This is a genomic window from Haloarcula sp. 1CSR25-25, from assembly GCF_032027985.1.
Lineage (GTDB): Archaea > Halobacteriota > Halobacteria > Halobacteriales > Haloarculaceae > Haloarcula.
In genome coordinates this window covers 55,468-110,032 of sequence record NZ_JAHYBW010000006.1, presented here as the reverse complement: position 1 = coordinate 110,032, position 54,565 = coordinate 55,468, and the positions used below count along the sequence as shown (strand labels likewise).

Below are 54,565 nucleotides of genomic sequence, written 5' to 3'. Positions count from 1 at the left end.
TGATTCCGGAGATATTGGTGACGCTGTCTTTCATCTGAGCGACGATGGCTGATGGGCGTACCCACAGGAGAATCGCACCCAGAAGAAAGAGTGCGTTGATACTGTTGAGCGTCAGATTCGAGATTCCACCGGCTCTGAGGAACCACGCATTAACGACGAAGAACGCGGGGAAGACGGCGATAGCCAGCCCAATCACCCGCGAGTCGTTGAGCCGGTCCGCGACGGAGCGAGCTGGGGTGCCGCCATCGGTCGTCGGGTCGGCCATCGCTTCGGCGACCACCCGGTCGATGTCCCGGTAGGTCGCCCGAGGGAGTTCCCGAATCCCATCTTCGGGATGGAGCAACCCCATGATGACCGGGACGACCAGGAGGAGCGAGCCCGTGGTCACGATATTCGTTCGGCTGCCGATCGTCTGCGCAAGCGGGATGCCGCCTCTGACGTAGTCGGGGAAGGTCCCCGGGATGAGCTGTGGATCGGCCATCAACAGCCCCACCGACGATGACAGCCCGCCGTGGAACACCATGAGACTGGTGTAGCCCGCCGCCGCCAGCAGTGGGTAGTGGACGGTGATTCCCTTCTCTTGACACTCGTAAGCGACGCGTTTGGCCATGATGGCGCCGACGATGAGGCCAATGGCCCACGAGACGACGGCAGCGGCCATCGCCACGAACGACGTGAACCAGACAGCCGTGAACCGTGAGTTTGGCAGTCGCGCCAGCCGCTCAAGGCCGCGCGTGAACGTCGGGGACTTCGCGATGGCATCGCCGGTCATCAGCAGGACCGAGATTGCGGCCATGAACGGAAGGAGACTCCAGACGCCACCAGTCCAGGCGGTCAGGGTCGCCCGCGGACCGGCCCCGGTCGCCATCGCGGCGGCGCCGGCGACGAACGTGAGGACGATGGCGATGACGTAGGGGTCGGGGATGTATTCCTCGGAGAGGTCCGAACATCGCTCGCCGAACTGACGGAGCAGGCTGAGCACACCGGCGAGACATCGACCGCGGTGAAAAATCGACCGGTCGGTAAACAAGTACATACGCCCGGCTCTGAAATGTGGTGTAGATGAGTGACGACCCAACGAAGGTCGCGATCGCCTGCCAGGGTGGCGGTAGCCACACGGCGTTCACTGCCGGGGCGTTACAACGGCTCCTGCCGGAGATCTGCAAGGCGGGCTACGATATCGTGGGGTTCTCCGGGACCTCCGGCGGTGCTGTCTGTGCGCTACTGGGCTGGTATGGCACCGTCAGCCCTGACCACGCCCCCAGCGCGCTACTTGGGGAGTTTTGGAACGACCTGAAAGCCCACCAGCCGGCCGAGCGGTACCTGAACGACCTCGCGGTCGGGACCGCCGAGTTGCGGACCATGGGCGTTCCCTTCCCGCAGTTCAGCCCAGGACAGACACCCGCCGGCATCATCGGACAGCGACAGTTCCGGCGTCTCCTCGAGGACCACGTCGACTTCGAGCACGCACGCGAGTTGAGTACGGTCCTCCGTGAGCGCGAGCGGCGCGAGGGCCTCATCCATCCGGCCCTGCTCATCAGCGCTATCGACGTCCTGAACGGGGAGTTTCGCGTGTTCCGTGGACGGGAGATGTGTGCCGAGGCGATCCTCGCCAGCGCGGCCGAACCCGGCCTGTTTGGCGCCATCGAAATTGACGGCCGGCAGTACTGGGATGGCCTGTTCTCGAAGAACCCGCCAGTACGGGACTTCTCGACGACTGACGATATCCCCGACCCGGACGAGGTCTGGGTCATCCAGATTAATCCGTCCGAGCGGTCGAAGGTGCCACGATCACTCCACGATATCGAGGACCGTCGAAACGAACTCAGCGGCAACACCTCCCTCGAACAGGAGGTGGCGTTCATCAAGCAGGTCAACGAGTGGGTCGACGCCGGCTACCTGCCCGACCGGTACACACATACGGACATCGAGCGGGTCCAGTTCGACGAGGAGCTCCGCTGGTCGACGAAACTCGACCGGTCGCCCGCGTTCATCGAGGCGCTGTTCCGGACCGGTCGCGAACGGGCTGACCGGTTCCTGACAGAGCGCCGCGAGTAAGCGAGCGGAGGCTGCGCTAGTGTCACGGGCCCTACTGTCGGCCGCTGTTCTGTGACTCGCTTCCAGGGTTGGGCTCTGGGGTCAACACAGCCCGGAAGCCACGACGCCGGAGTTCGACCGTGCCGACTACGGCGACGAGCAACGCGCCGACAGCGAGGCTCCGTTTCCGTGCCGGTCGGGGGTGCCCGGTGCTACGTCTGTGACACTGCGTCGTCTACACCGCGGTCTGCGTTCGCCTTCGACAGTGGCTCGAAACCGACTGGCATAACTGCTCCACCACGGCTAACCGTATCAATTCCTGCTCCACTGTCCCGTTCAGTAGGTCAGGCTCATGCCGCCCTCGTGAGTCATGTCTCCCCCGTTGAGGTGGCTGCTGTGGTGTGAGCATCCCATTACGAAGAGATTCGCCACCTCGTAGGGTTCCATCATCTCTTTGACGCGGGTACGCTCGAGCATCACTTTCTCGACGACCTCGTCGACGGTCATGTTCCGCCGGTCGGCCGTGTCGGGCAACTGCTTGGCGACCAGTGCGGTCTTGACGTAGGCGGTACTGACAGTAAAGGCACGGACTTTTCCCTCGCCTTCGGCGGCGATGGACTGGGTGAGCCCCCGGAGGCCGAACTTGGTCGTGTTGTAGGCGACCTTGTCTTTCGTGACGATGTGGCCGTGGACCGAGCACATGTTCCCGACGACGCCGCAGCCATCATCGTTTGCGCGGAAATGCGGAAGGCAGTGTTTCGTGAGCAGTAGCGGCGCCCGTTGCATCACGTCGTGCATCAGGTCGTACTTCTCGACCGGGAACGACTCGATCGGTGCGACGGTCTGGATGCCGGCGTTGTTAATCAGGTACCGGGGCGACCCGTGAAACGTCGCCGTGTCGACGATGCGTTCGAGGTCAGCGTCGTCGGTCAGGTTGGCAGTGACAGTGACAATATCCCCGGGGAGGTCGAGTTCCTCGGCCTCCGCCTTGACGGCCGCGAGGCCGGCCTCGTCTCTGTCGGTCGCGAGAACTGTGAGGCCGTTGGCCGCGAAGGCAAGTGACACCGCCCGGCCGATGCCCGCCCCGCCGCCGGTGACGATGGCGACATTGTCGGCTACGTAATTCGGGTCATCGATCGTCAGAAGATTGTCACGGGTGATATCGCTGGGTCCGTATTTCGCCATCGCCTCCTCGACGGTCATGTCTGCCATGTAACGCCAGTCGTCGGTCTCGGTGTAATAACTACCGACGGCATGACGTCGCTGCACGCGAACTCTGCTTCGACGTCTGTACGGGACCACTGACAGGAATGCTCACCTCCACAGCACGAGCAGTCTTGCCGTTGTCGCTGTTCTGCTCACGGTGGCCGCAGTCCTTTCCCTCCGTCACGAACTCAGCGAGACCGAGAACACGCTCACTTCCCGACGCTCGAGCAACCAGGGAGTGAAATAAACCAGGAGGCCCGAGAGGCCCTTCGTCAATACCTCCATTGCCGTCCGAAGTAGGGTGAGTGAGACACTCTCTGTGTAGCAGCAGGTACTCTGCCAGGAGAGTGATTCTTCGGTTGTTTGTGGTGGACCCGACGGAGTGCGTCGGCGGTCGGGGTAGCACAATCCGGATGTACTTCTGGACGGTCGCAAGGGCACTCCACCCAATCAGTGCTTGTAGCGGTACAATGGTACGCCCCGCCAAGTTTTGTAAATCCTGGGTACTCCGTGCGGTCCACGCAGTACTGTTCGTCACTTGTCAAGGACTGTTGACATTTGTACTGACTCAATGGTCGGTGTTTTTTGATTCAGACTACCATTTACTTCGATACGGGATCACCCGATCCGCAAAAACCGTGCGGCGTATCCGGGGTCACCCTGCCGCGGTGTGACGACGACGAACGCCTCTGGCGGAGCGTCAACAATGTCTGCAGGGAGTCCGCGGAGTTCTGGTGTCCAGCCAAGACTTCCCTCTCGCGGTTTCAGAGGAACGACGAGGTCTGCCTGGCCCGCCGCCTGGAGGCGGTCGCGGAGACCGTCCCAGCCGTCTACGGTCGAGACAGTCACGGTCATTTCAGGGGCAACGTCCCCAATCAGTCGTTTGTAGGACTCGCGAGCGAGCAGACTGTCGACAGCGATTACCTCAAGCGGTGCACCGAGGTTCCGAGCGATGCGCTTGACGAGATAGACGCTCTCGGCGAACCCCTCGTGATGGCCAATTGCCGGGGGTAATACGAGGAGCACCCGTGACGTCGTGTTGATTGGCCGCCCGAGCCGCGAGACAAGCACTGGATCGGTCGTGCGGTCACGGACTTGGTCGATGATAGTACCGAACACATGCCCCTTGAGGGATATCTCCCCTCCCCAGCCCAGCAGCACGAGGTCGGCCCGGGTCTCGACGGCCGCGTGAGCGATGCCGGATGCGACACTGTGGTCGATTCGGGTTTCGGTTTTGACTGGAACCTCCGCTTCGCTGCCGGTTTCGGCCGCGCGGTCCAGTTCCCTCTCGGCCGCAGCCAGTTCCTCGTCGCTAGCGTCAGGGCTGAGCACTGTGAGGAGATGGACCGGCGTCAACGAGGGATCGTCTTTCAGCGCGAAGGCCAAGTCCAACAGGCGTCGCTGGAGTTCGGCAGCCTGGGTCAGTGGGAGGAGAATTCGCGGATCGTAGGGCTCGGGCGCACTCTGGGCTGCCTCCCCCTCGGTGGCAAGACGGCGCCCGTAGCGTTCGGTCACCCATGGGCTGACGATTGCGGAGACGAGGATCATCACGACGACAGCGTTGAGAACTTCGGCAGCGAACACACCCGCCTCAAACCCAAGCAGCGTGATTGCCAGCGCTGCAGCCGCCTGACCAACAGAGAGGCCGACAAGCACGCCGGTCGCGTTACGGCTGTAGCCCTTAATCGCGGCCACACCGACGGCGGCGACGACTTTCGTCGAGAGCATCACCCCGAGAATCACCGCCGCGATCCAGAGTGTCTCTGTGCCCGCAAGGAGGACCGCGGGATCAACGAGCATCCCCACATACAACAGGAAAAACGGGATGAACAGAGCGTTTCCGATGAATTCGATTCGGTTTATGAGCGTGCCACCTCGTATGATCTGCCGGTTGAGGGCGATTCCGGCGATGAAGGCCCCGAGGATGGGGGCCAGTCCCAGCCCCTCGGCGAGGCTTGCGGATCCAAAGATGACCACGGCGACGAAGAGGAACTCAAAGTAGCTCTCCTGGCTGGTGTTGCGAAAGAACCAGCGGGCAAGCAGGGGGATGACCAGCCAGAGGCCACCGAACAGGGCAACGAGCGTGACTGCAATCTGGCCGACCAGCCAGAGCGACAGGCCGTCCTGAATGACGCCTAGGGAGAGCGCCAGTACCACGAGCCCTGCCGTGTCAGTGAAGAGTATCCCACCGAAGACGGCCGTAACGGCGGGGTTTGTCGTCACGTCGAGTTTGTTAACGACGGGATAGGCAAGCAATGTGTGGGTGGCGAAAACCGCCGACAGTAACATCGCTGCCCAGAAGTCGAACCCGAGGACGACCATGCAGACGCCGGTCCCGACGACGAACGGCAAACCGAAACTGACCCCACCGAAGAGCGCAGCATCCTGTGGCGCCTGGAGGAAGCGACGTAAGTCGAGTTCCAGCCCGACGATGAACAACAAGTAGACGAGGCCTGCGTTCCCGAGCAGGACGACTGCGTCGCCGAGTGCCAAGATACCTACTCCGTTTGGACCGAGTGCCGTCCCAGCGAGGACGATTCCGACGATTCCCGGCAGGCCGACCCGCTCAATAAGAATCGGCGCAAGCAAAAACGAAACGAGCGCGAGTGCCAGCACGACGACCGGTTGGTCGAATGGGAGTACAGAATGAAGTTCTGATGCGCCGGAAAGGAATGCGCTCATCGAGTCGCGAGTGTGTCTATCAACTCAATCCCGTCAAATAAAAGCCTGTTCCAAGAATGGCCACCAGGAGTTTGCTTTGCTGAATCCAGCCTCTCTATGCAGCACGCCGCTTCTTACAGAATCCTGGTAGTTTCTCCCGCCCGTGTTGAATTCACAGCGCATATTTCGCATTACCAGGGAGTTCATATCGACCTCGTCGGTGCGATAGAGACAGCCGATGGGGTCGTCGAAAGGCATCACATTCACCGCGTACGATACAGTTGGCGTACTCAGAACTACGGTTCTCGGGGGTCGAAATCTGTCAGATATCGTCGGTGGCGGATTTGGAGTCTGTACTCAGCGAGCCATCAGGAGTCTCCGCATCCCCGCTCCAGTCAATGCGGACACGGCGGACGCGTCGCTGGTTCGTATCGAGCACCGTTACCACGATATCCCCAAGCTCTATCCGGTCGCCCTCTTCACCTAGTCTCCCGGCGTGGTGGTTGACGAGTCCGGCGACAGTTTCGAATGGTCCGTCCGTCTGAATCTCGATTCCGAGACGTTCGTTCACATAATCGACGGTCGCCCACCCGGTGACGACGGCAGTGTCGGCATCGACTACGCGTATTGGATCGGTGTCCTCGCTATCGAATATTTCGCCGACGACTTCCTCAATCACATCCTCGAACGTCGCGAGGCCCACAACAGTGCCGAATTCGTCAACGACGATAGCCATCTGGGAGCCTTCGATCTGCATCTCTGTGAGCAATTCGTCGACCGGCTTGGTTCCGGGGACGAATACGGGTGGCGTCATCGCATCGTCAAGCGTTCCTCCCTCGGAGCGGACCCGAAGGAGGTCACGCACGTCGACGACCCCGTGGATGTCGTCGCGGGTATCGCCGTACACTGGCATCCGTGCCACGTGCTCGCGCCAACTGGTTTCGATTGCATCATCGAGGGTCGCGTCGGTGGACACCGCAACCATCGCGGTTCGCGGGACCATTACCCCTCTGATTGTCGTCTCCTCTAGGTTGAGGACGCGGCGGATTATCGTCCCCTCGTCGCGGTCAAGGACGCCGCTGGTCTCGCCGCTCAGAACGATTGTCTCGATCTCCTCTCTCGTGAGATAGGCCTCAAAATTCGACTCGCCGCCTGTGACGCGGTTTATCGCCCCGGTCGTGACCTCGAAGACGAACAGGATTGGACGGAGTACCCTCTGGAGTGCGACGACTGGTCGGGCGACGCGCAGCGCGTGCTGCTCGGCGTTAGCGACGGCATAGGACTTGGGAGCGATCTCGCCGAACACGATAACAAAAAAGCTCGTAAATACCGTTGCCCCAGTCGCGGCCTGATTGGCAGGCAGGAATTCCACCAGAACAGCGGTAGCGACGCTTGCGGCCGCGATGTTCGCCACATTGTTGCTGACGAGCGCTGTGACGAGGAATCGATGGGGATTCGCTCGCAGTTTCGCTAGTGCCGCTGCACCAGGTGCATCGGCCGCGGCGAGTGCGTCGACACGGTGACGAGTGACTGAAAAGACTGCCAGCTCGCTGCTCGAGAAGAAGGCACTGATTGCCGTTAGCAGGCAGATCGCTACGATACCGAAAGCCACCAGCGTGAGAACCATACCCGCAATTTGCGTCGCAAGGTGGTAAATTCCGGTGACGATCGCTGAGGACTTCGGTTTTCGCTGCGCTGGATCAATGGCTTTGCACATCTTCAAGGAGAGCGACCGTATTTAGGAGACTCCACGACGGTATCCACACACGCTCAGCGATGGGTTGGGTCGATGTTGACACCAGAATAAACCGGACTGTGCTGTTGATTAGTTCGCTATATCTCGCACACCGCTTGTGATAGCTTCTGGAAACATTAAACTGGATGTGCAAGATACAAAGCGCGTATCGGTCAGCACAAGTCAGCGGCGTATCGCTCGATAGTGCCTATTCGCCGCTACCACTGAGGGCAGTCATCGGAGTGGCGCCGGCAACGATAGCACCTGTTGCGAGCAGCGCTGCCGACAACACAACGAAATCCCCACTCGGTGAGTAGCCGGCCAGCCCAGCCCCAACTTGGACGATAAACACCGTCACAAAGAAACTGAGGATGGCAAAGGCCAGCATGACGAACGCCGCGATGATACCACTAGCTAATGTTCCGAACGAATCAAGAAGTCCCATTTGGTAAGTAACCTCAATTTAAAGGGGGAGTACACTGCATAAATCACTTGGGTTCTGCCTACGTCTAATTATGACGTTGTTTGAGTACTACGTGGCCTCGTTAGCAGATGATTCTCCCATATTCCATGAAAAAAGAACCGTATTACCGAATAGAAGCGCCATGTTTCGCACACTGGTTCTGACAGCTTCCAGGAATATCGAAGCGTGTGTGCAAGATACAAGGCGCATATTTCGCACCCACACATCATAGACACAGGGTACAATACACTGAAAGGGTCTCAGGAACTCTTTTCAAATCATTATAACCACAATGGTGGCATTCAGCAATGATTGATCCTATAAAGAGACTGACTGACATCCAGCTTTCTCGCCGAGACCGCCTCGTCACTTACTACCTCACCGGGTTAGCTGTGCTGGTCATGATTTACACGGTTACGTACAATTTCGCACTGGCACAGCTGGAAGGGGTCAACCAACCGATATTCGCCTCGTTCGAATTCATCGTCCAGACGATGACCACTACCGGATACGGTCAAGACTCCGGATATTGGAGTCATCCATTGATGTTCCTGTTCGTTGCTGGAACACAGATTTCCGGCATCGTTCTTGGCTTTTTTACGCTCCGGCTCATCATCATCCCGCTATTCACCGGGGCCGAAGTCAATCTCGACAACCAGCTTACTCCCAAGACGGACCACGTCATCATCTGTGAGTACCGTCGTGACTCTGCCGTTCTCCTTGACGAACTAAGAGAACTCGGTATCGAATATGTCCTGATCTCCTCATCCAAAGAGCACGCCAAGGACCTCGCCGATGACGGCTACTCTGTCATTCACGGCTCACCACAGGATGTATCGGCATTTGAACGAGCTAGCATCGATTCAGCACGGGCAGTCATTACAGATGCTGGCGATGCAAACGTCAACACTATTTTAACGGTGCGTTCGGTCGATCCAGAAATCGAAATCATCACTCTCACTGACGATAGCAGCATGCGGGATGTTCTTCTCAATACGGGCGCGGATACCGTCCTATCACCACACGGGGTTCTCGGTCGTCGACTCGCGGAAAAAGCCATTTCCTCATTCAGGTCGGATCTGACAGATACAATCGATCTCGGCGGTGAGATAGAAGTCACGGAAGTCCCGGTCCAGCACGGGAATCGACTAATAGGGACACGAATCCGCGATTCGAAAATCAGAGAGAAGACCGGAGCAAATATCATCGGCGCGTGGATTGATGGCGAGTTACAGCTACCGCCCGACCCGGATGCGATTATCCGTTCGAACACCGTGTTGCTGGTCACGGGCGAACATGATTCGCTGGAAGCGTTCAGTGAATTCACCCAAACATCGCGCACGCTCCGTCAATACAATCGTATCATCATTGCCGGACAGGGTGAGGTCGGCCAAGCTGCTCGGGCGGTCGCATCCAAGGAAGGACTCGATGTCGTAACCATCGATATTGAGGACCGTGATGGTGTTGACATCGTCGGTGATGCAGGGTCAGAGGAAATACTGAAAGAGGCCGGTATAGAGACTGCTGGTGCTATCATCATCGGTCTCGGAGACGATTCTACCTCACTGCTGACAACGGTACTGGCGCGGTCACTGAACCCGGATATCGAGATACTTGCTCGGGTAAGTGACACTGATACGACGCGAAAGGCGCTGAGTGCAGGGGCAGATTACGTGCTCTCAGTTCCACGCGTGAGCGCCCGAATGGTCGCCAGAGAACTGCGGGGTGAAGATGTCCTCGCACCGGCGAGTCAGATTCGGTTGCTCCGCGTCCCGGCAACACCGCTGGCAGGGTCGACACTCGCAGAGTCGGGAATCTATCAGAAGACGGGGTGTCGCGTCATTGCTGTTGAGGACGAATCAGGTTTCACTAGCAATATCGACCCGCATCGCCGATTTACGGGTAATGAACGAATCGTCTTGGTCGGCTCCGACGAGGCGGTCCAGGAGTTCAGAAAGCAGTTCGATGTGTCATCAGTGGAATCGGAAGCCTGAGCGAACGGTTTAGATGGCTCACCACAAGGAGGGCGAAGTATCTGAAATTGAGGTGAGGTGCGTCAAGCAACGCTTCTCTATCCTGCTGGAAGAACGTTTCCTCTGAATCTGGCTGACTGATTTTTGAATATTCGGCGGGGTTCAATCTAGTGGTATCTCCAGACGATCGAACGCCAATATTCGGTTCCTCTCGATAGAAAATTTTGCTGACTACAATCTCTATATCTTGCACGGCGTTTCTGACAGGATTCGGGTAGTTTGCATATCCAGCCGATAGTTATCTCCTATACTGACCCCCAGTCTGCCTGGCCGGGTATTCGGCGAGAAGTGCGATTAGTTTCCTGGAGAACTCTGCATCTCTAATCAGCATGGGACGGGACGGGCGGAAATCGAAGTATTGCTATTCGTAGACCCCGCCGAGACTCGACATCGGTGTCGAACCGGCCACAATTGCGCCGGTTGCCAAGATACCGGCCGAAAGCACGACGAACTCTCCGCTCGGTGAGTAACCGGCCAGCCCTGCGCCAGCCTGGACGATAAACACGCTCACAAAGAAACTGACTATCGCAAAGACCAGCATCACGATTGCTGCAATGATACTACTCACTAACGCGCCGAAGGAATCAAGAAATCCCATATCAACTCGCAAGAGTGCCAAGCGACCGACAAGGATTCGTTTTAGATGTCCACGAAAGACAGACACAGCGACCGGCTGCTGTCTGAATTAGTCCTCGGCTGTGATCTCTTCGAGTGCCGCCTCGAAATGCGCTTGCGTCAGCACGATATCCTCGACAGCCGTCGGTTCGTCACTGGACTGGGCCCGGACGTGCTCACGAACGGCTGCGGTGGCTGCGCCGCGACACAATGCGGCCACATCGGCGCCCACCAGGCCATCCATGTCGGCGGCGAGTTGGTCGAGGTCGACATCGTCGGCCAGTGGCCGATTGCGGGTATGGATCGTCAGAATCTCCCGTCGAGTTGCCTCGTCCGGTGCCCCGACCTCGATTTTTTGTTCGATCCGGCCCGCACGAGTGAGTGCATCGTCGATGAGGTCGGGGCGGTTCGTGGCCGCGATCACAACCACATCCTCCAGCTCTTCCAGCCCGTCGAGTTCGGTCAGCAACTGCGACACGACGCGTTCACCGACCTGATTATCTCCGCCACTGCTGCCACGCTTGGTTGCGATGGCGTCGATTTCGTCGAAAAAGATGACGGTGGGTGCGTTCGAGCGCGCTTTCTCGAAGATTTCCCGGACCCCTTTCTCGCTTTCGCCGACGTACTTGTCGAACAGTTCGGGCCCCTTCACGGAGATGAAGTTCGACTGAGCCTCGTTCGCGACGGCCTTCGCCAAGAGCGTCTTCCCGGTGCCGGGTGGCCCGTGGAGCAAAATCCCCTTCGTCGACTGGAGGTCTACCTGCTTGTACGCATCCGGATAGGCGAGGGGCCACTCGATGGCCTCCTGCAGTCGCTCTTTGGTCGCTGCGAGTCCACCCACGTCGTCCCACGTGACATCGGGTTTCTCGACGAACACCTCTCGGAGTGCGCTGGGATCGATCTCTCGGAGCGCCGACCGGAAATCCTTCTCGGTTACTTCCAGCGTTTCGAGCGTCTCGGCGCTAATCTCGTCGCCTTCGAGGTCTAGGTCCGGACGGACGCGACGGAGCGCGTTCATCGCTGCCTCCCGGACGAGACTTTCGAGGTCGGCGCCGACAAACCCGTGTGTGTTGTCGGCGTACTGCTGGAGGTCGACATCGTCGGCGATAGGCATCTCTCGGGTGTGGATCTGGAGGACCTCGTGTCGGCCCGCGGTGTCAGGGGCGCCGATTTCGATCTCGCGGTCGAACCGGCCGCCACGGCGGAGCGCGTTGTCGATCGAATCGACACGGTTGGTCGTCCCGATGACCGTCACTTGACCGCGGTCTTCCAACCCGTCCATCAGGGAGAGCAACTGCGCTACCACTCGGCGCTCGACTTCACCCTGCGTATCGTCTCGCTTCGGGGCGATGGAGTCAATCTCGTCGATGAAGATTATCGACGGCTCGTTTTCGCCAGCCTCCTCGAAGACCTCACGGAGTCGCTCCTCGCTTTCGCCGTGGTATTTCGACATGATTTCCGGGCCGGAAATCGTCGAGAAGTTGGCATCTATTTCGTTGGCGACTGCCTTTGCAATCAGCGTTTTGCCGGTCCCAGGCGGGCCGTGGAGCAAGACGCCCTGAGGTGGCTCGATACCGAGTGCCTGAAAAAGCTCGGGGTGGGTCATCGGTAGCTCTATCATCTCCCGAACTTGGTCAAGTTCGTCGTTGAGTCCCCCGACGTCCTCGTAGGTGACGCTTGGTGAGTCTGGACCGTCGGCCGCCTCACCCGCCCGGTCACCACTGACAGATTCGGCGGATTGCTCGACCACCTCGACGGTGGTTTCCTGCGTAACAATCACGGTCCCACCAGGCTCGCTGTCGACGACACGGATCGGAATCCGGCGGTTCGAGCGCCCCATCACAGAGCCGAGTCCGAGCGAGAGCGGGACGGTCTGTCCCGCCTGCACAGCCCGGTTGGTGAGCTTTTCGCGGAGATACGGGGCGAGATTGCCACGAATTTGCAGGCCGTCAGGGAGGGCAATCGACAATTGGCTCGCCGGCTCGACGTCGGCTTCTTCGACAGAAACGATTCGGTCGAGTCGGGCGCCGATTGTTTTGCGTGTTTGCCCGTCGATGCCGATGATGCCGCGCTGTCGTTCGCCTGCTTGTCCTTGCCTGACACGGACAACTGCAGTCCCGGTTTCTCCTTCGATAGTGACGAAATCGCCGTTATCGATCCCGAGTTCCGCCATCGCCTCCCGGTCTATTGCTGCGATACCCTTCCCTGCAATTTGCCTGTCGAGTGGCTTAACAATGAGTCTCATGAGTGTGACCGTCCAGACTGCACTCGAGGAGAGATACCCCTCCAAGTCTTCGAGACGGATACAGAACTGGAGTTACTACGTATACTGGGCGATTGCGGAAATAAGTTGGTAACTATCATCTAACAGCTAGACAGCGGCAGCAGATCGGGCTGTGCAAGATATAACCTCTGCATTGGCCACACCAGTATTGACAGTAACCGGGTAGTTCACTCAGGTTCTGCTTAATACAGGACGCGGTTCTTACACTGAGGGGGGTCTCAATCGTTGCCAATCTACTAGTTAATATGAGCTGCGTATTGACTGCGATACTTCTATTCTTTTTCGATAATGTTTATAATAGTAGTTGTAGATGGACCGTTTTATATTTCGAATCTGTTGTCATTTAAAATCACAGCAGTAGATATAATAAACACACAAATCTATCTGTTTAAAACCAAAGTTCTATCAATCTTAATTTGTGTCTTAGACTATAATATTCCCTAACTTTTATTAATCTTTTGACTTTTTAGTTGGTGGATGTTCACAGAAACCATCTCCCCTGTCCCACTACAGGGAGCAGTTGTGGACTCGGTAATGCAAGCAATCGGGAATGCCATCGCGTTCCTCCCGACGGTACTCGGGGCAATCGCGATACTCATTGTCGGATTCATCATCGGGCGAATCCTCGGCGGAATCGTCACTCGCATCGTTCGCAAAATCGGACTTACTCGCTACACCGAAGGGACTGCCATGGAAGAGGTCGGGAGCGGGGATGGGGTCGCTCGCGCCCTCGGAAAGATCGTCACCTACTACGTTTACTTCGTCGCGCTCCTCGCCGCAGCGAACGTCTTGGGCATCGCCCAGTTGACAGACCTGCTCGCGGAACTCGGCGCGTTCCTGCCGGTCATTCTCGGGGCACTTATCGTTCTCGTCATCGGGTTCGTCGTCGGCCGGATCGTCGGTGATATCGTCGCCGACGTTGTCGGCGGCTTCGGAATCGGAAAGTACCTCGCTGGGACGCCGCTCGAACGACTCGGGGACACGGAAGGTGAGTTCGGTAGTTTCGTCGGCAAACTCGTAACCTACTACATCTACCTGCTGACGCTCGTCGCAGTTGTCGATATCCTCGAAATCGCAGTGCTTGCCGACCTATTCAACACGTTCGCAGGCTACCTTCCGGCCCTGGTCGCCGGGCTCCTCGTCCTGCTGGTCGGTATCTGGGCGGCCGAACGGGCTGCCGAGGTGGTCCGTGAAACCGACGATAGTCGGACCTTCCACCTCGCCAGCCTGTTCGTGAAGGTCGTCATCTACTACATCACCGTCACGCTCGCGTTGGCGACGATTGGGATCAATATCACGATTCTGACGACGCTGTTTACCGCGTTCATCGCAGCCTTCTTCGGCGCGCTCGCGATCGCGCTGGCGCTCGGAATCGGGCTGGCAGTCGGACTCGGCGGGCAGGATTACGTCGCCGAGAACATCGATGACTGGGTCACGTCCGTCACAGACAATATCGGTCCAGACGACGACTCGACGAACAACTGAGCGCAACGCCACCTTTCTTATGACCTATTCATCACGTTTATACACCCCAATGGAGCGTGGATCTTGTACCGTCGTCCTTATTATTTGACACCGGAACGGTACCATTTCTAAGACCCTGTTGAAATCCTATTCTTCAGATCGGTTCTCACCTGAAACAGCCGGTCGATGAGAGTTGCGTACTGACTGCCGATATTTTTGCCATGTCGACAAGAGGTTCCGATAGCCGTGCGAGATACACAGCGCGTATCTTGCAAAAGATGGGCTACTGCTTGCTATTGAAATCACTCGGTACAGAGGGTTAGTTTCCCAGAAGAGTCCGTTCGATTCGATATTGACGAGCGAAACAGGCGATAGAGAAGTTGGAGGCCTATTTGGTTGTGTGCGCTTTCCGATCGCCACGAGCTCCGAGCCGGAGTGTCACCGTCCCAGTTATCACGACCATGCCTGCATTGAGGACGAGTAAGAGGAGGCCGCCACTGGCCTTGTCAGGCGCTTGTGACAGTAATGTTATTCCACCTGCGGCTGCAGACGGGACAAGTGCGAGGGCAGCGACGACTCCGACGAGCGTGTCTTGCCGTTCTTTGTCGGTCGTTACCCCCGCCGCGATACCCGCCGCGGCAGCAGCAACGACGCTGAACCATCCGGCCGTAATGCGTTCCTCCAGCAGTGGTTTATCAATGAGATTCGCCGCAGGTGGGAGAACGCCTGTCATGTTCAGCGCTACCGTCGTCACGATAGCCCCCGCAGTCGCAGCGAAAAGACCGACGAATGCGACCAAGGCCCCGTAGCCTGCTCGATTCACTCGGTTGGCAGCAAGGCCAGCGGAAACGAGTCTCAACACCTGTCCAGTAACCACCGTGACTTGTCAAGTGAGAACAAGTTCAGAACTCATAAACCTGGGTCTGACAATGGTAAGACAATTACGATGGTGGTTCTCCTGACTGTCGTCGGTATCGGTGTCGCCATATTTGTTGGATTCAACATTGGCGGTTCCTCAACTGGCGTCGCGTTCGGCCCTGCAGTCGGCTCACGCCTCATTCGGAAGACAACTGCGGGGGCATTGTTCGTCGGCTTTGGATTTCTCGGTGCGTGGACCGTCGGTCGGGAAGTCATCGCGACGATGAGTAGTAGTATCGTGCCGGCAGCCCAGTTCACACCCATCGCCAGTGTCACCGTGCTGTTTTTTACCGGCGCATCGCTGTTGATATCGAATCTTTACGGCGTCCCGGCTTCGACTTCGATGACCGCTGTAGGTGCCATTGTCGGATTAGGGCTCGCATCCGGCACCCTCAATGAGGCGCTGATGTTCGTTATCGTCTCAGCTTGGATAGTCGCCCCCCTGACCTGTTTGTGTATCGGCGTCGTAACCGGCCGCTATCTCTACCCCTATCTCGACCGCCACACTGCATTTACGACATTCACCCTCCACTTCATCCAGCTCGACCGAACGGGAGCGATTCCACGGCCGTTTATCAATCGGAGCGCATCACTGCAGGATACCATCGGCTCACTCTCGGTTGTCATCATCGGCTGTTACATGGCGTTCTCGGCAGGGGCATCGAACGCTGCGAACGCTGTCGCTCCCCTCGTCGGTTCTGGCGGGTCGCTCACCGTTAGTCAGGGTGTCCTGCTCGCGGTCGGGGCTTTCGGGCTGGGTAGTTTCACCATCGCCCGTCGCACGCTAGAAACGGTCGGGGACGATATCACGGAGCTCCCGATTCTGGCATCACTGATCGTTTCACTGGTCGGTGGAACGGTTATTACTCTTCTTTCATCGTTCGGAATTCCAGCGAGCCTCGCCGTCAGTACGACCTCAACGATAATTGGGCTTGGATGGGGTCGAGCGAGTCGGGCAGCGACGCTGACGGAGTTAGCGACACCATCGCCTGCCAGTCCAGATGTCACAGTCTCCACTGGTGCGTTGGTCACCTCACGCGCCGAGGATGTTCCTGCCGGGCCCACCATCGGCGATATCGCCCGAGAAGAGAAACCGCCAGAGAAGCCAGATGAGATTCCAGCCATCCCAGATGTCGGCGCTGTGGGGCCTGCAGACATCGACCGGCGAAGCCTCTTCGACCCGGCAGCGGCCAGACGTATCGTGACGATGTGGGTGTTGACGCCGTCGCTGGCAGTTGTGGCTTCATATTCAGTGTTCGAATTCCTATTATGAGTACATCGCTCGCTTACTGCGACCCTGGTTCAACAGTATTGCAACGACACAAACAGGCCCGTCGTGCTGCATAGCTACTCTGTATCTCGCACGCCGTTACTGACAGTCTATGGGTAGTTCTAATGGGCAATGCTGAATACAGCGCGCGTATGCGGTAAACCGACCGTCTGCAAAAGCGCACCGAGATCGTGCCACATTTCTACATCGTGGTGGGGGGTCAGTTGGTGTGACATCTCTGCTGGCTGTCGAAAAACGGGAAAGTACCCGCCAGCCCGCGCGAGTGCGTTGTCTTTGTCGACGCCCGCGACTGTCTCCATGCCGACGACGCCGTGTTCACCCTCGGTGAGCGTCCCGGTCTTGTCGAAGATGATGATGTCGAGGTCTCGGGCCTGCGATACGGTCTGCTGAGCCGTACTCAGAAAAGTATGGCTCGATTGAAATCCAAAGTCTGGGGACAGACGCTGCCGGCTGTACTGAATACACAGGCCATCTCGATCACGCAAGACTGGTTGGTACTGGACTGACCGAATCTTTAGAAATAGGGATGGGTTATAGAACGAATGATAGGATTGCGAGGACGATGAAGATAATCACGAGCCATTTTGCAATATCCATGCTCACACCGGCGACGCCTCGCGCCCCGAGAACGGCGGCGACGAGAGCAAGTATCAAGAAGAGGACCGCAAGTTCGATAAATCCACCACCAAACTGCAAGGGAAGGGACGAAACGGAGGCAACTCCATCTGGGAGCACCTGATGAATTATCATGCGAGGACTGGTCATTAGTTCGTCACCTCGCCAGTAATCGCTGCATCTGTCGAATTCGCTATCACACTCTGGAGACCTTTCAGGGCGTTGTGTTTGCGGGTGTATCCCTCGCCACTGGTCGCAATAATGTTCCCGTTGCGATGGCGGAGTCGCCAGCGCCATTCATCATCACGGGCCTGGTAGACTTCGAACCGTGCCAGGGACTGTGATCCATCGGCGGCTCCCACGAGCGTGAGTTCCTCGTCCATTTCTTCAGAAGTAACGTCGACGGACGATACAGGGGAGGTATCGCTCGATACAGGCCATTCCAGCTCCAGTTCCAGACTCGTCACGTCGGCCTCGGTTTCGAGTTCGATTTCTAGGGTGAGTTCCTCGGGCATGTCGACGGTCACTGCGTCCGTGTCATCACCTAACCGAACGGCTCCTGTGCGAAGTCCGTCCGCCACACCGTGCAGCATCGATGCGATCTCCTCGTGACTGGCTGTCACTTCGCTCTCATACTTGTCGATTTGGCGCATGGTAGTATTTGACTAAGAAAAATCATAAATCAGGGACATTTTCATGCCCAATCGGCTATTGATTAACTGGGTGAAATGGGGTATCCGCTGTCTGAGCAGTTCGGCGAGTTTCCCATCCAGCAGTATCCGAACGTCTCCGAGGAGAACCAGCTGTTCGACGGCCAGCGCGTCCGCGATATCGTCAATGGCGATCTCTACCGGCCGATAGCCGCCCCACCCGTCGGTTCGCTCCTCGTCGCCAGCGGGGCATCAATTCCTGTCGGATGTTTGTTGAACTCACTCTCTGTATCTCGCAGGCCGGTACTGGCAGACTTTGGGTAGTTCTAATGGGCAATGCTGAATACAGGGCGCGTATCGCTCAATAGTCTTGAACGACTCACCTCACCCGGCATGCCTACCGTGTACATAGGTATTTATCGACGTGAATCCAACTCATGTTAACGGATATCGATTTACCAGCAGGGGACGCTCCGTTTACACTGGACCGCGAGGACGGTGAAGCCGTCTGGTTCCTGGGATCCTTGGTAATCATCAAGGCCACGGGGGAGAATACTCAGGAGTCGTTTTCGATGGTCGAGCAACTGTCACCGACGGGCTTCGCTCCGCCGCGGCACGTCCACCAGGAAGACGACGAACTGTTCTACATACTCGAAGGGGAGGCCGAGTTCGATGCCGGCGACATGCACACGCGTGCACGTCCCGGAACGACCGTCTATCTCCCACACGGGGCCCCACATGCGTGGCGCACGACCGAACAGACCCGGTTGCTTCAGCTGACCTTCCAGCCGGGCTTCGAACGGTTCTTCATCGAGATGGGGACGCCGGCCGAACGGCTAGGATTACCTCCCGAGCCCAAGCAACCACCGGACACCGAGGCGATCATGAACCGGATGGCCGAGTTGGGGAAGAAGTACGGCTTCGAACTGGTCGGCCCACCAATCGGTGCTGACCAGTGACGACGAAACTATGACAGTTACCGCCTTCGCCGCTCCTTCCGCGGCGTTTGGTGGGGCGGTTCGTTGCTGAACCCACCCCTCTGTATCGGTCACGTCGCTACTGAACGACGTTTGAGAAGTCCCTACCCGTGATGGACACGACGCAGTCCATCAGCGGTTGCTGTCCCCGAGATACGGATGTATTTCTGCGCAGTCGCCAGATCGCTCCACCCCATTAGAGCTTGGAGCGGCACCGGGGCGACGCCCTTGTAGGCGTGGTAGCTGGCGGCGGTCGCTCGCAGACAGTGTGGATAGACACGTCCTGGAAGGTCGACTTCGTCGGCTGCGGTCTGCACTCGTCTGTTGATTGTTGGCCGCGAGCGGGGAAACCCATCGTACCGGTTAGCGAAACGCTCGACGCACAACTCCAGTCGAAGTGAGAGGTCGAACAGAATGAGCCGCGCCGAGGCGACAGTCTTCGGATGCCATCGAGATGCGAGGGCATCTTCAGTCGATAGATCGTCGTTGTGGGTAGTTTCCTGTTAGGCCTGACGTCGGCAGTACCCGCACTGGCACGGTTCGTGTTGTGGGATACGAATCGTGCGGCGGTTCCAGTTCACCCACGCGGTCTGGAAGTGTGCGATTTCCCCAGCGCGAAGCCCGAGTGGGCCTGCGATGAGACAGATGAATCGCGCTTCAAAATCGTATGGTGCTGGAAGAGCTGAGCATGCTTCCAACAGGAGTTCGAACTGGCGGTTAGTAAGGACATCTTTGTGAGTATGTCGGATCATAAGTGCTTGTCGATGCCGGTCAGCCCATTCGGTTCCGGATTGCTTGTGATGGGACACCCGTAGTCGTTCTCATGCTGGCAGATTGGGAGTACCGCCGCAACGTGCTGAATAGTGGACGCTTGTTAGCACGGCTCAATCCGTACTTATCATCTCAGCTAGCGTTCCTAGCCTGAGGAAAATATGACTACCACATCATCTCAGGGATTCAGTACCGCAGACCACTACCACGTCCTCGGCGCGACCATATCGATCACCGCGGACAGCGACACGACGAATGGCGAATACCTGGTCCTGGACATACTCGTCCCGCCGCTGTTCGAGAACGGACTCCACACCCACGACCAGAGTGAAGTGTTCCACGTCATCGACGGCGAAATCCGCCTCCACGTCGATGGCGACGACCGCATCCTCGGCCCTGGAATGTCGGACTACGTCTCCGGAAGCAAGCCCCACGGCTTTGCGAATGCGGGCGACAGTACCGCCCGTGTCATCGCAGTGATGAGTCCGGGTGGCCCAGAAGGGTTCTTCCGCGAGGTGGGCCAGCAGGCCGACGACCGATCACTGCCCGCGCCCGTCGAACCGACCGAAGAGATGCTCCAGTCCCTGTTCGCCACCGGCGAAAAATACGGCTTCGAGTTCATGGGCCCGCTCCCGGAGCAGGCTGACTGATCGCCCGCGTATTCGTTCTGTTTCCGAGACACGGAAGCTGACCCGCTGAACTCACGCTCTGTATCGGTCACACTGTTACTGACAAAAACTGACCAGGTGAGAAAGACTCTGCTGCCTACTGAGCGCACATTTAGCAGGTCGCAATCACAATATTGGTAATTAAACGAGGCAGAGGGGACCGGCGCTGTCGACGTAGACTCCGGTAGCATCGATAAACAGGTAGTCTCCTTGTCTCTGCATCGCGTAACCGCCTAGTAAATACTCTATAACAAACTGGTATCGAGTTCTGACAGTGGATATGAGTTGCGCTAATTGCGACACCGATACCAAGGCGTACACGCTTCGGGTACACCCTGAGGAGTCCGACTCAGATATCGACATCTCGTTCTGCTCAACCGACTGTCTCGCAACCTGGGTGTGAGCCGCTACCTGTTCCTGAACCCTGTTTGCTTTAGTGGATGTCAAGATATTCCACTGATAATCTGACCGAGACAGTCTCTATATTCAGCACGGACTATTTGACAGCGCTTGGGAAGGTTCTTGAACGCCGTGAATTAACCGACACAAGCGATGGTGACGCCTCAATTGGCGATTGATTTTTCCGTGGAGAAAGGTGTAGATGTACACGAATCACCAGACGTCGCCACTGTGATTCGGAACCGTTCGACTGTCGAACGAAAGCAACCGAGGGGGTAAAATCAGATTTCGGTTTAGAAGGTTTGTAGGGAGTAAAACCGGCAATACCAACCGATACGGGCGCTGAGGGATTTGAACCACGGTCGGATCAAGCTCCTCCCTGATGCAAATCCCTCAGCAGACGCTCTTTGTTCGTCACGTCTGTTCCTCACAAAATCACGGGCGCTGAGGGATTTGAACCCCCGACGGTTTGGTCCGAAGCCAAGCACTCTGTCCAAGCTGAGCTAAGCGCCCTACGTACACTGGTATAACGACGTTATGGTTTAAACCAACCGGTTCCGACGCGCGAGGACACCGCTATCTTGGAGTTATTCCGAGACAGCTTCTGCCGTGTCGGCGTTCGCAGTGACTTCGGCCACCACCGACTCCGTGTCGACGCCCCGATCTTCGGCCAGTGCCTCGATGAGCGCGCGTTGTTCGGCCAGTTCCTGCTCCATCCCGTCGACGCGGGCGTTCGTCTCGTCGACCGTGCTTCGCAAGTCCTCGAGCTGTGTTTTCAGTTCGTTGACCTTCTTGTAGAGGTCCTCAGCGATATCGGCGACCTTCTGTATCTTCTTTGCGGTGGAACCAAGTCCCATAGCCACGGATACGGAGAGACGACATTTCCTCGTTTCGCTCGAACGTCGCTGTTAAGACGCCGCCGGACACAGCGACGATATGGACGACTTGCGGCTCGCTCCAACTGTCGGCATCGTCGGTTGCGTTCTATATCTCCTCGTGCTCGCGGTCCCGTACGTGCTCGTCGAGACAGCGAGTGCTGTGGGGGCGTACTACAGTTCGGGGACGCTGTCTCCGCTGTTGCCGGGCGTATTCGCGCTCGTCTGCATCATCGTGTTGGCGGCCGGCCGCGAGGGTCGGTCGGACCCGAGTGTCGCGGCGGGTGCAAGCATCGGCATGGGCGTGTTCATCGTCGCTCTCAGTCTCCTCTGGGCGGTTACCGTCCCCGAGAGCCTCGTGCTGGGGCTGACTGAGTCGACGTTGATGGAACACCACCGCTGGGGCGTCGTCATCGCCGGGTGTCTCATCCCGCTCGGCGGCACGTGGTTCGCGCGGGCGCTGGGCCTGCTGTAGGCTCGTCTGCCCACCGGGGCGTCGTCCAGCGGTCTGTGGGCGCATCCGAAAGGTCCTTATGGGGCGACGGCGGAGTTCAAGATGGACTAGGTCGGGGGGCTAGGCCCCCCTCCTCGCCCGCACTGTGGTCTTGAGCGGGGACCGAACACCGGGGGCGTCCGGTCTGACGGACGTGGACCCCGTGAGCTAACGTGGAAGCCTCGTCCCGCGGGGACGGCGGTCCGCGTGGTCGCACCTGCAGGGGTGCGCCCACGTGGTTAAACGATGGCACTCCGCCAGGCACGGAAGTGAGCAGCGGACCATCGAACACCCGTCGCTCGTGGGGTCGCGGGGTGGAGGAGGCAAACGGGATTACCCGCGTCCGAACGCCGGGCAATCCTGGCTGTCCGTTCCATTCATACCTTCTGAACCTACGAGCAGCTTATCGCAGGCCCACTGCCAGATAAACGGTAGAACAATCAGTCGAGTGGTCGCACGTCAGCGGGGAGCCGAACCGGCAGGAGTATGTTCGCCGGGTACCCGATTACTGTCTCACATCCGGGTTGAGTTACAGTACCGAACGTCCACGGGTTTACAATCAATTTAGTGTATATCTGATGGTGTATCGACTCGTATTTCAGATTGTAGAACCAGATACCCCGAACTAACAACAATCTGTAAATATTCGAGTGGCATATAGATGTATACCCTTCGAATGTATAGGCCAGTAGGGACATTCTAAATATAACTGTCTCCCGAGATAGCGGATACCCGACCGCATGCAGGCGTTTCGTGGCTGCCAGCGTCTCGGGGATTACGGTGGTCCGCCGTCGGCGTCCCACTCCTGGAGTTCCGGCCGCCGGATTTTCCCGCTGGTTGTCTGTGGCAACGCATCCGCGAACTCGATCTCGCGAGGGTACTCGTACTCGGCCAGGTGGTCCCTGACGACGGACCGGATTTCGGACCGGAGCGTCTCGTGGGTCGGTGCGTCGCTGGCTGCCTCGACGTAGGCCTTGATAATCTCGCCGCGCGTGTCGTCCGGCACGCCGATGACACCCGCCTGGACCACGTCGGGATGTTCTAGGATCGCGCTCTCGACCTCCATCGGCCCGACGCGGTAGCCGCTCGTGATGATAACGTCGTCCTTGCGGGATTTGAACCAGACGTAGCCGTCGTCGTCACGCCTGGCCAGGTCGCCGGTCACGAACCACCCATCGACCTCCTTGGCCGCCGTCTTCTCCGGCATGTTCCAGTACTCGTCGAAAAATACCGAGCGGTCGTGTGGCCGCACCGCTATCTCGCCGAGTTCGTCGGTCGGGAGGGGGTCAGCGACGCCACGGTCGGCGGCTTCGGGGTCGAGAATCGCCAGGTCATACCCCGGCAGCGGCTTGCCCATGCTGCCGGGCTGGGTGTCGAACCAGTTCGAGTTGTTGGCGACGACGAGGTTCAACTCCGTCTGGCCGTAGAACTCGTTGATGGTGACCGAGTCGAACGTCTCTGCCACCCAGTCGACGATCTCCGGCGTCAGCGACTCGCCGCCGACGGCGAACGTCTCGATGGCGAGGTCGTACGTCGCTGTCGGGTTCTCGATATCCATCAGCAGTCGGAGGGCAGTGGCCGGCATGAACGACCGGGAGACGTCGAACTCCGAAAGCAGGCCAAACACCTCCTCCGCCTCGAACCCCGAGGCGGGGTAGCCGACGATAGTCCCGCCGTGGTGCCACGTCGCAAAGAGCGTGCCACCGAGCGCCGCACCCCAGGCCCAGTCCGCGGGCGTCCAGACTGTCGCGTCCGGTCCAAGCCCCTGGTCGAAGAAGTTGTACGCCGCCGCTGCTCGCCCGAGCCAGAGCGCGTGGGAGTGACGGACCCCTTTCGGCGGGCCCGTTGACCCGCTCGTGTACAGTATCGCCGTGTCGGTGTCGGGCGTGGACTCGTAGGGCTCGATGTCGGTGGTTTCTGGCGCGGCGAGGACGTCCTCGAAGGCGTGGACGTCGTCCGACGGCTCGTCGGTTTCGATCTCGACGACGTGTTCCAGCGCCGGACAGTCGTCCCTGACCCCGGTGACGTCGTCACGCACTGCCGGGTCGATAATGGCGACGGTTACGCCGGCGTCGTCCAGCCGATACCGGAGCGCATCCGTCCCGAACAGGACCGTCAGCGGAACCGACACGGCACCGAGCTTCCAGTTCGCCAGGTGCGTGATCGGGTTCTGTGGCTTCTGTGGCACGACGACGCCGACCCGGTCGCCGGCCTCGACACCGAGACCGGCCAACCCCGCTGCGAGTCTGTCCGACAGCTCGTCCAGTTCGCGGAACGTGTACTGTTCGCGGCGCCCATCGGGGTACGCCTGTTCGAGCGCCACCCTGTCGAGGTCCTCGTGTTTCCGCAGGAAATCGACGGCCGGGTTGTACGACGACGGCAGGTCCCAGGCGAACTGGTCGCGGGCCTCGTCGTACCGCTCGAAGTCCGGCATTACTGTCCAGACCATGCCGAATCGGTCGCCTGGGTTCGTGTTGCGTTTTTCGGTCGGTGCACCGCTGTCGCGGCTGAGCCGGCAGAACTTTCCGTTTGCACCTCCCGACTTGACCGTGGACTCTAACGATATTCGTGCGGAGTGGGCCGACCGGTCCGGCGAATACTCTCCGACGTATTATGCGTACTACGGGGCCGACGAGACGAGTGAGCTACTGAAGTCGATACTCGAGGATCACGTCGGCCGGGACGCGGCCGTTCTGGAGGTCGGCTGTAGCTCCGGGCGGCACCTCGCTGCGTTGTCTGAGGCTGGCTACTCCGACCTGACCGGCGTCGATATCAACGCCGATGCGTTAGACGTCCTCGCTGAGACGTACCCCGACCTCGCGGCCAGCGGTTCGTTCCACGCGAAGGCTATCGAGGAGTTCGTCACAGACGTTCCAGACGACACGTACGACGTCGTATTCTCCGTCGAAACACTGCAGCATCTCCACCCGGACGTCGACTGGGCGTTCGGGGAACTGGCCCGCATCGTCGATGGCCTGCTGATCACCGTCGAGAACGAGGGCGGCGATGCGGGCGAGGTAAACTACGTCGATGACAGCGTCCCGCTGTTCTACCGAGACTGGAACGCGGTGTTCACAGCGTGTGGACTCGCTGAGATCGATTCGATGGACGGGAACCGGGACACTGTCCGTGTGTTCCAGACTCCCGAGTAAGGCAGGTTCGGTTCAGTAGAGCTGGGTAACGCCATTTGGAAATAAATACCAGAAATATAGAACTATATCTGGTGCTTTGAGGTCTGGACGATAAGATAAGCGGATATAACTGTGGAATGCGGATTTTCGATAGCTGTATCCACAAGTAGCGGTGGTAGGTAACTCTTTAGAGCTGAATGTGGGAAGGACGGGGACAGGAGAGAGTGTAGGTCACACCAGACGAGGATATCTGCACCGGTCTCCGACTGGGAGGGTTTCCAGACCAGTTTCTGGGCGCGGTAACGCTGTGTTTTTCTACCTGGTCACTGGGATGGCAGAATAACGTATGTACGTCTGTCATTCGTACTGTTCGGTGTTGGTGAACGGTGGTTTGACCGTGGAACAACGGGCCAGCGGCCGACGGCAGGTGGTTCCCGTCGCGTGACCCTGCAGAGCGTGCTAACGTGGACCGGCGATGCAGTTCATACATCAGAACCTCCAAGATAGCTGTCGGCGGTCGTCGCCGCCAGCTCACGGAGGCGGCGGCAGCACAAGATTCATGTCCTGTTGTAGTTTGCTACATAGTATGAGGTACTACCAGCTACGCGACAGTAATTCCCAGCGGCTAGTAGCCGCCACTGACGACGGGGCATACGATTTGACCAGCGTCAAACCCCAGCTGCGAACCTTCCGTGACCTCCTGAAGGCGGCCTCGATTGCGGATAGCGAACCGGATCAACTCAGCGCCCGCCATCTCGATGCCGCAGAGACAGTGTCCGAACAGCAACTCGAAACGGACGCGACCGACCCTGTTAGTGCAGACGAAGTCTGGGCCGCCGGCGTCACGTACCAGATAAGCGAGGAGGCGCGGAAAGAGGAAAGCGACACGCCGGAGATGTATCTCTACGTCCACGACGCGGAGCGACCGGAGATCTTCTTCAAATCGACGCCTAATCGAACTGTCGGGCCCGACGAAGCAGTCGGAATCAGAGCCGACTCGGACTGGGACGTGCCAGAGCCCGAGCTCGCAATCGTCCTCTACGAGGGGGAGATCGTCGGCTACACCATCGGCAACGACATGAGCAGTCGGTCTATCGAAGGGGAGAACCCGCTGTACCTCCCCCAGGCCAAGGTGTACGACCGCTGTTGTGCGGTCGGCCCGGCCGTCGTCACAGACATCGAAGATCCGCACTCGCTGGCGCTCTCGATGTCGATCCACCGCAACGGTGACCGTGTCTACCGCGGGGAGACCAACACCAGCGAGATGAAACGCACCTGTGAGGAACTCGTCTCGTACTACACCGCACACAACGCGGTTCCCGAACTGTCGGTACTGCTTACCGGGACCTCGCTCGTTCCCGACGACGACTTCACGCTGCAGGAGGGAGACCAGGTCACCATCGACATCGAGTCCATCGGGACACTGAAAAACCCCGTCACTGTCGTCTGAGCGGACAGCGAACCGGAGTGTGGCCGCGGTAGCTCTGGGAACTGCCACGCTCAGGTGTTCCCGGCCTGATGCCACGAATCCGCTCCGAACCGTTTTCTGTTGTGGGATTGCACGTCGGTCTGCTGTGTGAGCGCCGTGCATCTGCCGGAGACGTCTGCGTCGCTGCGCCGGTGGGCAGCCACGACAGCGAGAACCTCGGTGCGGTCAGCGTTGCGGGACCGACAAACCGGTTCCGCGGCGACCGATTCCGCGAGGAACTCCCACAGACCGTTCTGGAAGTCCCAACTGTCGTCGAACTGGACAACGCCTGTTCCCGACGGCGGCGTTCAGAGCAGGTGAACGAGAGTACGGTACTGTGTCAGCATGATGGATGGCCGAAGTTTCGACAGGTATGGCCGGGCCAGTGATAGCACAACAGTACAGACTGTAGCTCACTGCGCCGGAAAATCGTTTGCAGACACGTGCGAGCGCCCCGTTCCTATGGTCGGTGACGACGGCTACCACGACCCTGACACACTGTGTGGTCCAATAACGAGTGTACTACTATTAGCCCGGGTGAGACCCATCGAACGTCGTTTTCTAGCCACAGCGACCCGCCAAATAGTTGCTGACGGCACAGATCTGCGTGGAACTTCACTCTTGTTGAATATTCATCTCTAAACAATCAGGATATAGGACTCTTTCAGAGGACAACGAAGTATATATGCAATATATATCTATAATCCCCGCCAAAGCCCATCTAAATGCGGCTCTCGTCACGCGAGAGACCGATATATCCGTCTGTAGATGCCTTCCGGTTAGAAATACAGCGATAGCTCTCGCTGGGCACCCACTCTCCAGTTCCCGACAGTGTGGGTGGCTATGCGAGGAACTGGACACCGAGGGCCAGCAGGAACAGTACCACGACCCCGATCGACGACAGCTCGAGCCACCGAGACCGGACGTCGTCTGACCTGATACTCGCGACAAACAGCGTTCCGACGACGCCGACAACTACGACCAGTGCTAGATACACCGCGTTGAGCGCTGATGCCATACGATACCATTGCACAGCGGCACAGTAAACCCTAGTGGTTGAGCGAACCCCGCCACAACGGTAATGGGACCCTATCACATAGACAGGGGCATGCGTCTCGAACTGCGAATCTGTAAACACTGCTACGAGGGGGACCACGGCAACGCCGAAAAGACGGCTGTGACACAGGACATGGTCGCCTGCGCCGAACAGGTCCGCGAGTACAAGGACCTCATTGGACTGGATGCGCTCTATATCACGAAGGTGACCGAGGGCGACCCCGGCGGCGCGGAGGCGCTGGACGTCATCGTCGCCAGCATCGAGGGCGACCAGGTAGCGCTCTCGGACACACAACTGGTCATGGAGGACGGCGACGGCAACATGCTCGTCTACCCGGAGCCCAAAGACATCCTCCAGGTCCTGACCCGGAACCTGAACCAGATTCAGGAGCAGACGCGGCAGGACGTCGACGTCGAGCTATCGCCGGAAGGGCAGGCGCTGATCGCGTAATCGAACGGAAAAAAGCGGCTGTCGGTCGGTTCAGTTCTCGCTGTCGTCTGCTTCGGGCTGGCCGCCGTCGGTCTGGGGCTCGCCCCCGTCGGCTGCGGCCGGCCGCTCGTCCCGTTCTAGCTGCTGTTCCCAGCGGATACGCAGGACGTTCCCGTACATCGACAGCACGAGCCCGACGCCGAGCACGACCATCCCGAGGTTGATACCGACGGTCAACAGGATACTGGAGGGGCCGCCGCCGATGGCGAGTTCCCGGGGCACCGGGTACCCCTCGTCGAAGATGCTCCCGATGAGCACCGAGACGATGCCGATGACTGTCATCGCGCCGAAGACGGTCGAGACGGTGCGCCAGGACGGCGACAGCGAGAGCCGCTCGATACCCGTCGTGTCCGGCTCCTCGTCGTCGTCGTGGTGTTCCGGCACCATGCTGCGGGGGATGAACGCCTTCGTCTCGACGGGGTAGAAGGCGGGGTGCATCCCGTGCTCGAAGATGTGGAACATGACCCCCATCAGCATGATGACGCCCAGCAGGCCGTGGAACGTGACGAAGGCCATCGCGGCCGCCTTGGTCTGGAACATCGCGGCGAGTCCGGTCTTGCTCCAGATGAGCAGTCCCGAGATAGCGAGCAGGGTCAACTCGATGGAGAAGATGGCCACGACGCCCTTCCCGATGTAGGACAGCAGCGGGACCTCGTCGGCTTTGTAACCGGCGAACTGGCGCGCGCTCGGGTGGCGTTCGTCAGCCCGGCCCAGCACGAACTGGATGTCCTGGATGAACGCGTCAATGTCTTCCTTCCCGGGGATGATTTTCGAGAAGTTGCTCCGGCCGGTCGAGGAGATCAACTGCAGGGTGATCCAGAAGACGACGAGCGCGACCAGCCCGATGCCGGTGATGCGGTGTATCGCCGTCACACCGGAGGCTCCGCCCATGAGCGTGAGCATCCACCACAGTTCGTCGTTGAACATGATGGCGTAGCCGGTGAAAAACAGCAGGAACACGTCCAGGCCCAAAAGCGAGTGGAACAGTGTCGTCACGCGCGTGAACTTCCCGTGGTCGAGGTTGCTCACGCCCCGTCACCTCCCTGACCATCGCCGCGGGCCGGCGAGCCACCGTCGGCCGCGACGGCCTCGCTGACGTCCTCTCCGGGGTCCCGCATCTGGCCGGCCAGGCGCTGGAACGCCGCCCAGTGGATGAACACCATCACGAGTATGAACGCACCCATGATGACGTCGGCCGCGTGGATGAGAGCGATGAGGAAATCGAGCGCGGGGATGGTGTTGCCGAACACCCAGTCCGAGCCGATACCGCCACCCTCGACACTCGGGTTGACCCGGTACAGCGATTCGTAGCCGATTCTGAACCCCTGTGCCCAGACGACGGCCAGCGCCGCGACGGCGAGACCGACGATTGTGCTGATGAGCACCGAGACACGGCTGTAGCCGTTCACGTCCGGAAGGTCCTCTTCTGTCGTCATCGGAACTCACTGGCGTCTTCGCCAAAGATGATGTCCATTGCCACGTCGTTGAAGAACGTGTCGCTGCCCCTGTTGTCCAGTTCGTCCGATATCTGGGCGGGCGTCCCGACCAGGATGGCGTCGGTGGCACACTCCTCGGCGCAGGCCGGCCCCTTGCCGACGTCCTGGCGCTCCTCGCACATGGTACACTTGTCCATGTTGCCACCGCTGCCGACGAGGTTGGCGACTCCCGAATCCTCGTCCGGGAACTGCGGCGCGCCGAAGGGGCACGCCGAGAGACAGTACTGACAGCCGATACAGAGGTCGTCCCGGACCCGAACGAAGCCGTTATCCTTCGAGATGAGCGAGTCGGTCGGACACACTGAGGTACACGGCGCGTTCGAGCAGTGGTAACACTGCATCGGCACCGCTGTCTCACCGGGTGACTCGCCCTGAGCCATCGCCTGGCCGCTACTCGCGTTGAGCCCCGACGCGGCTTCCTGGCCTTCCAGCATCGTCGCAATGCTGATTCGCTGTTCGTCACGCGGAACGTCCCACGTTCGTTTACAGGAGACGACACAACCGCCACAGTCGATACACGCTTCGACGTCCGGGAAGATGCGCGCATCCTCGCCGGTACTCATCACGCCGTCACGCATTACTTCGTTGCCTGTTGACATTCTAAGTCACCTCATTGCACCGTCGAGTTGTCGCGGACGTCGAAGTCCTTCTGTGTCCCAATGTTGTTGCGGTCCTGCGGGAAGGAGATGTCCGGGTCCATGTTCAGCTCCTCCAGCAGGCTCTCTGTCGCCGGTCGCACGGCGACCATCGAGACCTTCGTTTCCTGCATCTGGGTCTCGACGTCGTACCCGCGCGCAGTGATGGCGTTGACCGAGTCACCGATGGCGTAGGGAGTTGTCCCGTCGGGGTACTTGTCCTCGAGGTTCTGGCCTTTGAACACACCGCCCCAGTGGAACGGCAGGAAGATTTCGCCGTCGTTGGGCCGGTCGGTTACCCTGGCTTTCACCAGGACCGAGCCCTTGTCCGTCGAGGAGACGACGACGAGGTCGCCACCGTCGACGCCGAGTTCCTCCGCCTTGTCGGGTGTGATCTCGGCGTACATGTGGGGCTGGAGGTCGGCCGTGTGGATGTTCGACCGGGTCTCCGAGCCACCGCCCTGGTGTTCGACCTGGCGGCCGGTGGTCATAATCGTATCCAGGTCCGGGCCTTCCTCCTGGTTGTGGATGATGTCGGTGGCCCGCTGTTGCTCGACCTCGTTGTTCTGGTCGAGGCGGTAGAAGTTCCGCTGTTGGCCGTTGGCAGGCCACTCCTCGACGAGGTCCGGCCGCGGGCTCTCGATGGGCTCGCGGTGGACCGGCACCTTATCGAGGAAGTTCCAGACGACCGCTCGGGCGCGGCCACGTCCGGTCGGTGCGTCGACCTGGCGGTGGTCGTACTCCTCGTAGAACCCCGCGTCGATGTCGTGGGTATCCTGGAGATGCTGTGCGAACGCTTCGCTCTGTACTCCGGTCCAGTCGAACACTGGGTTATCGATGTCGAGTGCCGGCTGGGCACCGGACTGGCTCGCGCCCTGCCCGTAGCTCATCGGGTTGTTGAGCTCCTGTGCGGCGGTGTAGACAGAGCCGTTCTTCGCAAGTGCGTGCTGCTGTGGGATGGTGAGCTCGTCAGCCCGCGTCTTCTCGTTCGGGTCGAGGAGGCTCTCCGGGAACGTGGTCTTCCAGCCCGGATACTCCGGCACGCCGTGGATCATTCCGTCCGCGGCCTTATCACTCGGGTCGGCCCAGTCGGGGTCGTACGGCGCACGCGTCAGGTCGAGTGCTTCCTCCTCGCTCTCGTAGCGGTCGCCGACGGCGTCCATCGTCGCCTGGAACGGATACTCGTCGTCGGTGGGCATATCGCCCCACTCGCTCTCTGTCGGAGCCTGAACGCCCCATCTGGTCCGGAAGTCCTGCCCCCCGTTGTTGGGGTTCATGTCGTCGTTCCAGATGATGGGCGTTCCTGGGTGTCCCTCGCCCCAGCAGGGCCACGGGAGCATCCAGTATTCGCCCTCGACGGGTGTTCCCTCGGCGCCTTGCAGGTCCTCGCTGGAGAACGCGTAGTCGTATTCCAGGTGTTGTTGCAGGCGCTCGGGGTCCTGCCGGTAACCGATGGTCATCGTGCCGAGGTTGAACTCCCGGACGACGGCCTCGTACGTGGCCTTCCCGTTGTACAGCTCCTCGCCCTCGCCCCAGTCGAAGTGCTCGCCGAAGCCCAGCGAGCCGGCGAGCTCCTGCATGATCTGGAGATCCGGCTTGGAGTTGTGCGCCGGCGACCGAACCGGTTCTGACCACTGGGTCGCGCGGTGCGTGTTCGTCAGCGAGCGGTAGTGTTCGTACTGGCTGGACGCCGGCAGCAGCAACACCGGCGGTCCCTCCTCGAAGTCGGGGAGGACGCTCGCGACGGAGGGGAAGACGTCCACGACCACGAGCAGGTCGAGGTTCTCCATCCCCTCTTTCATCTGTTCCATCTCGCTGATCGAGTTAGCCGAGTGCCCCCAGAAGAACGCTATCTTCACCTGGTCGGGCTGGTAGATGGGCGTCTCCTGGTAGCGGTCGCCCTGATTGAGGGCTCCCTCGAACCAGCGGGCTACGGTGAGCCCGTTCTGGAACATCATCGAGTTGTCTGCCGGCATCGACGTGTCGATGTCCTCGTTGCCCTCTGCAACCGCGCTCTGGCGGACATAGAGGTCCTCCGGCATCAACTCGAACTTCCCGTACATGTCCTCGAAGGAGGTCGAACCACTCGTGTACGGGTTCTTGTCCCACACGTCGGCCCACCACGACCAGCCGCCGGGTGTCAGTCCGTAGTAGCCCGGCAGGATGTGGCTCGCGACTGCGAGGTCGGTCGCCCCCTGGACGTTGGCGTGACCACGCATGACCTGCAGGCCACCGCCGCTGCGGGCGGCACTCCCGGACGCGAGGCTCGTTGCCGCGTACGAGCGGATGTTCTGGGTCCCGTTGTTGTGCTGGGTCCCGCCCATCGCCCACTCGATCTGGATGTTGGGTCGGTTCTCGTTTATCAGGTCGCCGATGCGCTGGATGTCCTCGACGCTAACCCAGGTGATGTCCGAGACGGTTTCGAGGTCGTACTCGTCGAGCTCGGCGTCGATGTCCTCCCAGCCCTGGACGCGGTCGGCGAGCATGTTCTGCCCGCTGTCGTCCGCATCGGAGTCCATGGCGAGGCCGTGCTCGTCACGGAGGTATTTCATGACGCCCATCATCAGGGCGACGTCGGTCCCCGGCCGGAACCGCATGAATTCGTCGGCGTGCGCCGACGTCTTCGTGAACCGCGGGTCCAGATTGAGGATGGTCCCGCCGCGTTTCTGCCCCTCGAGGATGTGTTGCATCGCGATAGGGTGTGCCTCCGCCGGGTTCTGGCCGATGATGATGTTCAGGTCAAAGTTCCGGTAGTCGTTGACCGTGTTCGTCATCGCCCCGTAGCCCCACGTGTTCGCCAGGCCGGCGACCGTCGTCGAGTGGCAGATGCGGGCCTGGTGGTCCACGTTGTTCGTGCCCATGAACGCCGCCAGCTTCCGGATGGCGTAGGACTCCTCGTTGGAGTGGTGGGCGCTACCGAGCAACATGACGCTCTCGCGACTGTGCTCCGCGTCGACGTCGACGGCCTCGCTCGGCGATACGTCGTCATCGGGCCACAGGGCCCGGATGTCGGTCGCCAGGCGGTCGTAGGCCTCGTTCCAACCCATCTTGCGCCACTCCCCGTCCTCCTGTACCATCGGGTGTTTGAGGCGCTTCTCGGAGTGCTCTGTCTCGTAGATGCCGGCCCCTTTCGAGCATAGCGACCCGGCATTGATGGGGTGTTCGTGCCATGGCTCCATGCCTACGAAGGAATTACCCTCCTTCTCGCCCCGGAAGCCACAGCCCACCGAACAGTAGTTACAGATCGTCTTCGTCAGTTCGGTGTCCGTGTCTGTCCCGTCCGTTTCCTCGCCGCTCTCCTGGAGTGCCCGACCAGCGCCGCTGACGCCGAGGGCGACGCCGCCCGCGAGGGCGCTCGCCTTCATGAACGAGCGCCGGTCGAGGTCCAGTGAGACTGGTTCCTGTTGTGTACTCATAGTGTATGGTACCCACCCATTGCCAGTCCTGTCCACGTTTGCCACGCAGTCTGGTCTATCATTGTCTGTCTAGACGTAGCACACATTCGATGTCCTCCATGATAAAAGGTGTCATATTTTACCACTATTATTCCTGTAATTTTTTGCCCGACCAAAATTTTGGGGGTTATATTCACGAATAGATGTGTGAGCACTCCGCAAGGTCTATTAGCGGGACATGGTTTTGCATGATTAATGGATACAGGTGCCTTTGTGTGTTCCTGTGGGGGATCGTGTGATATCGACCTCGAAGCGGTTCGGGACGGCGTCGAGGGCGTCGACGTCGTGGCCAGTTCCGAACTCCTCTGTCAGGACGGCCTGGCCGGGATGTCACAGGTCATCGAGGAGTACGACCTCGACCAGCTCATCGCGACGACCCCGGAGCCGTCGTGTCAGGACCGCATCCGTGGGCTCGCCGACGAACACGGACTTCACCCCGAGGCGTCGGTGTTCGTCGACCACCGGGAAACCAACGCATGGGTCCACGACGAGGCCGCGGCCACCGACAAGACGGCCCGCCTCATCAACGCGAAACAGGCGGGCCTCCGCGAGGAAGCGCCGTCGCGGTCGGTGTCGAAAGACGCCGGGAACCGCGTCGCCGTCGTCGGTGATCCTGGGGCCGCGCGCTCGCTGACCGACGACGCCGAGGTGACGTTCATCGCGGACGGACGGGAGTTCGCCGACGCCGAGGGACTGGGCGACGTGACGATGGAACGCGGGCGCGTCGTCGACATCGAGGGCTCCTACGGCGAGTACGAACTCACGCTTAGAGCCCGCGTCACCGACGACTGCATCGACTGTATGGACTGCGTTCGGGAGGGCCCGGACGGAATGGTGACCGAGTTCCCCGTCGACATCCACCCTGACGCCCCTGACGGCGAGTGGACGGACACCTGTCCGACCGACGCCATCGACCTGGACGGCGTCACCCGCACCGTCGAGGTCGACCAGGTCATCTACCCCGGCGGCCGCGACGACGCCCGCGGCGGTCGGCTGGGCTTTTACACCGGGCCTGTCGACGCCGGCACCATCGCCGCAGTCGAATCCCAGCTGGGCGGCATCGAGAAACCGCAGTTCCTCGACCTCGAGATGGACGTCTGTGCGGCGGGGGCGTCCAGCCAGGAGGGGTGTACGGCCTGCGTGGACGCCTGCCCACACGGGGCGGTCGACCGGCCGACCATCGACTCCGTCGAGTTCGACGAGACCGCCTGCGAGAACTGCGGCGCCTGTACGAGCGCCTGTCCGACGGGCGCGACACAGCTCCGCGAGCCATCGAACCGACGGCTCGCCCGTGAGGTCGAGGCGCTGCTGGAAGACGACACTGACGGGGGCCTGCTCTCGCGCGGCGATGGGGGTATCGACACGCAGGTCATTGCGTTCGTCTGTTCGGAGTACGCCGCCGAACGGCTCCGCGCGCACGGACGCAAGGCCGTCCGCTCTGGCGACCTCGACTACCCACCGATTCTCCCGGTCCAGGTCAACTGCACGGACACCGTCGGCGAGGCCCACGTCATGCACGCGCTCGCGGCCGGCGCTGACGGCGTCGCCATCGTCGGCTGTGGCGGCTCCTGTCTCCACTCCGGGCCGGACCCCAAGCAGGACCTCGTCGACCGACTCAACCGGGCGACGACCGACCTCGGATTAGGTGACCGGGTCGGCTTCTTCGCGCCCGAGGCCGGCAACCCCGCGGCCTTCGTCGAATCACTCTCGGGCTTCGTCGAGTTCGGGCTGGACGAGACGCCGATTCCGGCCGGCGACTACGAGGCGACCGGCCGCAGCGACGCCGACCGCGAGGAGCCCCGACCCAACCCCGACTTCGACAGCCACGGCTGGACCCTGGAGAGCGTCCGGACCATCCTCGACCACGTCGAACCCGAACGCGAGGTGATTCGGGGCCTGAAGGACTTCGGCGTGATGGAGGTCAACGACGCGTGTACGCTGACGCCGACCTGTACGAACCTCTGTCCGACCGACGCCATCCAGCGGACCGGCGAGGGCGAACTGGCGTTCAACCACGCGGACTGCGTGAACTGCGGCCTCTGTGAGGAGGGCTGTCCGGAGACGGCAATCACGATGCACGACGGGCTGGACCTCTCCCTGCTCCCCGAGAACCGGGGCGGCGAGGCCTGGGTGACCGTCCACGAGGGCGACATGCTGGAGTGTGTTCGCTGTGGCAAACCGTTCACTAGCGTCGCCTCCGCCGACAAAATCGAGGAGGAGGTCGGCAGTCAGGTCGAGGGACTGGCGCCCGACTCCGAACACTCCGTCTTCGAGTACTGCAGCGACTGTCGGAGTCGCCTGCTGTTCGACCAGGGGGAGAAACGATGAACGACGCAGCCGTCTACGAGGCCCGCCTGGAACTGGTCGATTTCGTTATCGACGTGTTCTGGGACGTACCCGAGGAAGCGTTCGTCGAGCGACTGCTGACCGGCGAGGTTCAATTGCCGGACGACTCCATCAACGACCAGTTAGACGAGGGCTTCGAGATGCTGCGGGCGTGGATCGACGAGAACGCGGACCGCCCGGTCGCGGACGTGCGCAACGAGCTTGAACTGGAGTACACGGACCTGCTCGTCGGCCCGCGTCCACCGGTGTTGCCCCACGAGACGAACTACCGCGAGGATACGGAGTTCATCGGCGAAGGGCTGGCCGAAGTCGATGCCAGCTACGCCGCGGCGGGCTGGGCACCCCCCGAGGACTACCCCGAAGAGGACGACTTCGTCGCCGTCGAGATGGCGTTTCTCAGGTATCTCATCGAGCGCCAGCGCGAGGGCGATGCGGAGACCGTCGGCTACGAGCGGGTGTTCATCGAGCAACACCTCAGCGAGTGGGTCGTCGATTTCGCCGACGAGATGCGCGAGGAGACCGACGACGGACTCTTTCTCGCGGCGGCGCTGGTCTGTGAGGGGCTGGTCCGCTTCGAGGACGAGATCGTCGCCCAGATCGGCTAGCCGGGCGGCTAACGAATCCGAAGGACGAGCCCCATGCTGGCGACGAGCCCGACGATCATCAGGACCTTCACCGCGGGCAGCAGGAACGCCATCGCCTGTTCCATGAGAAAGAGCGACCGCCAGGTGTTGACCGACCGTGCGATGACCGCGACCGCTCCCGCGCCCGCGACCAGCACGCAGAGGAGCGTGACCGACGCCGCCGCGACTACGCCGAAGGGGTTCGCACGCAGTCGCTCACGCATCGGGAACCACCCGCCGACCGACGACGAGGACGACGAACAGCGGGACGAGAACGACCAGCAGCCGGCTGACGAACAGGCCGACGTAGCTGATAGTCGATTCGAGGTGGATCGCCCAGTGCCAGCTCCCCTTGAGTTCGGCGATGAGGCCGATCGTCCCGACGACCAGCAGCGAAAACGCGAGCAACACGACGAGCGTGTAGACGAGCGTCCGCAGGTATCCGAGCACCGTCGCGGCGTCGAGTCGCGAGGTCGACTGTTCGGTCGCCATCAGCTCCCCTCCCCGGCCCAGTGCTGCTGATAGATGTCGTACGTGATGACGACGAGGACGACCAGCCCGACGCCGAGGACTGCCGCGCCAGTGTCGGGCGGAAACGGGAGGTCGAGTCCCGAGTCCGTGTGGATGAGGATATTTAGCATGGACACTGGTACGGACTGACGAGTAAAAAACCGTTGTGACCTGTTCGCCTGAGACAAAGTTTTTCTCCGCGCAGCTCTTTCCTTGTGATGACATAACATGACTTCTCGCCGTGGGCTGTTGCTTCGACTGTCCGCTCTCACCGGGGCGGCCGGTCTCAGCGGCTGTTCCTCCTTGCTGGCCAGACAGGCGGTGTCGCCGACGGGCGACCTCGACCCGAACCCGCGGGCCGACGAACTCCCGATACGGCAACACGCCTGGAACGAGGGGCTCCGGCGGGACGCCGCCGGCAACGACCTGTTGCCGCGTCACTTCCGGCTGTTCATGCTCGACCTCGACGTCTCGCCGTCGGACGCGGCCGCGGAGACCGTCGAGCTAGCGATGCGGACGCTCGAAGACGCCTACGAGTTCAACAGTGAGGGACTCCTCCACATGCTCGCCTGGGGGACCAAGTACTTCGAAACCTACGGCTCGCTCGACTCGTCCCCGATACGTGCCCCGCGGGTCCTCTCGCGGACGGACGACCCCGACCTGCAGGCCTTCGACGCGATGCTCGTCCTCGCCAGCGACGTTCCCTCGAACCTCGCGGCCGCCGAGTCGGCGATGTTCGACACCCGACCGACGCTCGCGGACGCGGAGATTCAGGGCCGACTCGGCGACGTGTTCTCCGTCACCGACCGCCGCGGCGGGTTCGTCGGTGAGGGGCTCCCGGCGGCCCACGCCGACGCGGAGGGTGTCCCCGCCGACATACCCGAGGACTCACACATGTTCTCTGGCTTTTTCGCCGGCCGGTCAGGCACGCAGGCCAGCGAGGACCGCGTCACCATCGACGACGGGCCCTACGCCGGCGGGACGACGATCCACCTCTCCCGTATCAACGAGGCCTTCGACACCTGGTGGGAACTCGCCCAGTCCGACCGCGTCAAGCGGCTGTTCTCGGCGGAGTTCTCCCCCGATGACATCGACAGGGGTGACCTCCCCTTCGCCGACATGGTCCGCGAGCACGCGAGCGAGGAGGGTGAGGTCGGCCACTTCGAGAAGGTCGCCCGCGCCCGCAAGGACGGGGAGCCGCTTCTCCTCCGTCGGGACTTCAACACGGTCGACGGCGGCCAGGCCGGGATTCACTTCCTCTCGCTGCAGGAACGGCTGCGGGACTTCGAGGAGGTCCGGGACGCGATGAACGGCTGGTGGCTCCGGGAGGAACACGACGAACTCCGGGACCGGCAGAACAACGGCCTGCTTGAGTTCATCGAAGTCGCGTCCCGGTCGAACTTCTACGTGCCGCCGCGGGACAAGCGAGCGTTCCCGCGGGCGTAGCGTGACTACTCGTCGTGGTCGTGGTCGTCGTCTTCGATCGTGTCGTTCTGATTAATGTCGGTGGGCCAGATGCCGCCGTCGAAGACTTCGTAGCCCTTGTACGTCTCTGTCGCGCCTTCCGGTTTCCAGTTGGATTTTTCGTGTGCCATTGTGTATCAATGATTGTAGTGGGTTGAGTTAAGCTTTGCCTGACTACTCCACCGGCGTTCCGGCCGGTTGGTCCTCATCTTTGACCTCATCGAGGAACGCGTTAGCGTACAGGTCGACGTGCATTTTCAATACGGTACTCTCGTCGGTGCCGCTCTCCTCGGCCTGTCGACGGAGCAAGGCGGCCAGTTCCTCGGTCGGTTCGTACCGTACCTCGCGGCCGTCGACCTCGAACTCGACTTCGTGGGACTGCGAGACGAGGTGTTCGATCTCCAGCAACGCCTGCTCGACTTTGGTCTCCATCGCCGTGTCGATGTCCTCTAGCCGCCGGTCGGCCCACTCCTGGGCCGCCTCGTACAGGCGGTCGCTCACCTCGAAGACGAGCGTCAAAACGACACCCCCTCGCCTTCGAACTCGGGCGTCCACAGCGTCGTCTCTTCACACACCGGACATTTCTGTCGGCGCGCCTGCCCCTCGAACGCCGAGAGGTCAATCATCTGGCCACATTCTTCGCAACTGTAGTATGTCATTCGTCCGATGGGGGCCAGGACTGTGGTGCCGGGTCCGATTCGGTTATCTCGGAGTACAGGACCACGAGCGCCCCGAGAACGATGGCCAACACCATCACCCCGGCGAGGCCGCCCAGCGCGTTCTGGCCGACAAACGACGTTGTTCCGGTTGCGAAGTCGATGGTCGACACAACTTCGAACAGTGTCAGTAACAGCCAGACGAAGGCACCCAGTACCACGAAGGTGAGTATCTTCGACTGTCGGACCGCGGTTCGGAGTGTCATTGTCGTTCGTGTATGACAATGACCAGCAACTGTAATAAATATACGGCGTCACTCCCCGGCGAGGTCCCAGTCGGCTTTCTCGGCGGCGTCGGCGAGCGGGATGAACTCCCAGCCCGTCCGCTCGGCGACCGGTTCGTCGTCCGGGCGGCCGACCAGCACCATCCGCTCGGCGTAGAACATCGAGTGTTCGTCGATGTCGGCGAGCCGCTCGGCCGGTTCCTGGCCCGCGCCGCTGAAGAAGTCGGCGTCGATGCCGTGGTCGCGCTGGAACTTGTTGATGACGAAGGCGTCGACGTCGCCGACGATACCGACCCAGTCGGCCCAGCCGCGCGCCTCCTGAAAGACCCGCTGCGGGTCGGCGAACTGCCGGGCCGCGTCGTAGGTCACGGCCATCGTCATGTCGTCGATGCCGCCGCCGTGGGGGCCACTCGCCTCGACGGGCTCCTCGCCGGCGGCCGGGTCCCCGGCCACGTTCGAGGCGGGGTCGGTGTCGGTCGCGGCCGCGCCGCCCGCGCCGCCGCTGGCCGTCGGGATGCCGACCGGCCTGTCCTTGTTCTCCCGCGGGACGTGGGGCACCGGCTGGCCGCTCGTATCGGCCGAGCCATCTTCGCTGTCCGTGTCCCCAGCCGTGCTCGCGTCTGCGGCGCCGTCGGGCCGCACCGACGCCGACCCGTCTGTCTCCGGCTCGGGCTCGTCTTCGGGGTCGCCCTCGGCGCCCCAGAACCAGTCGCCCCGGTTCGGCGTCTCTTCGTCGTCCTGTACGTCGAGGTCGTCGAGGTCTATCTGGTCTGTCATTCTCCGAGTGCCGTGTCCGCCGGTAGCGTCGACTGGTCGACGGCGTCTCCGAGCCCGAGTCGCTCGATTGTCTCGGGAGTGGGCCGGCCGTCGGCGTCCCAGCCGCGCTGTCCGTAGTACTCGTCGAGCATCGCGTCGAAGGAGTCGGTATCGATTGCCGCGCCCGCGTTCGGGCCCGAGTCGAGCGGTTCCTGCAGTTTCGCCGGGAGCTCGTCGTCGGCCCGCGAGACGCCCTCGCGGACGTTGAACAGCCGCGTCAGGTTCCACACCCGCTCGCCGACGGTGGCGAGGTCGCCGTCCGTGTCCAGGCCGACCGCGTCGAGCCACTCCGCGCCGAGGTCGTCGAAGGCGTCGCCGACGAAGTCGTCTACCACGAGACACCACAGCACCGAGCGCTGGTCCTGCTCGCGGATGACGGCGGCGGCCGCCCGCTCGGGGCTCCAGTCGCCGTCGAAGGCCTCCCGCTCGATGGGGAGCGCCCGCCGGTGACAGGCCCCGCGGTCGCTGGTCGCGTACGCCAGCGCCATGCTCCGTGCGCCGCGGGGGTCGTAGGCGGGCAGTTCCATCGCCTTGACCGTCGGCAGGAGGTCGTCCCCGCCCAGACGGGCCGAGGCTGCGTCGACCCCGTCGGCCAGGGCGTCGCCCAGCGTCGTCTCCCGTGTGACGATATCTTCGAGAAGTCCCCGCGCGTCGTCGGGACTCCCGTAATCGAGTGTTTCGTCGAACAGGCCGGCGTCGCCGGCTTTGATGGCCCACGCGACGGCGCTCCCGGCGCTGATGAGGTCCAGCCCCAGCCGGTTGCAGGTCTCGCCCAGCGCCGCCACGGCGTCGAAGTCGTCGATGCCGAGTCCGGCACCGAGGCTCATCGCCGTCGCTCCGCGCGGGACGGTTTCGCCGTCCTCCGTCTGGACGCGGAAGCCGCCCGGGCTGGCCTCGTCGTCGTACTCCCGGCCCGCGGCGAGTTCCTGTACGGCCTCGATACCGACGCTGTCGGCTCCCTCGAACTGGCCGTCCTCCCAGCCCCGCGTCGAGAGCGCGCCGACCTCGTTGGCGAAATCGACCGTCTCGACGGTCCCGCTGGCGTGGAGCCACTGGCCGGTGTCGCCCTCGCGGTACCGCTTTGCGTACCGTTCCCGTAGCTCCGCGAGGTCCGTCGGCGGGTCGCCCCGGACGACGACGGCTTTCAGTCCCTTTGCGCCCATCACTGCCCCGGCACCGCCCCGGCCGGCGTGGTGTTCGCCGGCGTCGGAGGCGATGGTCGCGAACGCGACGCGCTGTTCGCCAGCCGGGCCGATGCACGCCACCGCAGCGTCGGGGAACGCCGCGTCGGTTTCGGCCGTGTTCTGGCCCCACGTCTCGGCGGGTTCGACCGTCGCGCCGTCGTCCGCGACGACGAGTCTGACCGGCTCCGAAGCGCGGCCGGTGACCAGAATCCCGATGTGGTCCTGTAACGCGCCGGCCAGTGTGTCCGGGAACGTCCCGCCCGCGTAGGAGTCGAGGAAGCCGCCGGTCAGCGGCGACTTCGTGACCGCCGCGTAGCGCGTCTCGCCCGGGAGAAGCCCGGAGACCGGCCCGAGCATGAACAGCAGGACGTTCTCCGGGCCCAGTGGGTCGGTGCCGGCGTCGAGTTCGTCGTACAGGAACCGAGCCCCGAGCCCCTTGCCGCCCACGAACTGGCGACGCCACCGCTCCGGCACCGGACGGCTCTCGACCGACGCCGACGACAGGTCGACACGCAGTATCCGGCCCCGGTTGGCTACTGTCATCACCTCACACTCTGCCGTCTGCCGACTAAAGGATTACCCACAACAATCCCGCACGAAGCACCTTTCTGCCGGACCCGAGAAGACGGGGTATGCGCGCAGGAGTCATCGTCGCGGGCGGCCGGTCGACGCGGTTCGGAGACAGCGACAAGGCCGTCGCCGACCTCGCGGGGACGCCGATGGTCCGCCGCGTCGCCGACCGACTGGGCCGGGTCGTCGACGAACTCGTCGTGAACTGCCGCGAAGACCAGACCGAGGCCATCGAGGCGGCGCTCTCGGACCACGCGCTGGACCCGCGGTTCGCACTCGATACGGACCCCGACCAGGGGCCGATGGCGGGCATCGCGACCGGGTTGGCGGCCGTCGAGAGCGAGTACGCCGCTGTAGTGGCCTGTGACATGCCCTTCGTCGACCCGGCGTTCGTCGAGTACCTGTTCGAGCGAGCCCGGTCCCACGAGGCCGCGGTCCCGCGCCCGGACGAGTGGTTCCAGACGACACAGGCAGTGTATCACGCCGACGCAATGGACGACGCCTGTCGGCGAGCGCTGGACCGCGGCGAGCACAAAATCGTCGAACCGCTGTTCGACCTCGATTACGTCGTCATCGAGCGCGAAGAGGTGCTGGAACACACCACGATGGAGACCTTCGAGAACCTCAACACTCGCGAGGAGTTCGAGGCTGCGGTCGAGCGGCTCTGAGGGCGCGCTGCCGACCGTCCTCAGATGACTGCCACGAGCGGGTCGTCGGCTCGCATCTCCGCGAGGACCACGCGCGGGACGTCGGCCCGTTCGTGTATCGCCTCGGCGACGGCCCGCGCGCTCGCTTCGAGTCCCTCGTCGTCGACCATATTGAGCAGCGGCACGGTGGTCGCGCCCGCTGGCACGTCTTTCAGCCCGCCCCGGTCGCTGGCGAGCACCGCGGCGACGTCCCGCGGTCGAATCTCGTCGCCGGGGTCGAGCCCGGTAATCGCGGCGACTTCGTCGACCCGGTGGACGATCTCGTCGGTCAGGGGTTCGCCGACGACGTGGGCGCTGGCGATCGGCACGACCGTCGATGCCGTCGAGGGTAGCTGTGGCTCGCGGTCGCTCGGCGCCTTGAACTCCCGCATCCGCGCGCCGTCGGCTTTCACCAGAATCGGGTGGTCGATGTCGGCCAGGTCGGCGACGGTCGCCGGGTCGTAGCCGCGGTAGCGGTCCGGTCGCTCCTGTGCCGGGACGACGCCCAGCGGCCACGCGGTCGCGCCGTCGATGGCTCTCCGCGGGGTCTCCGTCACGACGACCTCCGCGACCCAGCCGTCGAAGATGGGTATCCGGACCGTCGCGGTGACGACTGCGTGGTCCAGCCGCTCTGCGAGCGTCGCCATCGTCGTCTTCTTGCCCCCAGCACCGACAAAGCAGACAGTCCCGTGTCGCGCGGAAAGCGCGTCGACGATGTCCATACGCTCTACACGGCGGTGGTCGGATTAACGGTTACCCTGGTGTGTAGCGTCAGGCCCGAGATAGTCACGTCATTTAAGGGGATGTGCTGTGAATACTTGGCAAGGAAATGCTCGAAGACGACTTCGGTCGCGAGGTGTCCGGTGTCCGCGTCTCCCTGACCGACCGGTGTAACTTCGACTGCGTCTACTGTCACAACGAGGGGCTGGGAGACACACGGGGCCCGATGGAGGCACAGGACGACGAACTCACCGCCGATACCATCGTGGCCTTCCTCGAAGTCGCCGCCGAGTTCGGCGTCGACTCGGTGAAGTTCACGGGCGGGGAGCCGATGCTCCGAGAGGACCTCGAGGAGATCGTTCGGCGGGCTCCCGACGAGATGGAGGTGTCGATGACCACGAACGGGACGTTCCTCCCCGGCCGCGCCCCGGACCTCGTCGACGCCGGCCTCGAACGGGTCAACGTCTCCCAGGACGCCCTGGACAGCGAGGCCTTCGCCGAACTGACACAGAGCGGGGCCTACGACCGCGTCCTCGAAGGCGTCGAGGCGGCGCTGGACGCCGGCCTCGAGCCGGTGAAGCTCAACATGGTCGTGTTCGAGCCCACTGCGGGCTACGTCCCGAAGATGGTCGACCACGTCGCCGAGAACCCCGGCCTCCAGCTCCAGCTCATCGAGTACATGCCGGAACTGGCCGGCCACCCGGAGTGGGCCATCGACATCGACCGCGTCCACGACTGGCTGGAAGACCGCGCCGACAAGGTCGAACACCGGGAGATGCACGACCGCAAGCGCTACTGGATACACAGCGACGACGCGGCGGTCGAAGGCAGCGGCGCTACCACCTCGCTGGCTGCATCCGACGGCGGCATGCGAACGGAGCCGGTCAACAACCGCAACAGCGGGATGGTCGAGATCGTCGACCCTGTCGGCAACGAGAACTTCTGTGCGAACTGCCACCGCGTGCGGCTCACCCACGACGGCTATCTCAAGGGCTGTCTGAACCGCAACGACGACCTGCGCGACATCGGCACGACCAAGGAGTCGATGCGCGCCGCGTTCCGCGAGACGGTCGACACCCGCGTCCCCTACTACGGCGAGTACATGGTCGAGACCGAGGACGGCGAGTGGGAGATAAACGAGGAGTACATCGACACCGACGGGGACCGTGCGCCCTACGAGTACTCCGAGTAGCGGCCGCCCCGGGCAAACGCTCTTACTGTTCCATCGTGAAAACCGGTCAGGATGAGCCTCCCGTTCCGCGGCCAAACGACGGTTTCGCTGTCGTGGAACGAGCTGACCGGTGCAGTCGGAGACTCGGCGACGGTGCTCCCGGTCGTCGTGGCCGTCGCCGTGCTGACGGAGCTTTCGCTCCCGGTCATGCTCGTCTGGTTCGGGGTCTTTCAGGTCGTCTGGGGACTGTACTACGGTGTCCCCATCTCCGTCGAACCGATGAAGGCCTTCGCCGCGCTGGTCATCGCCGGCACCATCTCCACTGGCGAACTCGTCGTCGCGGGGCTCCTGCTGGCCGTCGTCCTGCTCGCGCTCGGCACCACGCGGTCGCTCGGAACGGTCAACCGGTACGTTGACGACACCGTCGTCCGGGGGGTGCAACTCGGCGTCGCACTGGTCCTGCTTGAGACCGGCGTCGGTCTCGGACTGAGCGACCCGCTGCTCGTAGCCGTCGCCGTCGGCGTGGTGGCGGCTATCGCACTCCTGGGCTACAGCGGGCAGAGCGCCTTCGCTGTCTTCGTCCTCGGGGCCGGCCTGGCCCTCGCGGAGACCGGGGTGCCGACGCCGGCCGTCCCCGCCGTCGACGCCATGTTCATGCTCCCGACCATGACGCTGTCGGTGCGGACGGCGGAAGCCGTCCTCGCCCAGATAGCCGTCACAGTCGGCAACGCCGCCCTCGCCACGTCAGTCCTGCTCGCGGACTACTTCGACCGGGACGTGTCGGCGGACCAGCTCTCGAACAGCATGGGGCTGATGAACCTGGTCGCGGTCCCCTTCGGCGCGTTCCCGATGTGTCACGGGAGCGGCGGCGTCGCCGGGAAGTATGCCTTCGGGGCCAGAACGTCCGGCGCGAACCTGATACTCGGCGCGGGCTACGTCCTGACCGCGTTCCTCGCCGTCGGCGTCGTCGCGGCCTACCCGACGGCGCTGCTCGGGGTTATTCTGGTACTGATCGCGCTCCAACTGGGCTGGACCGGCGTCTCCAGAACGGATGACCTGGTAGTCGTCGCGGCAATCGGTGTTCTCGGCGTGCTCGTCAATCTCGGTCTCGCATTCGTCCTCGGCGTACTTCTCCAGCAGCTTCGTGCCCGTCTGTGAGAGCGAGGCTGGCCCACACACGCTTGTACCAGGAGCCCGAAGCGTCGACTGATAGATGCGCCCCGCAACAGAGCTCGAAAACCTGCTCGGAGAGGCGGAGTCACTCACCATCGTCTGTCACAACAACCCCGACCCCGACTGTCTGGCCAGCGCGCTCGCGCTCGGTCGCATCGCAGCCGTTGTCGGCATCGACGAGCGACGTATCCTCTACAGTGGCGAGATTTCACACCACCAGAACCGCTCGTTCGTCAACCTGCTGGAGATGGACATCCAGGAGTTCGACGCGGCCGCCGTGACGGACCGGGCGCCCTCGGAACTGCTCGCCTTCGTCGACCACTCGGTTCCGGGGTCGAACAACCGGGTTCCCGAAGACGTCTCGGTCGACATCGTCATCGACCACCATCCCGCCGAGGACGTCACCGCCCGGTTCGTCGACCACCGGGAGGAGATCGGGGCGACGGCGACGATACTGACCGAGTACCTGCGGGACCTCGACATCGAACTCGACGACCGCCTGGCGACGGCGCTGCTGTTCGCGATTCGGCGCGAGACGCTGAGCTTTCTTCGCGGCGTGACACCGGACGAGTACGGGGCGGCAGGCTTCCTGACGGAGGCGGCCGATTCGGACCTGTTACATCAGCTCTCCTCACCGTCGGTAAGTGGCGCGACCGTCGACGCCATCGCGGACGCGATCGAGAACCGGACCGTCAGGGGCTCGGTGTTGATATCGCACGTCGGTCGGACCCCCGAGCGGGACGCCCTGCCGCAGGCGGCCGACTACCTGGCGACCCTCGAGGGCGTCGAGACGGCCATCGTCTTCGGCATCATCGATGACACCATCCAGCTCAGCGCCCGGTCGACGGACTCCCGGGTCAACATCGGTGACGTGATGGACGCGTCGCTGGGCGACGTGGGAAGCGCGGGCGGCCACAGAGAGATGGCCGGCGGCGAGGTGCCGCTGGGCATCTTCGCCGACTACACGAGCGACGACGCCGTGCTCGTCGACATCGTCGAGCAGGTGATTTCGGCGCGGCTGTTCGCTGGACTGAACCTCTCTGAAGAGAACTGAGACGCCGTTCAGGACAGGCGGAACGTTTCCAGGTTCTTCGGGTTGTGCGTCCGCATGTTGAACTTCTGGTACAGTGCCGAGGAAAGCTGGTTCGTCGAGGACTCGTCACCGTGGACACAGAGGATCTTCTCCGGACGGGGATGCATCGTCTCGACGAACGACTCCAGCCCCTGTCGGTCGGCGTGGCCGGAGAAGCCGTCGACCGTCTCGACACCCATCTTGAGGCTGACCCGCTCGGCGCGCGGCCCGCTCGTATCGCCCAGTGTAATCTCGTCTTGGCCGCGCTGGATCTGGCGACCGAGCGTCCCCTCGGCCTGATAGCCGACGAAGGCCATCGTGTTGTCCGGGTCGCTGCCCAGCAGGCGGAGCCAGGACATCACGGGGCCGCCGGTGACCATCCCGGAGGTGGTCAGGATGATCGCCGGCCCTTCGTCGGTAATGTCCCGCCGCATCTCGTCGCCGCCGTCGACCTGCTCGAACTGCTCGGCGAGGAACGGGTTCTCGTCCTCGTACAGGATGCGCTGACGGAGGTCGTCCCGGAGATACTCCGGATACGCGGTGTGGATGGCCGTCGCCTCCCGGATCATCCCGTCGAGGTACACCGGCATCGTCGGAATCTCGCCCTCCCGCATCGCCTCTTCGAGCACGAGCATGAGTTCCTGGGACCGACCCACGGCGAAGGCCGGAATCAGTATCTTGCCCTCTTTTTCGTGGGCCTCGTTGATGACGTCTCTGAGGACCCGCTCGGAGTCGGACTGGTCGGTCTGGTAGTCGTTTTTCCCGCCGTATGTCGACTCCAGCACGAGCGTCTCGACCCGCGGGAAGTCGTTGACAGCGCCATCGAGCAGGCGGGTGTCCTTGTAGTGAATGTCCCCGGAGAAGGCGACGTTGTACCGCCCCTCGCCGACGTGGAAGTGACACACCGCCGACCCGAGGATGTGACCGGCGTTGTGCATCGTGAGCTTGATGTCGGGCGCTATGTCGGTAACGTTGCCGAACTCCAGGGGAATCGTGTGTTTCAGCGCGTCACGGACCTGCTGGCTCTCGTATGGCGGCGTCCGCCCTTCCTTCGAGGCCACGTCGAGGTAGTCCAGCTGGAGCAGGCCCATCAGGTCCCGCGTCGGCGCGGTCGTGTAGATCGGCCCGTCGTAGCCGTACTTGAACAGGATGGGAATGAGCGCGGAGTGGTCGAGGTGCGCGTGGGTCAACACGACGGCGTCCAGCGAGTTCGGCCCCGCAGCCAGCGCCTCGGGCGCCTGGAGGTACGGGACCTCGCCCTCGGCACCGGGCTTGTCGCCACAGTCGATGAGGATGCGGGACTCTGGCGTCGAGAGGATGAAGGCGGCGCGCCCGACCTCACGACAGCAGCCGAGCGTGGTGAGCCGAACCCAGTCCTCGTCGCTCGTTGTGGGTCGGTTGATCTGGCGGCCGACGCGCTGGAGGATTTCGCGGCGTTCCTCGCGTTCCTGCTTGAGGTAGTTCCGGACGTTCGAGACGGTCGAGGACTCCATCGGCGGCGTCCGGACGACCTCGGGGGTCCAGCCGACGGAGGCCGATATCTCGTCGAGGGTCGCTCCGTGACGGCCGATGACGCGACCGGGCTTTTCGGCCTCGATGAACACCTCGCCGGTCTGGCGGTCGAAATCAAGGTTCTGAACGCCGGCGTCCTCGGGAATCGTCTGCGTGATTCGAGCCCGGGCTTCGTTCGGCGGTACGAGGGCTTCCTGCGTCGGTCGAACGTTGATCCGTTTGCGGAGCGTCTGTGCGAGGTTTCTGACGATTCCGTCGCGGTTGGCGACCGTCTGCGCATCCGGTGTGTAAATAACCAGCTCCGGCCCCTCGAACGCGACGGACTCGATTTCGATGTCGTCCGGTGTCTCTTCTTCGACCTGTGCTTTGATTCGATCAAGTGTTTCGTCTGCGGAACTCATAACTTTGGAGATGGGAAGGCCCGATAGCCGTCGGAAAACCACGGCTCTCGACTGCCGTTATCTAGCGGGAGTGCGAGCACAGTAAAGAACCTTTGCTTGTCCCGTTATGTCATCGTAGCGTCGTGTTCCGGCGAGAACCGGCGAATTTTAGTGTGAGACTGCGAGATGTATCTATATGGGCTTTGGTAGCTACGATGAATCCGAGCAGAAGGACAACGACGTAGATACAGACGACAGCGACGGCGTTGCGGTCCACGAGAACGACCACGACGGATCGGTCTCCTTCGAGACGGAGGCGACCACCAGCGACCTCGTCGACAAGCTCGGCGACATGAAAGACGAAGACGAGGAGTAACGCCTTCGACCGACCGTCAGAACGGCGCTTCCTGACCGACTTTTTCAGCGAGTTCGCCGCGCTCGTGAAGCTGTTCGAGGATGTCGCTCCCGCCGATGAACTCCCCGTCGACGAACGTCTGTGGAATCGTCTCGCGCCCGCTGTGGCGCTCCAGAGCCTCCCGGTAGGCTTCGGTCGCTTTGAGGACGTCTACCGTTTCGATGTCGTCGCGGTGCTGTTGTAGCAGTCCGAGGGCCTTCTTCGAGTAGCCACACTGTGGCATCAGCTCGTTGCCTTTCATGAACAGCACGACCTCGTTGTCCTCGATGACGCTGTCTACCTGGTCCGTGACCTCTTCCGGCGAGAGTTCTTCGGGCTCGAATGCCATACCGTCACTAACGGCGTCGGAGATAAAGGCGTATCGACGGTGCGAGCGAGGTCACGGCGGCGTGACTCGGCTACTCGGCTTCCTCGGGCGTCAGCGTCGTCAGCTCGATGGCGTGGATGTCACGCGTGAGGTGGTCCCCCAGCGCGTCGTGGACGAGCTGGTGCTGGTCGACCAGCGATTCCCCCTCGAACGCCGGCGAGACGACGCGCACGGCGTAGTGCTTGTCGTCGTCGGGGTCACGCGGTGTGGTGACCGTCGCTTGTGCCTCCGGGAGCGCTTCCTCGATGAGTTCGGCGACCGCATCCTCGTCCATACGCGCTCTCAGGAGGGCGGCGGGCAAAACAGTTGGCGTCCCGGTCACCGGTCGGGCGACAGCTCCCGACGGATACCGACGCCCAGAGCGACCAGGCCCAGGAGTGCAACCGCGACCCCGCCGAGCCAGACCGCCGAGCGCGAGGCCGCGAGTCGGACCGTCCAGAGCCCGACCACAAGCGCGATGCCGCCGGCCACGACCAGTTCGACGAACCGCTCCATGTCCGTGCCTGCGGCGACCGGCTGTAAATTCCTGCCGGCTGAACCACAGGTGTTTGTGCCTCGGGGACGTATCTCGAGTATGAGCGACGCAACGCTCGTCTACGACGACGACTGCGGCTTCTGTACGTGGTGGGCGGACTTCATCGACGAGCGGTCCGACCTCGAGATCGTCGGCTTCTCAGAGCTCGACGACGACCTGCTGGAGCGCCTGCCGGACGACTACGAGTCCTGCTCGCACCTGGTGACAGACCAGGACGTGTACTCCTGTGGGGAGTCCATCGAGACCGCGCTCACGTACACCGACCTGGGCAAGCCGGCGCGGCCGCTGGTCTCGTTCTTCCAGCAGTTTGAGGACTACGAGCGGTTCCGCGAGCGGGCCTACCGACAGGTCGCCGACAACCGCTCGAAGTGGGGGAAACTCATGTCGAAGACGCCGCCGGCGCGCAGGGACGACTCGAACTGACGCCCCGTCTCAGACCCCGGCGAGTCGCAGGTCACCGTCGCTGACCGGGCTGACGTAGGTGCCGACGCGTTCGCGCACCCACCACCGGCCGGTCTCGCGGCGCTCCGCGGGCGTCGTGAACCGATACCGGTAGCGGACCGCGCGGACGTGCGTGGGTGTCGTCTCCGAGAACGGCACCGAGGACAGGAGTGTCTCGGTGGCCTCGTCGCCTGCCAGTAGCCGGTCCACCAGCGCGAGGACCCACGGGCTCCGCCGCGGCGACGGTGCCATCGCCGCGAACCACAGCTGCCAGTCCAGCCGGTAGTGGTACGGCGCGACCTGTCGCGGCCGCTGCGTGGGGTCTGTGGGCTTGCCCTTGAACTCGTAGGTCCGCCACTCCGTGTCGGCCGTGACGACCTCGTCGGTGGTCCCCTGGACGACGATTTCGTAGCGAGTTCTGGTAACCGAACCGAACGCGCCGTAGGTGTTGACTAACCGAAGCGGATCGAAGGCGGTGTTCATCACCTGCCGCTCCGAGAGGATGTTCCGGACCGGTTCGACGCTGCGCCAGAGGACCACCGCAACGAGCACGACCGACAGCGCCTGCAGGTACAGCGGCGGCGCAGTCACGCTCGGAGCGGTGACCGGGAGGGCCGACGCGAGGACGCCGTCGCTGAACGTCGCGATAGCCTGGACGATGGTGAGGGCGTTGAGCCACGAGAAGTTCCCCGTCAGCATGAGCCAGCCCTGGAAGCCGATGGTCGCGACCCCCGCAACCGACGCCCACGGCTGGGGCGCGAAGTAGAGGAACGGCACGGCGACTTCGACGACGTGGTTGCCAAGCACCTCGAGTCGGTGGACCCGGTCGGGGAGGTGATGTGCGTACCAGCTCACCGGGTTCGGGATCGGCTGCGTTTCGTAGTGGTAGTCCAGCGCGGTGAGGTCCCGCCAGCAGTCGTCCCCGCGCAGTTTGATGAGCCCCGCCCCGAACATGTTGCGGAACAGCACCCACTTCAGGAGCCACACGACAGCGACCGGCGGCTCCGTGGACCCCGCGCCGAGAAACGCCGCGAGGAACCCGGTCTCAAGCAGCATCGACTCCCAGCCGTAGCCGTAGAAGGTCCCGCCGGCGTTGACAAACGAGAGGTACAGCGCCCACAGCAGGAGCCACAGCAGAATCGACGCGGGGACCCCGTACGGACTCGGGAGCCACGACGGAAGTCCGACGAGCGCGAGCGCCGAGAGCCCGACGCCGACCCAGGCCGCGGCGCCGATGACGCGGTCGTTCGGATAGAAATAGAACAGACTGGGGCGGTCACGGAACGCGTGGCGCTCGACGTACCGCTGAATCGGGAGCAGGCCGTCCTCGCCTGCGAGCGGGCGGAACTGCGTGGCCGCAACGAGGAAGGCGAGCAGGTAGATGACCGCCAGTCCCCGGTGGAACAGGACCCTGACGAGCCAGTACGCCTCTGGCTCCCACGGCAGCATACTCCGGATGTGGCCCAGCCACGGACTAAACCGTATCGGGCGGCAGTCTTGTCAGTCCCAGCCAGCCGTCGCCTGTCCGCTCAGGCCATCAGCTGCTGGTGGGTCGGCTTCATACAGCGGTCCTGGACGACGCGGCGGCCGGCCGCCTCGGCGCGTTCGACGGCCGCGTCGTCGTGGATGCCCAGCTGGAGCCAGATGACGGCGTCGTCGTCGCGTTCCAGCGCCGCGTCGACGATGTCGCTGACCTCGTCGCTGGGCCTGAATACGTCGATGATGTCTATCTCGCCGGGGACCTCCGACAGCGAGTCGTACGCCTTCTGCCCGAACACCTCGTCGGCGTAGGGGTTGACCGGGATCACCTCGTACCCCTGTTCGCGGAGGTACTTCGGAATCTCGTGGGCGTCTTTGCCGGGGCTGGTCGAACAGCCGACGACGGCGACGCGGTCCAGTTCGAGAATCTCGCGGAGTTCGTCGTCTGAACTAACGGGCATACGCGGTGGTTCGCCGGGCAGCGACAAAAGGTATTGCCTGCGGGAGCTACTCCGCGGGCTCGTCGGACTCGGCCGGTTCCCGCAGGTAGGTCTGGCCCCACGCCGCCATTTCGGTGATCACAGACTCCAGTGACGCCCCGTGTTCGGTCAGCGAGTAGTTGACGCGAAACGGCTGTTCGTTGATCACTTCCCGGTCGACGAGCCCCTTCTCCTGTAAGTCTTCGAGGCTGTCGGAGAGCACTTTCGAAGAGATCCCGTCGACGTTCTCCTTGAGTTCGTTGAAGCCCGAAGGCCCGTTCTCAAGCAGTCGGTGAATGATTACCGGGTGCCACTTCTTCCCGATGAGAGAGGCCGTCGTCGTTATCGGGCACCACTCTTCGCCCGCACACCAGATGGAGAGCTTCTCCGGTGAATCGCTCATGTCTTGTCGATATTTCGGCCGCGGACGGCTAATAACTACCCCTGCACAGGTGGCCGGGACTCACTGGCGTGTGTCCGGAGAGTGTCTGTGGACTCTCCCGCCCACGCTGTGCCTGCCCCGAATCAGCGGCTACCAGACCGAACTGCCCAATTACCAACATCGATGTAGCGTGTCCGATATTGCTACCACAGTTGTACTGTTTCGGGGAAGGGTCTACCACATCGTCTGGCTGGCAACACATACTTGAGACACACAGTTCAGAGCGTCCATCTTTCAGTCAGGCCTGAGTAGCCATATTTTTATTTAGTTACTCGGTGCATTCTTGTATGGCCGCAGTCACCGTGTGGAACGAAAACCAGCACGAACGGGCGACAGGTCCGGCGGATGCGATGTATCCCGACGGGATCCACGCGACGCTGGCCAAGATACTCCTCTCGTACGGCCACACCGTTCGGACAGCGACACTCGGCGACCCGGACCACGGACTGACCGACCAGGCCCTCGCCGAAACTGACGTGTTACTCTGGTGGGGCGACGTCGCACACGATGCCGTCAGCGACGCGGTTGCGGACCGCGTCGAGCGGGCAGTCCGCGATGGGATGGGGTTCATCCCGCTTCACTCCAGTCACGAATCGAAGCCGTTTGAGTCGCTCATGGGAACGACCGGCGTCCTGCGCCGGCGCGAGGAGGGCGAGCGAGAGCACGTCTGGGTCGTCGAGCCGAGCCATCCCATTACCGACGGGCTTCCAGCGGAGTTCGAACTGGAACGTGCCGAAATCTACGGCAAGCGGTTCGACCTGCCGGTACCGGACACCCTGATAACGGTAAGCTGGTGTGACGACGGCACGGTGTTCCCCAGCGGGTGTTGTTATCGCCGTGGTGCCGGCCGTGTATTCTACTTCCAGCCCGGCCACGAGACGTTTCCAGTGTACTACCAGCCGGTCGTTCAGCAGCTGTTGCACAACGCCGTTACCTGGGCCGCCCCGAGTGAGTCCAACGGTCCCAGTGTCGGAGAGTGTTGACAGTCAGGGCACCCGTCGTGGTGCTCGTCGGACCCACCTCAATTGGGCAGTTGGAAAGGACAGCCCGTGTGTATAGATTAGGGGGCGTCTGTACCAATGGTAGGCGCTCTTTTCTCGGGGAGGCGTGACCGAAGGCGACTGCAAACTTAGGCGGGGGCGTCACGACCGTCAGCCAGCATGCCAGGACAACAGTGGAGCCATGGACCGATTCCAAAGGGTTTGTATCGGATGAATCCGGAGAGTGGCCTATGACAGAGAACGTGGTCGTGCTCGGTGCAGGGTATGCAGGTGCGGGGGCAATCAAGAGTTTAGAGGACGAACTGGACGGTGGGGCGGACGCCGATGTCACCTGGATTTCCGAGACGGACTAT

At 62.0% G+C, this 54,565-nt stretch carries 59 protein-coding genes, 1 tRNA gene and 1 other RNA gene (2 of these 61 running past the window's edge); 24 read left to right on the top strand and 37 right to left on the bottom strand.

Annotated features, from left to right (window positions below; translation table 11 throughout):
* Nucleotides 1–982, bottom strand: the 5' portion of a protein-coding gene (locus KZ498_RS16915) for a TIGR00366 family protein (protein ID WP_312620301.1). It extends 416 nt beyond the left edge of the window; 982 of the gene's 1,398 nt are visible here — the first part of the coding sequence; the start codon lies at nt 980–982; its stop codon lies beyond the left edge, outside the window.
* A gap of 80 nt (nt 983–1,062) precedes the next feature.
* Here KZ498_RS16915 and KZ498_RS16910 point away from each other — a divergent pair, with 80 nt between their 5' ends.
* Nucleotides 1,063–2,058 (top strand): patatin-like phospholipase family protein, encoded by a 996-nt coding sequence (locus KZ498_RS16910; RefSeq protein ID WP_312620300.1) that lies wholly within the window; start codon nt 1,063–1,065, stop codon nt 2,056–2,058.
* A gap of 315 nt (nt 2,059–2,373) precedes the next feature.
* Here the strand turns inward: KZ498_RS16910 and KZ498_RS16905 are convergent, their stop codons facing one another.
* From KZ498_RS16905 to KZ498_RS16890, 4 genes are all read right to left on the bottom strand, one after another.
* Complete coding sequence (locus tag KZ498_RS16905) at nt 2,374–3,240, bottom strand: SDR family NAD(P)-dependent oxidoreductase (RefSeq protein WP_312620584.1); 867 nt, start codon at nt 3,238–3,240, stop codon at nt 2,374–2,376.
* Nucleotides 3,241–3,861: 621 nt separating this feature from the next.
* A complete protein-coding gene (locus tag KZ498_RS16900) occupies nt 3,862–5,925 on the bottom strand; it encodes a cation:proton antiporter (RefSeq protein ID WP_312620299.1) in 2,064 nt (687 codons plus the stop codon).
* A gap of 301 nt (nt 5,926–6,226) precedes the next feature.
* Complete coding sequence (locus tag KZ498_RS16895; RefSeq protein ID WP_312620298.1) at nt 6,227–7,531, bottom strand: hemolysin family protein; 1,305 nt, start codon at nt 7,529–7,531, stop codon at nt 6,227–6,229.
* A 316-nt stretch (nt 7,532–7,847) separates the two neighbouring features.
* Nucleotides 7,848–8,084 carry a hypothetical protein gene (locus KZ498_RS16890; RefSeq protein WP_312620297.1) on the bottom strand — a complete coding sequence of 79 codons (237 nt, stop codon included), beginning with the start codon at nt 8,082–8,084 and terminating at the stop codon, nt 7,848–7,850.
* A gap of 326 nt (nt 8,085–8,410) precedes the next feature.
* On the opposite strand from KZ498_RS16890, the gene KZ498_RS16885 reads away from it, so the two are divergent.
* Nucleotides 8,411–10,096: an NAD-binding protein gene (locus KZ498_RS16885; RefSeq protein WP_312620296.1), complete on the top strand. Its 1,686-nt coding sequence runs from the start codon at nt 8,411–8,413 to the stop codon at nt 10,094–10,096.
* Nucleotides 10,097–10,496: 400 nt separating this feature from the next.
* Here the strand turns inward: KZ498_RS16885 and KZ498_RS16880 are convergent, their stop codons facing one another.
* A complete protein-coding gene (locus tag KZ498_RS16880; RefSeq protein WP_312620294.1) occupies nt 10,497–10,733 on the bottom strand; it encodes a hypothetical protein in 237 nt (78 codons plus the stop codon).
* 87 nt (nt 10,734–10,820) lie between these two features.
* The gene (locus KZ498_RS16875; RefSeq protein WP_312620292.1) at nt 10,821–12,995 is read right to left on the bottom strand and encodes a CDC48 family AAA ATPase; all 2,175 of its coding nucleotides are present in this window, start codon (nt 12,993–12,995) and stop codon (nt 10,821–10,823) included.
* Between the two features lie 573 nt (nt 12,996–13,568).
* Here KZ498_RS16875 and KZ498_RS16870 point away from each other — a divergent pair.
* A complete protein-coding gene (locus KZ498_RS16870) occupies nt 13,569–14,519 on the top strand; it encodes a mechanosensitive ion channel family protein (protein ID WP_312620291.1) in 951 nt (316 codons plus the stop codon).
* A gap of 367 nt (nt 14,520–14,886) precedes the next feature.
* On the opposite strand, the gene KZ498_RS16865 is transcribed toward KZ498_RS16870, so the two are convergent.
* Nucleotides 14,887–15,360, bottom strand: a complete 474-nt coding sequence (locus KZ498_RS16865) for a DUF389 domain-containing protein (protein WP_312620582.1) — start codon at nt 15,358–15,360, stop codon at nt 14,887–14,889.
* A gap of 84 nt (nt 15,361–15,444) precedes the next feature.
* Here KZ498_RS16865 and KZ498_RS16860 point away from each other — a divergent pair, with 84 nt between their 5' ends.
* Nucleotides 15,445–16,689: an inorganic phosphate transporter gene (locus KZ498_RS16860; protein ID WP_312620581.1), complete on the top strand. Its 1,245-nt coding sequence runs from the start codon at nt 15,445–15,447 to the stop codon at nt 16,687–16,689.
* Nucleotides 16,690–16,808: 119 nt separating this feature from the next.
* On the opposite strand, the gene KZ498_RS16855 is transcribed toward KZ498_RS16860, so the two are convergent.
* The 3 genes from KZ498_RS16855 to KZ498_RS16845 are packed head-to-tail and all read right to left on the bottom strand — an operon-like array spanning nt 16,809 to nt 17,975.
* Complete coding sequence (locus KZ498_RS16855; RefSeq protein ID WP_312620290.1) at nt 16,809–17,192, bottom strand: hypothetical protein; 384 nt, start codon at nt 17,190–17,192, stop codon at nt 16,809–16,811.
* Between the two features lie 46 nt (nt 17,193–17,238).
* Complete coding sequence (locus KZ498_RS16850) at nt 17,239–17,457, bottom strand: DUF1328 domain-containing protein (RefSeq protein WP_312620579.1); 219 nt, start codon at nt 17,455–17,457, stop codon at nt 17,239–17,241.
* A gap of 14 nt (nt 17,458–17,471) precedes the next feature.
* Nucleotides 17,472–17,975, bottom strand: a complete 504-nt coding sequence (locus tag KZ498_RS16845; protein WP_312620288.1) for an amphi-Trp domain-containing protein — start codon at nt 17,973–17,975, stop codon at nt 17,472–17,474.
* Nucleotides 17,976–18,050: 75 nt separating this feature from the next.
* Between KZ498_RS16845 and KZ498_RS16840 the strand changes: the two genes are divergently transcribed.
* The gene (locus KZ498_RS16840) at nt 18,051–18,296 is read left to right on the top strand and encodes a hypothetical protein (RefSeq protein WP_312620287.1); all 246 of its coding nucleotides are present in this window, start codon (nt 18,051–18,053) and stop codon (nt 18,294–18,296) included.
* 113 nt (nt 18,297–18,409) lie between these two features.
* Nucleotides 18,410–18,931, top strand: a complete 522-nt coding sequence (locus KZ498_RS16835; RefSeq protein WP_312620286.1) for a cupin domain-containing protein — start codon at nt 18,410–18,412, stop codon at nt 18,929–18,931.
* A 122-nt stretch (nt 18,932–19,053) separates the two neighbouring features.
* Here KZ498_RS16835 and KZ498_RS16830 read toward each other — a convergent pair whose 3' ends face one another.
* Nucleotides 19,054–19,335 (bottom strand): site-specific integrase, encoded by a 282-nt coding sequence (locus KZ498_RS16830; RefSeq protein ID WP_312620284.1) that lies wholly within the window; start codon nt 19,333–19,335, stop codon nt 19,054–19,056.
* A gap of 546 nt (nt 19,336–19,881) precedes the next feature.
* On the opposite strand from KZ498_RS16830, the gene KZ498_RS16825 reads away from it, so the two are divergent.
* Nucleotides 19,882–20,370, top strand: coding sequence for a cupin domain-containing protein (locus KZ498_RS16825; RefSeq protein ID WP_312620283.1), 489 nt, complete (start codon nt 19,882–19,884; stop codon nt 20,368–20,370).
* Nucleotides 20,371–21,225: 855 nt separating this feature from the next.
* On the opposite strand, the gene KZ498_RS16820 is transcribed toward KZ498_RS16825, so the two are convergent.
* A tRNA-Arg gene (locus KZ498_RS16820) sits at nt 21,226–21,300 on the bottom strand.
* Nucleotides 21,301–21,374: 74 nt separating this feature from the next.
* Nucleotides 21,375–21,644, bottom strand: a complete 270-nt coding sequence (locus KZ498_RS16815; RefSeq protein WP_312620281.1) for a DUF5798 family protein — start codon at nt 21,642–21,644, stop codon at nt 21,375–21,377.
* Nucleotides 21,645–21,723: 79 nt separating this feature from the next.
* Here KZ498_RS16815 and KZ498_RS16810 point away from each other — a divergent pair, with 79 nt between their 5' ends.
* Nucleotides 21,724–22,137: a hypothetical protein gene (locus KZ498_RS16810; protein ID WP_312620280.1), complete on the top strand. Its 414-nt coding sequence runs from the start codon at nt 21,724–21,726 to the stop codon at nt 22,135–22,137.
* A 79-nt stretch (nt 22,138–22,216) separates the two neighbouring features.
* Nucleotides 22,217–22,529, top strand: an RNA gene (gene ffs / locus KZ498_RS16805) — signal recognition particle sRNA.
* 401 nt (nt 22,530–22,930) lie between these two features.
* Here the strand turns inward: ffs and KZ498_RS16800 are convergent.
* Nucleotides 22,931–24,604: an AMP-binding protein gene (locus KZ498_RS16800; protein WP_312620279.1), complete on the bottom strand. Its 1,674-nt coding sequence runs from the start codon at nt 24,602–24,604 to the stop codon at nt 22,931–22,933.
* Between the two features lie 100 nt (nt 24,605–24,704).
* On the opposite strand from KZ498_RS16800, the gene KZ498_RS16795 reads away from it, so the two are divergent.
* The 3 genes from KZ498_RS16795 (at nt 24,705) to KZ498_RS16785 (ending at nt 27,143) form a co-directional block, all read left to right on the top strand.
* Entirely contained in the window at nt 24,705–25,307 is a 603-nt protein-coding gene (locus tag KZ498_RS16795; protein WP_312620278.1) for a class I SAM-dependent methyltransferase, read from the top strand.
* Between the two features lie 565 nt (nt 25,308–25,872).
* Nucleotides 25,873–26,736, top strand: a complete 864-nt coding sequence (locus tag KZ498_RS16790; protein WP_312620277.1) for a fumarylacetoacetate hydrolase family protein — start codon at nt 25,873–25,875, stop codon at nt 26,734–26,736.
* Between the two features lie 68 nt (nt 26,737–26,804).
* The gene (locus KZ498_RS16785) at nt 26,805–27,143 is read left to right on the top strand and encodes an IclR family transcriptional regulator C-terminal domain-containing protein (protein ID WP_312620276.1); all 339 of its coding nucleotides are present in this window, start codon (nt 26,805–26,807) and stop codon (nt 27,141–27,143) included.
* Between the two features lie 452 nt (nt 27,144–27,595).
* Here the strand turns inward: KZ498_RS16785 and KZ498_RS16780 are convergent, their stop codons facing one another.
* Entirely contained in the window at nt 27,596–27,772 is a 177-nt protein-coding gene (locus tag KZ498_RS16780) for a hypothetical protein (RefSeq protein ID WP_312620275.1), read from the bottom strand.
* Nucleotides 27,773–27,862: 90 nt separating this feature from the next.
* Here KZ498_RS16780 and KZ498_RS16775 point away from each other — a divergent pair, with 90 nt between their 5' ends.
* Nucleotides 27,863–28,261 (top strand): hypothetical protein, encoded by a 399-nt coding sequence (locus KZ498_RS16775; RefSeq protein ID WP_312620274.1) that lies wholly within the window; start codon nt 27,863–27,865, stop codon nt 28,259–28,261.
* A 30-nt stretch (nt 28,262–28,291) separates the two neighbouring features.
* On the opposite strand, the gene KZ498_RS16770 is transcribed toward KZ498_RS16775, so the two are convergent.
* The 4 genes from KZ498_RS16770 to KZ498_RS16755 are packed head-to-tail and all read right to left on the bottom strand — an operon-like array spanning nt 28,292 to nt 33,847.
* Nucleotides 28,292–29,329: a cytochrome b/b6 domain-containing protein gene (locus KZ498_RS16770; protein ID WP_312620272.1), complete on the bottom strand. Its 1,038-nt coding sequence runs from the start codon at nt 29,327–29,329 to the stop codon at nt 28,292–28,294.
* Nucleotides 29,326–29,736 carry a hypothetical protein gene (locus KZ498_RS16765; protein WP_312620270.1) on the bottom strand — a complete coding sequence of 137 codons (411 nt, stop codon included), beginning with the start codon at nt 29,734–29,736 and terminating at the stop codon, nt 29,326–29,328. The genes KZ498_RS16770 and KZ498_RS16765 overlap by 4 nt, the downstream gene beginning before the upstream one ends.
* On the bottom strand, nt 29,733–30,395 hold the full coding sequence (locus KZ498_RS16760) for a 4Fe-4S dicluster domain-containing protein (protein WP_312620269.1): 663 nt from the start codon (nt 30,393–30,395) through the stop codon (nt 29,733–29,735). The genes KZ498_RS16765 and KZ498_RS16760 overlap by 4 nt, the downstream gene beginning before the upstream one ends.
* An 11-nt stretch (nt 30,396–30,406) precedes the next feature.
* Nucleotides 30,407–33,847 carry a formate dehydrogenase subunit alpha gene (locus tag KZ498_RS16755; protein WP_312620268.1) on the bottom strand — a complete coding sequence of 1,147 codons (3,441 nt, stop codon included), beginning with the start codon at nt 33,845–33,847 and terminating at the stop codon, nt 30,407–30,409.
* Nucleotides 33,848–34,081: 234 nt separating this feature from the next.
* Here KZ498_RS16755 and KZ498_RS16750 point away from each other — a divergent pair, with 234 nt between their 5' ends.
* Together KZ498_RS16750 and KZ498_RS16745 are read left to right on the top strand one after the other, a co-directional pair.
* Nucleotides 34,082–36,214: a 4Fe-4S dicluster domain-containing protein gene (locus KZ498_RS16750; protein ID WP_312620267.1), complete on the top strand. Its 2,133-nt coding sequence runs from the start codon at nt 34,082–34,084 to the stop codon at nt 36,212–36,214.
* Complete coding sequence (locus KZ498_RS16745) at nt 36,211–36,837, top strand: molecular chaperone TorD family protein (RefSeq protein WP_312620266.1); 627 nt, start codon at nt 36,211–36,213, stop codon at nt 36,835–36,837. Before KZ498_RS16750 ends, KZ498_RS16745 begins: the two co-directional genes overlap by 4 nt.
* A gap of 8 nt (nt 36,838–36,845) precedes the next feature.
* Here KZ498_RS16745 and KZ498_RS16740 read toward each other — a convergent pair whose 3' ends face one another.
* The 3 genes from KZ498_RS16740 to KZ498_RS16730 are packed head-to-tail and all read right to left on the bottom strand — an operon-like array spanning nt 36,846 to nt 37,496.
* A complete protein-coding gene (locus KZ498_RS16740; protein ID WP_312620265.1) occupies nt 36,846–37,079 on the bottom strand; it encodes a hypothetical protein in 234 nt (77 codons plus the stop codon).
* A complete protein-coding gene (locus KZ498_RS16735; protein WP_312620264.1) occupies nt 37,072–37,347 on the bottom strand; it encodes a hypothetical protein in 276 nt (91 codons plus the stop codon). The genes KZ498_RS16740 and KZ498_RS16735 overlap by 8 nt, the downstream gene beginning before the upstream one ends.
* The gene (locus tag KZ498_RS16730; protein WP_312620263.1) at nt 37,347–37,496 is read right to left on the bottom strand and encodes a hypothetical protein; all 150 of its coding nucleotides are present in this window, start codon (nt 37,494–37,496) and stop codon (nt 37,347–37,349) included. Before KZ498_RS16730 ends, KZ498_RS16735 begins: the two co-directional genes overlap by 1 nt.
* Before the next feature lie 97 nt (nt 37,497–37,593).
* Here KZ498_RS16730 and KZ498_RS16725 point away from each other — a divergent pair, with 97 nt between their 5' ends.
* On the top strand, nt 37,594–38,811 hold the full coding sequence (locus tag KZ498_RS16725; RefSeq protein WP_312620261.1) for a hypothetical protein: 1,218 nt from the start codon (nt 37,594–37,596) through the stop codon (nt 38,809–38,811).
* A gap of 5 nt (nt 38,812–38,816) precedes the next feature.
* Here KZ498_RS16725 and KZ498_RS16720 read toward each other — a convergent pair whose 3' ends face one another.
* From KZ498_RS16720 to KZ498_RS16695, 6 genes are read right to left on the bottom strand one after another with little or no spacing between them, the layout of a single operon-like run.
* On the bottom strand, nt 38,817–38,960 hold the full coding sequence (locus tag KZ498_RS16720) for a hypothetical protein (protein ID WP_312620260.1): 144 nt from the start codon (nt 38,958–38,960) through the stop codon (nt 38,817–38,819).
* A 43-nt stretch (nt 38,961–39,003) separates the two neighbouring features.
* Entirely contained in the window at nt 39,004–39,348 is a 345-nt protein-coding gene (locus KZ498_RS16715; protein WP_312620259.1) for a hypothetical protein, read from the bottom strand.
* A complete protein-coding gene (locus tag KZ498_RS16710; protein ID WP_312620257.1) occupies nt 39,345–39,488 on the bottom strand; it encodes a hypothetical protein in 144 nt (47 codons plus the stop codon). The genes KZ498_RS16715 and KZ498_RS16710 overlap by 4 nt, the downstream gene beginning before the upstream one ends.
* Complete coding sequence (locus tag KZ498_RS16705) at nt 39,485–39,751, bottom strand: hypothetical protein (RefSeq protein ID WP_312620255.1); 267 nt, start codon at nt 39,749–39,751, stop codon at nt 39,485–39,487. Before KZ498_RS16705 ends, KZ498_RS16710 begins: the two co-directional genes overlap by 4 nt.
* Before the next feature lie 48 nt (nt 39,752–39,799).
* On the bottom strand, nt 39,800–40,546 hold the full coding sequence (locus KZ498_RS16700) for a hypothetical protein (protein ID WP_312620254.1): 747 nt from the start codon (nt 40,544–40,546) through the stop codon (nt 39,800–39,802).
* Complete coding sequence (locus tag KZ498_RS16695; RefSeq protein ID WP_312620253.1) at nt 40,543–42,315, bottom strand: aldehyde ferredoxin oxidoreductase C-terminal domain-containing protein; 1,773 nt, start codon at nt 42,313–42,315, stop codon at nt 40,543–40,545. Before KZ498_RS16695 ends, KZ498_RS16700 begins: the two co-directional genes overlap by 4 nt.
* Before the next feature lie 86 nt (nt 42,316–42,401).
* Here KZ498_RS16695 and KZ498_RS16690 point away from each other — a divergent pair, with 86 nt between their 5' ends.
* Nucleotides 42,402–43,007, top strand: coding sequence for a molybdenum cofactor guanylyltransferase (locus KZ498_RS16690; RefSeq protein ID WP_312620252.1), 606 nt, complete (start codon nt 42,402–42,404; stop codon nt 43,005–43,007).
* Nucleotides 43,008–43,027: 20 nt separating this feature from the next.
* Here KZ498_RS16690 and yqeC read toward each other — a convergent pair whose 3' ends face one another.
* Nucleotides 43,028–43,747: a selenium cofactor biosynthesis protein YqeC gene (yqeC, locus tag KZ498_RS16685; protein WP_312620251.1), complete on the bottom strand. Its 720-nt coding sequence runs from the start codon at nt 43,745–43,747 to the stop codon at nt 43,028–43,030.
* Nucleotides 43,748–43,854: 107 nt separating this feature from the next.
* Here yqeC and moaA point away from each other — a divergent pair, with 107 nt between their 5' ends.
* From moaA to KZ498_RS16670, 3 genes are read left to right on the top strand one after another with little or no spacing between them, the layout of a single operon-like run.
* The gene (gene moaA, locus KZ498_RS16680) at nt 43,855–44,937 is read left to right on the top strand and encodes a GTP 3',8-cyclase MoaA (protein WP_312620249.1); all 1,083 of its coding nucleotides are present in this window, start codon (nt 43,855–43,857) and stop codon (nt 44,935–44,937) included.
* A 51-nt stretch (nt 44,938–44,988) separates the two neighbouring features.
* Nucleotides 44,989–46,074 carry a putative sulfate/molybdate transporter gene (locus KZ498_RS16675; RefSeq protein ID WP_312620248.1) on the top strand — a complete coding sequence of 362 codons (1,086 nt, stop codon included), beginning with the start codon at nt 44,989–44,991 and terminating at the stop codon, nt 46,072–46,074.
* Nucleotides 46,075–46,129: 55 nt separating this feature from the next.
* Nucleotides 46,130–47,143 carry a bifunctional oligoribonuclease/PAP phosphatase NrnA gene (locus KZ498_RS16670; RefSeq protein WP_312620247.1) on the top strand — a complete coding sequence of 338 codons (1,014 nt, stop codon included), beginning with the start codon at nt 46,130–46,132 and terminating at the stop codon, nt 47,141–47,143.
* Nucleotides 47,144–47,151: 8 nt separating this feature from the next.
* Here KZ498_RS16670 and KZ498_RS16665 read toward each other — a convergent pair whose 3' ends face one another.
* Nucleotides 47,152–49,074: a beta-CASP ribonuclease aCPSF1 gene (locus KZ498_RS16665; RefSeq protein WP_312620246.1), complete on the bottom strand. Its 1,923-nt coding sequence runs from the start codon at nt 49,072–49,074 to the stop codon at nt 47,152–47,154.
* Nucleotides 49,075–49,249: 175 nt separating this feature from the next.
* On the opposite strand from KZ498_RS16665, the gene KZ498_RS16660 reads away from it, so the two are divergent.
* Nucleotides 49,250–49,429 (top strand): DUF5786 family protein, encoded by a 180-nt coding sequence (locus KZ498_RS16660; protein ID WP_312620245.1) that lies wholly within the window; start codon nt 49,250–49,252, stop codon nt 49,427–49,429.
* Between the two features lie 16 nt (nt 49,430–49,445).
* Here the strand turns inward: KZ498_RS16660 and KZ498_RS16655 are convergent, their stop codons facing one another.
* From KZ498_RS16655 to KZ498_RS16645, 3 genes are all read right to left on the bottom strand, one after another.
* Nucleotides 49,446–49,796 (bottom strand): glutaredoxin family protein, encoded by a 351-nt coding sequence (locus KZ498_RS16655; RefSeq protein WP_312620244.1) that lies wholly within the window; start codon nt 49,794–49,796, stop codon nt 49,446–49,448.
* Nucleotides 49,797–49,866: 70 nt separating this feature from the next.
* Entirely contained in the window at nt 49,867–50,109 is a 243-nt protein-coding gene (locus KZ498_RS16650) for a BolA/IbaG family iron-sulfur metabolism protein (RefSeq protein WP_004516243.1), read from the bottom strand.
* Between the two features lie 44 nt (nt 50,110–50,153).
* Entirely contained in the window at nt 50,154–50,330 is a 177-nt protein-coding gene (locus KZ498_RS16645; RefSeq protein ID WP_312620243.1) for a hypothetical protein, read from the bottom strand.
* Nucleotides 50,331–50,409: 79 nt separating this feature from the next.
* Here KZ498_RS16645 and KZ498_RS16640 point away from each other — a divergent pair, with 79 nt between their 5' ends.
* Entirely contained in the window at nt 50,410–50,793 is a 384-nt protein-coding gene (locus KZ498_RS16640) for a DUF393 domain-containing protein (RefSeq protein WP_312620242.1), read from the top strand.
* 9 nt (nt 50,794–50,802) lie between these two features.
* Here the strand turns inward: KZ498_RS16640 and KZ498_RS16635 are convergent, their stop codons facing one another.
* The 3 genes from KZ498_RS16635 to KZ498_RS16625 form a co-directional block, all read right to left on the bottom strand.
* The gene (locus KZ498_RS16635; RefSeq protein WP_312620241.1) at nt 50,803–52,260 is read right to left on the bottom strand and encodes a lipase maturation factor family protein; all 1,458 of its coding nucleotides are present in this window, start codon (nt 52,258–52,260) and stop codon (nt 50,803–50,805) included.
* A gap of 80 nt (nt 52,261–52,340) precedes the next feature.
* On the bottom strand, nt 52,341–52,751 hold the full coding sequence (locus KZ498_RS16630) for a CoA-binding protein (protein WP_312620240.1): 411 nt from the start codon (nt 52,749–52,751) through the stop codon (nt 52,341–52,343).
* Between the two features lie 46 nt (nt 52,752–52,797).
* Nucleotides 52,798–53,172, bottom strand: coding sequence for a helix-turn-helix domain-containing protein (locus KZ498_RS16625; RefSeq protein WP_312620239.1), 375 nt, complete (start codon nt 53,170–53,172; stop codon nt 52,798–52,800).
* A 326-nt stretch (nt 53,173–53,498) separates the two neighbouring features.
* On the opposite strand from KZ498_RS16625, the gene KZ498_RS16620 reads away from it, so the two are divergent.
* Complete coding sequence (locus tag KZ498_RS16620; RefSeq protein WP_312620238.1) at nt 53,499–54,194, top strand: ThuA domain-containing protein; 696 nt, start codon at nt 53,499–53,501, stop codon at nt 54,192–54,194.
* A 248-nt stretch (nt 54,195–54,442) separates the two neighbouring features.
* A protein-coding gene (locus KZ498_RS16615; RefSeq protein ID WP_312620237.1) for an NAD(P)/FAD-dependent oxidoreductase crosses the window boundary here: on the top strand, nt 54,443–54,565 show its 5' portion. Its footprint extends 1,047 nt past the window's final position; only the first 123 of its 1,170 coding nucleotides appear in the window; the start codon lies at nt 54,443–54,445; its stop codon lies off the right edge, out of view.

Excerpts from the sequence above, each read along its gene's own strand:
- yqeC (WP_312620251.1), bottom strand. The coding sequence starts at position 43,747 with ATGGACATCGTCGACGCGCTTTCCGCGCGACACGGGACTGTCTGCTTT.
- KZ498_RS16650 (WP_004516243.1), bottom strand. The coding sequence starts at position 50,109 with ATGGACGAGGATGCGGTCGCCGAACTCATCGAGGAAGCGCTCCCGGAG.
- KZ498_RS16850 (WP_312620579.1), bottom strand. The coding sequence starts at position 17,457 with ATGATAATTCATCAGGTGCTCCCAGATGGAGTTGCCTCCGTTTCGTCC.
- KZ498_RS16870 (WP_312620291.1), top strand. The coding sequence starts at position 13,569 with ATGCAAGCAATCGGGAATGCCATCGCGTTCCTCCCGACGGTACTCGGG.
- KZ498_RS16720 (WP_312620260.1), bottom strand. The coding sequence starts at position 38,960 with ATGGCACACGAAAAATCCAACTGGAAACCGGAAGGCGCGACAGAGACG.
- KZ498_RS16910 (WP_312620300.1), top strand. The coding sequence starts at position 1,063 with ATGAGTGACGACCCAACGAAGGTCGCGATCGCCTGCCAGGGTGGCGGT.
- KZ498_RS16875 (WP_312620292.1), bottom strand. The coding sequence starts at position 12,995 with ATGAGACTCATTGTTAAGCCACTCGACAGGCAAATTGCAGGGAAGGGT.
- KZ498_RS16635 (WP_312620241.1), bottom strand. The coding sequence starts at position 52,260 with ATGCTGCCGTGGGAGCCAGAGGCGTACTGGCTCGTCAGGGTCCTGTTC.
- KZ498_RS16845 (WP_312620288.1), bottom strand. The coding sequence starts at position 17,975 with ATGCGCCAAATCGACAAGTATGAGAGCGAAGTGACAGCCAGTCACGAG.
- KZ498_RS16655 (WP_312620244.1), bottom strand. The coding sequence starts at position 49,796 with ATGGCATTCGAGCCCGAAGAACTCTCGCCGGAAGAGGTCACGGACCAG.
- KZ498_RS16860 (WP_312620581.1), top strand. The coding sequence starts at position 15,445 with ATGGTGGTTCTCCTGACTGTCGTCGGTATCGGTGTCGCCATATTTGTT.
- KZ498_RS16735 (WP_312620264.1), bottom strand. The coding sequence starts at position 37,347 with ATGGCGACCGAACAGTCGACCTCGCGACTCGACGCCGCGACGGTGCTC.
- moaA (WP_312620249.1), top strand. The coding sequence starts at position 43,855 with ATGCTCGAAGACGACTTCGGTCGCGAGGTGTCCGGTGTCCGCGTCTCC.
- KZ498_RS16670 (WP_312620247.1), top strand. The coding sequence starts at position 46,130 with ATGCGCCCCGCAACAGAGCTCGAAAACCTGCTCGGAGAGGCGGAGTCA.
- KZ498_RS16620 (WP_312620238.1), top strand. The coding sequence starts at position 53,499 with ATGGCCGCAGTCACCGTGTGGAACGAAAACCAGCACGAACGGGCGACA.
- KZ498_RS16775 (WP_312620274.1), top strand. The coding sequence starts at position 27,863 with ATGCGTCTCGAACTGCGAATCTGTAAACACTGCTACGAGGGGGACCAC.
- KZ498_RS16790 (WP_312620277.1), top strand. The coding sequence starts at position 25,873 with ATGAGGTACTACCAGCTACGCGACAGTAATTCCCAGCGGCTAGTAGCC.
- KZ498_RS16660 (WP_312620245.1), top strand. The coding sequence starts at position 49,250 with ATGGGCTTTGGTAGCTACGATGAATCCGAGCAGAAGGACAACGACGTA.
- KZ498_RS16690 (WP_312620252.1), top strand. The coding sequence starts at position 42,402 with ATGCGCGCAGGAGTCATCGTCGCGGGCGGCCGGTCGACGCGGTTCGGA.
- KZ498_RS16730 (WP_312620263.1), bottom strand. The coding sequence starts at position 37,496 with ATGCTAAATATCCTCATCCACACGGACTCGGGACTCGACCTCCCGTTT.
- KZ498_RS16835 (WP_312620286.1), top strand. The coding sequence starts at position 18,410 with ATGTTAACGGATATCGATTTACCAGCAGGGGACGCTCCGTTTACACTG.
- KZ498_RS16905 (WP_312620584.1), bottom strand. The coding sequence starts at position 3,240 with ATGACCGTCGAGGAGGCGATGGCGAAATACGGACCCAGCGATATCACC.
- KZ498_RS16700 (WP_312620254.1), bottom strand. The coding sequence starts at position 40,546 with ATGACAGACCAGATAGACCTCGACGACCTCGACGTACAGGACGACGAA.
- KZ498_RS16825 (WP_312620283.1), top strand. The coding sequence starts at position 19,882 with ATGACTACCACATCATCTCAGGGATTCAGTACCGCAGACCACTACCAC.
- KZ498_RS16725 (WP_312620261.1), top strand. The coding sequence starts at position 37,594 with ATGACTTCTCGCCGTGGGCTGTTGCTTCGACTGTCCGCTCTCACCGGG.
- KZ498_RS16785 (WP_312620276.1), top strand. The coding sequence starts at position 26,805 with ATGCCACGAATCCGCTCCGAACCGTTTTCTGTTGTGGGATTGCACGTC.
- KZ498_RS16765 (WP_312620270.1), bottom strand. The coding sequence starts at position 29,736 with ATGACGACAGAAGAGGACCTTCCGGACGTGAACGGCTACAGCCGTGTC.
- KZ498_RS16880 (WP_312620294.1), bottom strand. The coding sequence starts at position 10,733 with ATGGGATTTCTTGATTCCTTCGGCGCGTTAGTGAGTAGTATCATTGCA.
- KZ498_RS16630 (WP_312620240.1), bottom strand. The coding sequence starts at position 52,751 with ATGCCCGTTAGTTCAGACGACGAACTCCGCGAGATTCTCGAACTGGAC.
- KZ498_RS16760 (WP_312620269.1), bottom strand. The coding sequence starts at position 30,395 with ATGTCAACAGGCAACGAAGTAATGCGTGACGGCGTGATGAGTACCGGC.
- KZ498_RS16675 (WP_312620248.1), top strand. The coding sequence starts at position 44,989 with ATGAGCCTCCCGTTCCGCGGCCAAACGACGGTTTCGCTGTCGTGGAAC.
- KZ498_RS16800 (WP_312620279.1), bottom strand. The coding sequence starts at position 24,604 with ATGGTCTGGACAGTAATGCCGGACTTCGAGCGGTACGACGAGGCCCGC.
- KZ498_RS16890 (WP_312620297.1), bottom strand. The coding sequence starts at position 8,084 with ATGGGACTTCTTGATTCGTTCGGAACATTAGCTAGTGGTATCATCGCG.
- KZ498_RS16815 (WP_312620281.1), bottom strand. The coding sequence starts at position 21,644 with ATGGGACTTGGTTCCACCGCAAAGAAGATACAGAAGGTCGCCGATATC.
- KZ498_RS16900 (WP_312620299.1), bottom strand. The coding sequence starts at position 5,925 with ATGAGCGCATTCCTTTCCGGCGCATCAGAACTTCATTCTGTACTCCCA.
- KZ498_RS16710 (WP_312620257.1), bottom strand. The coding sequence starts at position 39,488 with ATGACATACTACAGTTGCGAAGAATGTGGCCAGATGATTGACCTCTCG.
- KZ498_RS16745 (WP_312620266.1), top strand. The coding sequence starts at position 36,211 with ATGAACGACGCAGCCGTCTACGAGGCCCGCCTGGAACTGGTCGATTTC.
- KZ498_RS16885 (WP_312620296.1), top strand. The coding sequence starts at position 8,411 with ATGATTGATCCTATAAAGAGACTGACTGACATCCAGCTTTCTCGCCGA.
- KZ498_RS16640 (WP_312620242.1), top strand. The coding sequence starts at position 50,410 with ATGAGCGACGCAACGCTCGTCTACGACGACGACTGCGGCTTCTGTACG.
- KZ498_RS16895 (WP_312620298.1), bottom strand. The coding sequence starts at position 7,531 with ATGGTTCTCACGCTGGTGGCTTTCGGTATCGTAGCGATCTGCCTGCTA.
- KZ498_RS16625 (WP_312620239.1), bottom strand. The coding sequence starts at position 53,172 with ATGAGCGATTCACCGGAGAAGCTCTCCATCTGGTGTGCGGGCGAAGAG.
- KZ498_RS16810 (WP_312620280.1), top strand. The coding sequence starts at position 21,724 with ATGGACGACTTGCGGCTCGCTCCAACTGTCGGCATCGTCGGTTGCGTT.
- KZ498_RS16705 (WP_312620255.1), bottom strand. The coding sequence starts at position 39,751 with ATGACACTCCGAACCGCGGTCCGACAGTCGAAGATACTCACCTTCGTG.
- KZ498_RS16840 (WP_312620287.1), top strand. The coding sequence starts at position 18,051 with ATGGGGTATCCGCTGTCTGAGCAGTTCGGCGAGTTTCCCATCCAGCAG.
- KZ498_RS16780 (WP_312620275.1), bottom strand. The coding sequence starts at position 27,772 with ATGGCATCAGCGCTCAACGCGGTGTATCTAGCACTGGTCGTAGTTGTC.
- KZ498_RS16755 (WP_312620268.1), bottom strand. The coding sequence starts at position 33,847 with ATGAGTACACAACAGGAACCAGTCTCACTGGACCTCGACCGGCGCTCG.
- KZ498_RS16665 (WP_312620246.1), bottom strand. The coding sequence starts at position 49,074 with ATGAGTTCCGCAGACGAAACACTTGATCGAATCAAAGCACAGGTCGAA.
- KZ498_RS16645 (WP_312620243.1), bottom strand. The coding sequence starts at position 50,330 with ATGGAGCGGTTCGTCGAACTGGTCGTGGCCGGCGGCATCGCGCTTGTG.
- KZ498_RS16750 (WP_312620267.1), top strand. The coding sequence starts at position 34,082 with ATGGATACAGGTGCCTTTGTGTGTTCCTGTGGGGGATCGTGTGATATC.
- KZ498_RS16740 (WP_312620265.1), bottom strand. The coding sequence starts at position 37,079 with ATGCGTGAGCGACTGCGTGCGAACCCCTTCGGCGTAGTCGCGGCGGCG.